Source organism: Roseibium litorale (genome assembly GCF_014842915.1).
Classification (GTDB): domain Bacteria; phylum Pseudomonadota; class Alphaproteobacteria; order Rhizobiales; family Stappiaceae; genus Roseibium; species Roseibium litorale.
In genome coordinates, this window is the sequence record NZ_JACYXI010000010.1 from 57378 (window position 1) to 115048 (window position 57671).

The 57671-nt window shown below is 59.8% G+C and carries 50 protein-coding genes and 1 riboswitch (2 of these 51 cut by a window edge); of the genes, 18 read left to right on the forward strand and 32 right to left on the reverse strand.

The window, feature by feature from the left end; all coding sequences use genetic code 11:
• On the reverse strand, positions 1–463 hold the 5' portion of the coding sequence (locus IG616_RS15415) for a hypothetical protein (RefSeq protein ID WP_192149058.1). 173 nt of this gene lie to the left of the window's left edge; 463 of the gene's 636 nt are visible here — the first part of the coding sequence; it begins with the start codon at positions 461–463; its stop codon lies off the left edge, out of view.
• A gap of 280 nt (positions 464–743) precedes the next feature.
• On the opposite strand from IG616_RS15415, the gene glcF reads away from it, so the two are divergent.
• A complete protein-coding gene (glcF, locus tag IG616_RS15420; RefSeq protein ID WP_192149059.1) occupies positions 744–2078 on the forward strand; it encodes a glycolate oxidase subunit GlcF in 1335 nt (444 codons plus the stop codon).
• Positions 2079–2214: 136 nt separating this feature from the next.
• Positions 2215–2895 (forward strand): hypothetical protein, encoded by a 681-nt coding sequence (locus IG616_RS15425; protein ID WP_192149060.1) that lies wholly within the window; start codon positions 2215–2217, stop codon positions 2893–2895.
• 66 nt (positions 2896–2961) lie between these two features.
• Here the strand turns inward: IG616_RS15425 and IG616_RS15430 are convergent, their stop codons facing one another.
• Both IG616_RS15430 and IG616_RS15435 read right to left on the reverse strand, forming a co-directional pair.
• Positions 2962–3708, reverse strand: coding sequence for a L,D-transpeptidase (locus IG616_RS15430; RefSeq protein ID WP_192149061.1), 747 nt, complete (start codon positions 3706–3708; stop codon positions 2962–2964).
• 240 nt (positions 3709–3948) lie between these two features.
• Positions 3949–4662, reverse strand: coding sequence for a DUF2927 domain-containing protein (locus IG616_RS15435; RefSeq protein WP_192149062.1), 714 nt, complete (start codon positions 4660–4662; stop codon positions 3949–3951).
• Between the two features lie 216 nt (positions 4663–4878).
• Here IG616_RS15435 and IG616_RS15440 point away from each other — a divergent pair, with 216 nt between their 5' ends.
• Complete coding sequence (locus tag IG616_RS15440; protein WP_192149063.1) at positions 4879–5628, forward strand: protein phosphatase CheZ; 750 nt, start codon at positions 4879–4881, stop codon at positions 5626–5628.
• Positions 5629–5749: 121 nt separating this feature from the next.
• Complete coding sequence (locus IG616_RS15445; protein WP_192149064.1) at positions 5750–6394, forward strand: DNA-3-methyladenine glycosylase I; 645 nt, start codon at positions 5750–5752, stop codon at positions 6392–6394.
• A 196-nt stretch (positions 6395–6590) separates the two neighbouring features.
• Here IG616_RS15445 and hisG read toward each other — a convergent pair whose 3' ends face one another.
• Genes hisG through IG616_RS15460 form a run of 3 tightly spaced genes read right to left on the reverse strand, consistent with a single transcriptional unit; the run spans position 6591 to position 10377 of the window.
• Positions 6591–7559, reverse strand: coding sequence for an ATP phosphoribosyltransferase (hisG, locus tag IG616_RS15450; protein ID WP_192149065.1), 969 nt, complete (start codon positions 7557–7559; stop codon positions 6591–6593).
• Positions 7556–8725: an ATP phosphoribosyltransferase regulatory subunit gene (locus IG616_RS15455; protein ID WP_192149066.1), complete on the reverse strand. Its 1170-nt coding sequence runs from the start codon at positions 8723–8725 to the stop codon at positions 7556–7558. The genes hisG and IG616_RS15455 overlap by 4 nt, the downstream gene beginning before the upstream one ends.
• Before the next feature lie 2 nt (positions 8726–8727).
• Positions 8728–10377, reverse strand: a complete 1650-nt coding sequence (locus IG616_RS15460; protein ID WP_192149067.1) for a histidine--tRNA ligase — start codon at positions 10375–10377, stop codon at positions 8728–8730.
• Between the two features lie 320 nt (positions 10378–10697).
• Between IG616_RS15460 and IG616_RS15465 the strand changes: the two genes are divergently transcribed.
• The 6 genes from IG616_RS15465 (at position 10698) to IG616_RS15490 (ending at position 16237) form a co-directional block, all read left to right on the forward strand.
• The gene (locus tag IG616_RS15465) at positions 10698–11840 is read left to right on the forward strand and encodes a glycosyltransferase (protein ID WP_192149068.1); all 1143 of its coding nucleotides are present in this window, start codon (positions 10698–10700) and stop codon (positions 11838–11840) included.
• Between the two features lie 3 nt (positions 11841–11843).
• Complete coding sequence (locus IG616_RS15470; RefSeq protein WP_192149069.1) at positions 11844–13361, forward strand: glycosyltransferase family 39 protein; 1518 nt, start codon at positions 11844–11846, stop codon at positions 13359–13361.
• A gap of 97 nt (positions 13362–13458) precedes the next feature.
• Positions 13459–14256, forward strand: coding sequence for a ChbG/HpnK family deacetylase (locus tag IG616_RS15475; RefSeq protein WP_192149070.1), 798 nt, complete (start codon positions 13459–13461; stop codon positions 14254–14256).
• Positions 14257–14477: 221 nt separating this feature from the next.
• Positions 14478–15167 (forward strand): cyclic nucleotide-binding domain-containing protein, encoded by a 690-nt coding sequence (locus IG616_RS15480; protein ID WP_192149071.1) that lies wholly within the window; start codon positions 14478–14480, stop codon positions 15165–15167.
• Between the two features lie 70 nt (positions 15168–15237).
• On the forward strand, positions 15238–15717 hold the full coding sequence (locus IG616_RS15485; protein WP_192149072.1) for a group III truncated hemoglobin: 480 nt from the start codon (positions 15238–15240) through the stop codon (positions 15715–15717).
• A gap of 163 nt (positions 15718–15880) precedes the next feature.
• Complete coding sequence (locus IG616_RS15490; RefSeq protein ID WP_192149190.1) at positions 15881–16237, forward strand: acyl-CoA thioesterase; 357 nt, start codon at positions 15881–15883, stop codon at positions 16235–16237.
• 35 nt (positions 16238–16272) lie between these two features.
• Here the strand turns inward: IG616_RS15490 and IG616_RS15495 are convergent, their stop codons facing one another.
• The 3 genes from IG616_RS15495 to IG616_RS15505 all read right to left on the reverse strand — a co-directional run bounded on the left by IG616_RS15495 (position 16273) and on the right by IG616_RS15505 (position 18863).
• Positions 16273–16563 (reverse strand): hypothetical protein, encoded by a 291-nt coding sequence (locus tag IG616_RS15495; protein ID WP_192149073.1) that lies wholly within the window; start codon positions 16561–16563, stop codon positions 16273–16275.
• A 44-nt stretch (positions 16564–16607) separates the two neighbouring features.
• A riboswitch (SAM-I-IV-variant riboswitch) is annotated at positions 16608–16715 on the reverse strand.
• Between the two features lie 115 nt (positions 16716–16830).
• A complete protein-coding gene (locus tag IG616_RS15500; RefSeq protein WP_192149074.1) occupies positions 16831–17679 on the reverse strand; it encodes an META domain-containing protein in 849 nt (282 codons plus the stop codon).
• A gap of 275 nt (positions 17680–17954) precedes the next feature.
• Complete coding sequence (locus tag IG616_RS15505) at positions 17955–18863, reverse strand: LysR family transcriptional regulator (protein WP_192149075.1); 909 nt, start codon at positions 18861–18863, stop codon at positions 17955–17957.
• 107 nt (positions 18864–18970) lie between these two features.
• On the opposite strand from IG616_RS15505, the gene IG616_RS15510 reads away from it, so the two are divergent.
• Complete coding sequence (locus tag IG616_RS15510; protein WP_192149076.1) at positions 18971–20023, forward strand: YeiH family protein; 1053 nt, start codon at positions 18971–18973, stop codon at positions 20021–20023.
• 16 nt (positions 20024–20039) lie between these two features.
• On the opposite strand, the gene IG616_RS15515 is transcribed toward IG616_RS15510, so the two are convergent.
• Positions 20040–20246, reverse strand: a complete 207-nt coding sequence (locus IG616_RS15515; protein WP_192149077.1) for a SlyX family protein — start codon at positions 20244–20246, stop codon at positions 20040–20042.
• Between the two features lie 126 nt (positions 20247–20372).
• Positions 20373–20717, reverse strand: coding sequence for a hypothetical protein (locus tag IG616_RS15520; RefSeq protein ID WP_192149078.1), 345 nt, complete (start codon positions 20715–20717; stop codon positions 20373–20375).
• Positions 20718–20889: 172 nt separating this feature from the next.
• Here IG616_RS15520 and IG616_RS15525 point away from each other — a divergent pair, with 172 nt between their 5' ends.
• A complete protein-coding gene (locus tag IG616_RS15525) occupies positions 20890–21594 on the forward strand; it encodes a glutathione S-transferase C-terminal domain-containing protein (RefSeq protein WP_192149079.1) in 705 nt (234 codons plus the stop codon).
• 68 nt (positions 21595–21662) lie between these two features.
• Here the strand turns inward: IG616_RS15525 and IG616_RS15530 are convergent, their stop codons facing one another.
• The 6 genes from IG616_RS15530 to IG616_RS15555 all read right to left on the reverse strand — a co-directional run bounded on the left by IG616_RS15530 (position 21663) and on the right by IG616_RS15555 (position 30772).
• Entirely contained in the window at positions 21663–24785 is a 3123-nt protein-coding gene (locus tag IG616_RS15530; protein WP_192149080.1) for an efflux RND transporter permease subunit, read from the reverse strand.
• Positions 24786–24804: 19 nt separating this feature from the next.
• Entirely contained in the window at positions 24805–25983 is a 1179-nt protein-coding gene (locus tag IG616_RS15535) for an efflux RND transporter periplasmic adaptor subunit (protein WP_192149081.1), read from the reverse strand.
• A 303-nt stretch (positions 25984–26286) separates the two neighbouring features.
• The gene (gene groL, locus IG616_RS15540) at positions 26287–27927 is read right to left on the reverse strand and encodes a chaperonin GroEL (protein ID WP_192149082.1); all 1641 of its coding nucleotides are present in this window, start codon (positions 27925–27927) and stop codon (positions 26287–26289) included.
• Positions 27928–27980: 53 nt separating this feature from the next.
• Positions 27981–28268, reverse strand: coding sequence for a co-chaperone GroES (gene groES / locus IG616_RS15545; protein WP_192149083.1), 288 nt, complete (start codon positions 28266–28268; stop codon positions 27981–27983).
• A 350-nt stretch (positions 28269–28618) separates the two neighbouring features.
• Positions 28619–29188 (reverse strand): hypothetical protein, encoded by a 570-nt coding sequence (locus IG616_RS15550; RefSeq protein ID WP_192149084.1) that lies wholly within the window; start codon positions 29186–29188, stop codon positions 28619–28621.
• A 114-nt stretch (positions 29189–29302) separates the two neighbouring features.
• Positions 29303–30772, reverse strand: coding sequence for a sigma-54-dependent transcriptional regulator (locus IG616_RS15555; RefSeq protein ID WP_192149085.1), 1470 nt, complete (start codon positions 30770–30772; stop codon positions 29303–29305).
• A gap of 344 nt (positions 30773–31116) precedes the next feature.
• On the opposite strand from IG616_RS15555, the gene IG616_RS15560 reads away from it, so the two are divergent.
• Positions 31117–32658: an EAL domain-containing protein gene (locus tag IG616_RS15560; RefSeq protein ID WP_192149086.1), complete on the forward strand. Its 1542-nt coding sequence runs from the start codon at positions 31117–31119 to the stop codon at positions 32656–32658.
• 248 nt (positions 32659–32906) lie between these two features.
• Here IG616_RS15560 and IG616_RS15565 read toward each other — a convergent pair whose 3' ends face one another.
• From IG616_RS15565 to IG616_RS15600, 8 genes are all read right to left on the reverse strand, one after another.
• Positions 32907–34244: a M16 family metallopeptidase gene (locus tag IG616_RS15565; protein ID WP_192149087.1), complete on the reverse strand. Its 1338-nt coding sequence runs from the start codon at positions 34242–34244 to the stop codon at positions 32907–32909.
• A 4-nt stretch (positions 34245–34248) separates the two neighbouring features.
• Positions 34249–35691 (reverse strand): M16 family metallopeptidase, encoded by a 1443-nt coding sequence (locus tag IG616_RS15570; RefSeq protein ID WP_246476262.1) that lies wholly within the window; start codon positions 35689–35691, stop codon positions 34249–34251.
• Positions 35692–35960: 269 nt separating this feature from the next.
• On the reverse strand, positions 35961–36668 hold the full coding sequence (locus IG616_RS15575) for a hypothetical protein (RefSeq protein WP_192149088.1): 708 nt from the start codon (positions 36666–36668) through the stop codon (positions 35961–35963).
• Positions 36669–36772: 104 nt separating this feature from the next.
• Positions 36773–37285 carry a signal peptidase II gene (gene lspA, locus IG616_RS15580; RefSeq protein ID WP_192149089.1) on the reverse strand — a complete coding sequence of 171 codons (513 nt, stop codon included), beginning with the start codon at positions 37283–37285 and terminating at the stop codon, positions 36773–36775.
• Positions 37286–37305: 20 nt separating this feature from the next.
• A complete protein-coding gene (gene ileS, locus IG616_RS15585) occupies positions 37306–40266 on the reverse strand; it encodes an isoleucine--tRNA ligase (protein ID WP_192149090.1) in 2961 nt (986 codons plus the stop codon).
• A 291-nt stretch (positions 40267–40557) separates the two neighbouring features.
• Positions 40558–41475 (reverse strand): DMT family transporter, encoded by a 918-nt coding sequence (locus IG616_RS15590; protein ID WP_192149091.1) that lies wholly within the window; start codon positions 41473–41475, stop codon positions 40558–40560.
• A 9-nt stretch (positions 41476–41484) separates the two neighbouring features.
• Positions 41485–42480, reverse strand: a complete 996-nt coding sequence (locus tag IG616_RS15595; protein ID WP_192149092.1) for a bifunctional riboflavin kinase/FAD synthetase — start codon at positions 42478–42480, stop codon at positions 41485–41487.
• A gap of 177 nt (positions 42481–42657) precedes the next feature.
• Entirely contained in the window at positions 42658–43095 is a 438-nt protein-coding gene (locus tag IG616_RS15600; protein WP_192149093.1) for a MaoC family dehydratase, read from the reverse strand.
• Positions 43096–43343: 248 nt separating this feature from the next.
• On the opposite strand from IG616_RS15600, the gene IG616_RS15605 reads away from it, so the two are divergent.
• Positions 43344–43727 carry a response regulator gene (locus IG616_RS15605; protein ID WP_073008625.1) on the forward strand — a complete coding sequence of 128 codons (384 nt, stop codon included), beginning with the start codon at positions 43344–43346 and terminating at the stop codon, positions 43725–43727.
• Between the two features lie 186 nt (positions 43728–43913).
• Positions 43914–44612, forward strand: a complete 699-nt coding sequence (locus IG616_RS15610) for a protein phosphatase CheZ (protein ID WP_209007581.1) — start codon at positions 43914–43916, stop codon at positions 44610–44612.
• A gap of 353 nt (positions 44613–44965) precedes the next feature.
• Here the strand turns inward: IG616_RS15610 and IG616_RS15615 are convergent, their stop codons facing one another.
• Positions 44966–45838: a TIGR01459 family HAD-type hydrolase gene (locus tag IG616_RS15615; protein ID WP_192149094.1), complete on the reverse strand. Its 873-nt coding sequence runs from the start codon at positions 45836–45838 to the stop codon at positions 44966–44968.
• 112 nt (positions 45839–45950) lie between these two features.
• Here IG616_RS15615 and mutL point away from each other — a divergent pair, with 112 nt between their 5' ends.
• Complete coding sequence (gene mutL / locus IG616_RS15620; RefSeq protein ID WP_192149095.1) at positions 45951–47834, forward strand: DNA mismatch repair endonuclease MutL; 1884 nt, start codon at positions 45951–45953, stop codon at positions 47832–47834.
• A 3-nt stretch (positions 47835–47837) separates the two neighbouring features.
• Here mutL and amt read toward each other — a convergent pair whose 3' ends face one another.
• Both amt and IG616_RS15630 read right to left on the reverse strand, forming a co-directional pair.
• Positions 47838–51074: an ammonium transporter gene (gene amt, locus IG616_RS15625; RefSeq protein ID WP_209007583.1), complete on the reverse strand. Its 3237-nt coding sequence runs from the start codon at positions 51072–51074 to the stop codon at positions 47838–47840.
• Positions 51075–51275: 201 nt separating this feature from the next.
• Positions 51276–51707 carry a nucleoside deaminase gene (locus IG616_RS15630; RefSeq protein ID WP_192149096.1) on the reverse strand — a complete coding sequence of 144 codons (432 nt, stop codon included), beginning with the start codon at positions 51705–51707 and terminating at the stop codon, positions 51276–51278.
• 242 nt (positions 51708–51949) lie between these two features.
• Between IG616_RS15630 and IG616_RS15635 the strand changes: the two genes are divergently transcribed.
• Positions 51950–53698 (forward strand): pseudouridine synthase, encoded by a 1749-nt coding sequence (locus tag IG616_RS15635; protein WP_192149097.1) that lies wholly within the window; start codon positions 51950–51952, stop codon positions 53696–53698.
• On the forward strand, positions 53695–54249 hold the full coding sequence (rsmD, locus tag IG616_RS15640; RefSeq protein ID WP_192149098.1) for a 16S rRNA (guanine(966)-N(2))-methyltransferase RsmD: 555 nt from the start codon (positions 53695–53697) through the stop codon (positions 54247–54249). Before IG616_RS15635 ends, rsmD begins: the two co-directional genes overlap by 4 nt.
• A 13-nt stretch (positions 54250–54262) precedes the next feature.
• On the opposite strand, the gene IG616_RS15645 is transcribed toward rsmD, so the two are convergent.
• From IG616_RS15645 to IG616_RS15660, 4 genes are all read right to left on the reverse strand, one after another.
• A complete protein-coding gene (locus IG616_RS15645) occupies positions 54263–55084 on the reverse strand; it encodes an MBL fold metallo-hydrolase (protein WP_192149099.1) in 822 nt (273 codons plus the stop codon).
• A 191-nt stretch (positions 55085–55275) separates the two neighbouring features.
• Positions 55276–55620, reverse strand: coding sequence for a hypothetical protein (locus IG616_RS15650; protein ID WP_209007587.1), 345 nt, complete (start codon positions 55618–55620; stop codon positions 55276–55278).
• A 136-nt stretch (positions 55621–55756) separates the two neighbouring features.
• The gene (locus IG616_RS15655; RefSeq protein ID WP_192149100.1) at positions 55757–56584 is read right to left on the reverse strand and encodes a patatin-like phospholipase family protein; all 828 of its coding nucleotides are present in this window, start codon (positions 56582–56584) and stop codon (positions 55757–55759) included.
• A 93-nt stretch (positions 56585–56677) separates the two neighbouring features.
• Positions 56678–57671: the final stretch of a bifunctional diguanylate cyclase/phosphodiesterase gene (locus IG616_RS15660; protein ID WP_192149101.1), read on the reverse strand. It continues 2183 nt past the right edge of the window; only the last 994 of its 3177 coding nucleotides appear in the window; its start codon lies beyond the right edge, outside the window; the stop codon is at positions 56678–56680.

Here is a 57671-nt window from a genome sequence, read left to right on the forward strand (position 1 = left end):
ACAGGATCTCCGACTTGTGCAGGCCCTTCTTCATCTTGTTCTGAAGGTTCTTCTGGCACAGCTGAACCGGATTGACGTACCAGTTCAATATGTCCGTCGGCACATTGAAGGTCTTGTCGAGGTTCACGGTCGACTTCGAGCCTGAGCCGGTATCGCGGCCTTGGAAATCCCGGTGCCACATGTCACCGGGATATTCGAAGTAATACAGTCCCTGGTAGGTGCCAAGCCGCATGGCTGCGATGCGCTTGCCCTTCTTCGCGGTGGCGTGGAGGGAAAAGTTGAGGGATGTATGTTGCGTCTTGATCGCGGTATAGCCGTTGCTGTTGGCGGTGACTTCGACGGGGGCCGGTTTAATGATGCTCTGGCTCAGCTTGACCGTCTCGATCCAGTCTTTGGCCTGTGCTGAGGTTGCTGAAATGCCGATCAGGGCGGCGGCTGCTGCCAGTTTGATTGTCTTAAACATTGCTCAATTCCTATTGCCTTTATGAAACCCACTGACGCTACGTTAGATGCAGCCGGTTGAACCGGTTCTGAGTTGCCTGTTCAGGTGGCATTCATCTGGCGGGGAAGTACTTATCGAGACGGCGCTCGGCATTTGCGCCATTTCGGCAAAACCGTTGTAACCGGAAGTCGGCTTGTTTAGGTCAGGGTCTCCAAATAGTGTTCTGTCATCGTGACCAGCATGCAAGCCGGGTCAGGATGTCATGGGGGAGGGCCGGAGACGGCCAAAGGGTGCAGGACGCATGCAGACCAATTTTACCGCAGAGCAGCTCAAGGATCATGCCGTCGCGGAGTCCGAAAAGATCCTGCGCAAATGCGTCCATTGCGGCTTCTGCACGGCCACCTGTCCCACGTTCACGCTGCTGGGGGACGAGCTCGACAGCCCGCGCGGACGGATCTATCTGATCAAGGATATGCTGGAGAACAACCGGCCTGCGGATGCCCAGGTGGTCAAACATATCGACCGCTGCCTGTCCTGCCTGTCCTGCATGACAACCTGCCCCTCCGGTGTGCATTACATGCATCTGGTCGACCATGCGCGCGCCCATATCGAAAAGACCTACAAGCGTCCGCTCACTGACCGTTTCCTGCGGGCCGTGCTTTCCGCGATCCTGCCGCATCCGGGCCGGTTCCGTCTGGCACTGGCAGGTGCCTTCTTTGCGAGGCCGCTTGCCGGTGTCTTCAAGGCTACCGGCGGACCTTTCGCGAAGATCGGAGCCATGCTTGCATTGGCACCGTCGAAGGTTCCGGGCAGGTCTCACCTCGAAGGACCGGCGACGTTCCCCTCGGCGCAGTTCAAGCGCAAGGGCCGCGTGGCTCTGCTGTCTGGTTGTGCCCAGCCCGTGCTGAAACCCTCCATCAATGAGGCGGCGATCCGTCTTCTCCAGCGCAGCGGCTATGAGATTGTCCTTCCAAAGGGGGAAGGGTGCTGTGGTGCGCTGGTCCATCACATGGGCAAGGAAGAGGCCGCTCTGGAAAACGCCCGCCGCAACGTCGGTGTCTGGACGCGGGAAGCTGAGGGAGAAGGGCTTGATGCCATCCTGATCACCGCGTCCGGCTGTGGCACGACGATCAAGGACTACGGCTTCATGCTGAAGGACGATCCGGCCTATGCGGACAAGGCGGCGCGGGTATCAGCCCTTGCCAAGGATATTACGGAGTTTCTGGTTGGGGCGGACCTTGGCGAGCCGGTGATCAAGCCTGACCTGCGCGTGGCTTATCACTCAGCCTGCTCCATGCAGCATGGCCAGAAGATCACCCGCCAGCCAAAGGATCTCCTCAAGGCTGCCGGGTTCGAGGTCAAGGATGTGCCGGAAGGGCATCTGTGTTGCGGGTCTGCCGGAACCTACAACATTCTTCAGCCCGAAATCGCCGGACGGCTCCGTGACAGGAAGGTTGCCAACATCCGCAAGACCAGCCCGGATCTGGTTGCGACCGGCAATATCGGCTGCATGACCCAGATCGGCGGCGGCACCAGGATACCGGTCATTCACACGGCAGAGCTTCTGGATTGGGTCTACGGCGGGCCGGTGCCGGATGGTCTTGAGGCCGTTCTTGCCCGCTTTGCGGCGGAGTGATGGGCTGATATTGGCAGGTTGGGGCCAGCTGGTATTGGAAACTGTGCCCTGACATCCCATAGTTTCCCATGCCGAGTTCATCCTGCGAACCTTTCATGGGTTTCAGGTTCATCAACCGCTCACTTTGCGAATACAAATGTCCGCCGGAAGTCCGCACACAGCCATCGTCAGTCTCGGGATGTCTTGCCAGAGCGCCCGTCAAATCCGGACCAGCCTGGAAATCCTGTCAGAGGCCTTGGGCGAGACCTTGGAGCCGGAGAGGCATTTCTTCGATGGTTTGATCTCGCCGGTGGCAGGCATGGCGCAGCTCTTCGAGGACGGATTTCCGATCTTCCGGCGTGAAGATATTGCCGATGGGCCGGGCCATCCCACCTGGCAGCCCTACGGCCTTCGCTTTCTCCATCATTTCCGCGAGGAAGGGCAGGCGGCGGATATTGACGCGCATTTCGCCGGAGACCTGTCGCGTTTCACTTATCTCCGGGGCAAGTTCAAGGCCTTGGCAGACCGGCCGAGGGTGGTCTTTGTCATCTCGAACAGCCAGAACAACCTGTCTGAAGTTGCCGAAGAAACCGACATTGAGGATTTGACCTTTGTGGAAGAGGATCTTTTGCGTCTCCAGCGGGCAGTTGATCTCTGGCTTGGCCGTCCTTGCGAGTATCTGATTGTCAGCCACCCGGAGCGTCATGGCGGAATCAGCCTGCCGGAGCTCACCATTCTTGATCCGGATGACAGCGAATGGACCGGTGACAAGCGGCAGTGGAGATCCCTGTTCCGGGACTATCTCTCCCGCCCGTCCGTCATGCCCTTCGCCGTCTAGGCACAAAAGAAAACGGCGCCCCAGAGGCCGGGGCGCCGATGATTTTTCATCCGGAACGGTAAGACGTCAGATCACGTGGACCGTTGTGCCGATGGGTACGCGTTCATAGAGATCCGTCACGTCCTCATTGCGCATACGGATACAGCCGGAAGACACGGCATGGCCGATGGTCCAGGGCTGGTTGGAACCGTGAATTCGGTAGAGGGTGGACCCCAGGTAAAGAGCGCGGGCGCCCAGCGGGTTTTCCGGGCCGCCTGCCATGAACACCGGCAGGTCTGGACGGCGCTGGCGCATTTCCGCCGGCGGGCGCCAGTCCGGCCATTCCGCCTTGCGGCTGATCTTCTGGGTTCCTGACCATTCAAAACCTTCCTTGCCGACACCAACGCCATAGCGGCGTGCGGTGCCGTCACGCTGCACCAGATAGAGGTACTTCGCATTGGTGTCGATCACGATGGTTCCAGCCTTGTAGGGGCCGTCATAATTCACGATGGTCGGCAGAAACTCCGGTGCGATCTGGCGCGGCTGTCGGGTGGTAGCTGGGCGGGGGGCGTGAACGGAGGCCGTCCGCGTGCGGTTGTCCGGTTCATAGATCCGCTGGGGGACGGCCTGGCGGCTGCCGCCAAAACCGAAGAAGGAAAAGCCGCTACGCTGGGGCGGCGGTGCAACGCGCTTGAGCTGCAGCATCCAGGGTTCGGTCAAATTGGGGCTCAGAACCAGCGGCGGCGGAGAAACACGCCCGGAAGTTCCAGCGGTGGCGGCAGCTGCTGGCAGCACCAGCGCCGCGGCCAGCGTCAGCATGGCAAATGGTTTCATCGATCTACTCACTACACTTGATCGCTCCGGGCACAGAAAAACGCTCCCGGTTGGATAAGAAGCTAGGGCACAGACCTGAAGGGTTTGGTGAATCGAGGCGTAACCATGATTGTAATTTGTATCTATGGTTAGCGTTTGGTTGTGGTTTTTGGTTACCGCCAAGTTAAGTTTTCGAACAGGGACTAGCGGCTGGAAGCCAAGCAATTGATAGAATTAGAGTAAAGTTGTTCCTGCCGCCGCTCACCTTACCCGGGCGCGGGCGTCGATCGCGATCTGGGGCAACAGAACTTCTAACTGCTTTACTGACATGCCTGGTTCAATGCGGGAATCGTAGAGCATGTTGAGCAGGATCTGGTCGAAAGCCGTAAACCGGCTGTGCCGGGACTGATCATTGAAAACCGAATGCACAAGACTGTCATCGTCGTTCATTGGGCCAAGCCCCTGAAGGATCTCTTCCACCATGCAGCGGCGGAACAAAAACTCTCCTTCGTCCGACACGATGACCGCAGCTGACCGCTTGATGCCGCGGCGTCCGGAAATCACCCGGACAAGGCAGCGGCCCGGCGCAATCTTCTCTCCGCCATCGAAAATGTCTTTGAGAACAACCTGTTCGTACTGTGCGCGGTCGACCACGAAAACCTGGAAATTGGAGGTGTCGGGGGCCGCAGCAATGGCCGTCTGCAGACCTGCCACCTTTGTTCCGATGTCCCGGATGAACTGGTGAACGAGAGGAGTGCGGTCCTGCTTGGCCAGATTGTGAACGTAAAACCTGACCGGAACACCGTATTTCTTGACGAGATAAGGCCGCCAGCTCCAGGACCTGTATTCAAGACCGAAGACGGTTTTCTTGAACCCATCGGTCAGCTCGGGAATGCTGAAGGGGCTGGCCAGTGCGCAAGACGCCGAAACAGCGATGAGAACGGCCAGACAGTGGGCGGACAGAAACCGGAACATGAAAGACTTGCTTGATCCAAAAATGGCAAAGCCCGGTACCGCGCATGCCGGAAACATAGAAAAACATAGCTAATGAGGCTGGGAATAGAAACCGGAAAATACGGGATCGCCCGGGCAGCGGACGTATCTGGCAAAAATAATTCTTTAAAGACTTCCAATTATAAGGGAGTGAGTTGAGGCCGTTCAAACCGGCCGGTGAAACCGACGGGAGAAGTCATGGCTGCGGTGAAGAGATCCTTTCGCGCGGAAAGCTTGATGCGGCTGAGCGCAAGTGCGAATGAGGATCCCTCTTTGGTTGAGGAAAGACGCCATCGCCAGCTGCTTGAGGAAATCTCCTCGGTGAAGGCGATGCTTGCGCGCGGGCAGAATGCCGCTCCTGCGCTTGATCCCGAAGAGATGAGCGAGAAGTTCATGAAAGAGTTCCGAAAGGAACTCTCGGAAGCCGCCAAGCTGAAAGTCGAGCTGGATTCGATCTACGAAGCCATCGCCCAGACCAAACGTGAAATCGCCACGCTGCATCATACGACCGGCTCGAAAGGCGAAGACATGACTCGCGTCACCAACGAACTGGATGCGGTTGTGTCCGGAACGGAAGGTGCCACGGAAACGATCTTGTCGGCGGCGGAATATATAGATGAAACCGCCAATACCCTTTCGGCCCGCCTGAAGGGCCATGACGCCGAGATGGCAAATGACATTCAGGACCGGGTCATCCAGATCTTTGAGGCCTGTAACTTCCAGGATCTCACCGGACAGCGCATCACCAAGGTGGTCGGCACCCTGCGCTTCATTGAAGACAAGATCATCCGGATGATGGACATCTGGGGCGGCATCGAAAGCTTTAAGGAAATCGAGGTTGAGCAACGCAAGGCCAAGGAGGGCGACGCCGCACTTCTCAATGGCCCATCTCTCGAAACCGATGTGAATGTGGCAACCCAGGACGACATCGACGCCCTGTTTGCATGATCGTCTCAAGATTAGCCGTAACATGTCATTCAGGCCCGGCCATGCGCCGGGTCTTTTGCTGTTGCCTTGCCGGATCTTGCCGGTTATGAAGAACAAAACATGAATATTGCCGGAGGGCGGGATGGCGGAACGCGACGAGATCACCGGACTTTTGACCGGTGACGATGGGTTTGAGCGGTGCTGGTGGCATGGTAACCTGGAAGACTATCAGCGGTATCATGACGAGGAATGGGGCCAGCCTGTCAGCAGTGATATCCGGCTCTTTGAAAAGATCTGTCTTGAGGGCTTCCAGTCGGGCTTGTCCTGGCTGACCATCCTGCGCAAGCGTGAAGGGTTCCGGAACGCCTTTGCCGGGTTCGACTTCGAGAAGGTCGCAAAGTTCACGGACGAGGACGTGGAGCGCTGTGTTGCCGACGCCGGTATCGTCCGCCACCGGGGCAAGATCCGCTCGACCATCAACAACGCCCAGAGAGCCCTGGATCTGCGTCAGGAATTTGGATCTCTCGCAGCTTACTTCTGGCGCTTCGAGCCGAAGCCGGAAGCACGGCCGCAGAAGCTGGATCTGGCAACTGCCCGTACGCTCGCGACTTCGCCGGAAAGCACCGCCTTGTCCAAGGACCTTAAGAAGCGCGGCTGGAGCTTTGTCGGCCCGACCACCGTCTATGCCTTCATGCAGTCCATGGGCATGGTCAACGACCATCTGGATGGCTGCTGCTGCCGGGAGAAAGTCGAGGCGGCGAGGGCGGCTTTCGCGAGGCCCAGCTGAAAAATGCGCCGGAGATAGATCCGGCCGGTTGCCTGCTGCGTAGGATCAACAAAGACGGTCCCGTCCGATAATCCGTCTTGCTTCCGGTTGATGCATTGCCGGAAAACCTAGCAGCACTTACCCCCCTAAGCTTTGCTGCAATACCTGGGGACCACCTTCAAGGTGGTCCCCATTGTTTTTCTAAGGATGCCGCCTGTCAGGCTGCCGTCACCTTGACGGCGAGCGGGGCAAAAAGCGGGTTCTCTTCGCCGAAGACATAGTCCAGGGTTTCGACGGTGACCCGCGTTGCACCGAGGGCAATCAGCTTGCGGGCACAGGCCGGAACGCTTGCCTTGGGGCAGAGCAGGGTCAGAACCTCATCCTGAACACCATCAAAAAGCTCACTCGCGCCTTCCTCGGCAGCGGCCGACAGAGCTGCTGCGCGGTCCGGAACCCTGGCGCGGACCAGCTTGTTGATCCGGGCAGCTTCTTCAGCGGCCACCTGATCGAGAATGGCGCGCGCTCCCGCAAGAGCGGTCTCGCTCCAGCCGGCGCTGAGGGAGGCAACCAGATGGGCCTGGCTGCGCAGCATCACACCGTCGGAAAGAACCTTCAGGTTGTTTGCATGAAGGGTCGAACCGGTGGAGGTGATGTCGACAATCAGTTCCGCAGCGCCTGCGGCGGGCGCGCCTTCCGTGGCTCCAGCGCTCTCGACAATGCGGTAGTCGGCAATGCCGTGGGCTGCGAAATAGGACCGGGTCAGGTTCACGTATTTCGTTGCGACCCGCAGGCGGCGGCCATGACGGTTGCGGAAGTCGGAGGCGACATCGCCGAGGTCGGCCATGCTTTCCACATCGATCCAGGCCTTCGGGACTGCGGTCACCACGTCGGCGCCGCCGAAGCCGAGCGGGGTGACGATATGCACGCTGCTGGCCGGATCGGTGATGGTCTCATGCACCAGATCGAGGCCGGTGATGCCGAAGTGAACGCTGCCTGCGGCCAGTTCGCGGGCGATTTCAGAGGCGGACAGGAAGGCGATCTCAACGTCCTTCAGGCCCTTGATCGCGCCGCGGTAGTTGCGCGCGCCGCCTGGCTGCGTGACCTGAAGGCCAGCGCGGGCGAAGAAATCGTGGGTGTTTTCCTGAAGCCGCCCCTTGGAGGGAATGGCGATCGTGAGCTTGCTCATGCGCTGGCTCCAGAAGTCTGTGCACTCGCGGGCAGGGCGGCGATCCGGTCGAGCCAGAGCGAGAAGCCAATAGCGGGCACGTCCGTGTCCGCACCCAAAAGCCTGACGAGACGGTCATAGCGCCCGCCGCCAACAAGCTGCCCGCCCGCCTGAGCGGAAGCGGAATGAATTTCGAAGACGAAGCCGGAGTAATAATCGAGGCGGCGTCCGAAATCGGCTGCGAAGGTCATGCCTGCAACATCCAGCCCGCGTTCGCTCAGGGCCGTGAGGCGGGCCTTGAAGCTGGTGATCGGCTGGGCGAGATCGAGACCGGCTTCCTTGGCAAAGGCTTCCAGCGCGTCGACAGCTTCCGAGGCCGGACCTTCAATGGAAAGATACTTGCGCAGGGTTTCAGCGGCCTTCGGGTCAGCACCGGTGCCGCTGGCAAGCGCTGCCTGTTCCAGGAACCGGTCGGCGATTTCCGAAGGCGTTCTGCCGCCAACGGCGGAAATGCCGGCGATGGATAGTAGATCCTCGACCACGGCATGGGCGGCCTTGGGGTCTGCCCCTTCCAGCGCGGAGAGGAAGCCCAGGCGCACGTCGCGGCTCTCGTCGCTGGCTGCATCCGTTCCGGCCATACGTCGGATGGCGGAGGCCAGCTTGTCCGTTTCGCCGAAGAGATCGCGCAGACGGCGCTGCCAGACGGTGGGCAGGTTGAGGCCCGCGAGAACGGCGACGAACAGGGTTTCGTCACCAATCCGGATGTCCAGCTTGGTCACGCCGAAAGCGCCAAGCGCCTTGACCGACAGGTCCAGCATATCGGCATCCGCCGCTTCCAGATCCGTGCGGCCAAGGCTTTCGGCACCAATCTGGGGGATCTCGCCGAGGCCTTCCACGCGCTGGCGGAAAACAGGCCCGTGATAGGAATAGGCGGCCTGGCGTCCTGCAGGACCGGTTTCCAGGTGCTGGCGGCAGACCGGAATGGTGAAGTCCGGACGCAGGCACAGATCCGCGCCGTCCGGACCATTGGTCAGAAACAGGCGGCGGCGGATGTCTTCCCCGATCAGGTCCAGAAACACATCGGCGGGCTGCAGGATCGGCGGGCTGATCTCAGTGTGACCGGCAGCGCCCAAGACGGCGAGGGCGGCCTCGATCTGCTGTGCCCCGGGGCTTTTCACGCTGGTCATGATCATGCGTCCCCGTCCTGGCGGCGGGCGTCCTCGGCCTGCTGATCCAGAAGCTGGCGCACGGTGGCCACCAGATCGGCTTCCTTGACCGTGTGCTGCGCCGGACGGCTTTCGCGCCAGGTTACGTTGTCGGTGATCTCGCCGGACAGACGCTTGCCCTCGATCAGATCCTTGATCTGGATCTCACCGGCAGCGCGCTCGTCGGAGCCCTGGATGATCGCCAGAGGGCAACCGCGGCGGTCGGCATATTTCAGCTGGTTGCCGAACTTCTTCCAGTTGCCCTGATACATCTCGGCGCGGATGCCGGCTGCCCGCAGGGTCTGGGTCATTTGCTGATAGCGGACAAGAGCCTCCATATTGTCGCCGTCCATGACGGTGACCAGAACCGGTTCCAGAACCTCGTTGCTGTTCAGCTTGCCGAGATTCTTGAGCGCCGTCATCAGGCGGGAGACGCCGATGGAGAAGCCGGTTGCTGGAACATCCCGGCCCGTGAAACGCTTGATCAGGCCATCATATCGCCCGCCACCACCGACAGAGCCGAAGACAACCTTCTCGCCCTTTTCGTTGGTCACGTCGAAAGTCAGCTCGGCCTCGTAGACCGGGCCGGTGTAATATTCGAGACCGCGGATGACTGAAGGGTCGATCCTGATGCGGTCTTCATAGCCAGCACCTTTGAACAACATGGCCATTTGGAGAAGTTCATTGTAGCCAGCCAAACCGCTCACTGTAGCGTCAGCATCACCACCAAATTTTTGAAAGGCTGAACGTAGAACGCCTAAGGGTAGCGAATATACGCCATCCTCTTGGGCTTTGGCGTTTTGCAAATCGGCTTCGTTTGGTGCTCGGTAGTGGGGCGTTTCTGGTGTGGAACCAGCAACTGCAACTGTTCGTCCCTCGAAGCATGCAAAGAGAAATTCAAACTTATCTATCTGCTCGTCTGAAAGTTCGGCACCTTTAGTGAAGTCACCTTTGCCTTCTTCTCCGCCATCCCAGCGTCCTGTTCCGAGCAATTTCTTAATTTCCGGGATTGGAAACTTGTCCATTTTGTCGATGGCGCGCAGAACCGTCAGGCGGCGTTCAGCGTTTTCATCGCCGCCAAGGCCGATGGCTTCCATCACGCCGTCCAGAACCTTGCGGTTGTTGACGCGGATGACATATTGCCCGCGCGGAATGCCCAGGGCTTCCAGCGCATCGGCCATCATCATGCACATCTCGGCATCTGCCTGAGCGCCCGGTGCACCGATGCTGTCGGCGTCGAACTGCATGAACTGGCGGAAGCGGCCCGGTCCCGGCTTTTCGTTGCGGAACACATAGCCCGCCCGGTAGGTGCGGTAGGGCAGCTGGATCTCGTTGATGTTCTCGGCCACATGGCGCGCAAGCGGCGCGGTCAGGTCGTAGCGCAGGCTCATCCACTGCTCGTCATCGTCCTGAACGGAGAAGACGCCTGCATTCGGACGGTCCGTGTCGGGCAGGAACTTGCCGAGGCAGTCGGTGTATTCGAACAGCGGGGTCTCGACCGGATCGAAGCCATAATGCTCATAGACTTCCCGGATCTTGCCGATCATCTCGTCCGTTGCACGGATATCGGCAGCGGAGCGGTCGACGAAGCCGCGCGGCAAGCGGGCTTTCAGCTTGTTGGGTGTCTTGGCCATATGTTTGTCTGGTCCTGGCGAGGTCATCTGAGGACCGGCTGTGCCTTCCGCCTCAAAGGGGCAGGAAAACGCACCGGTTTTTCCCGGCTGTCCTAGACGAAACGGTCTCCGAGAGCAAGGTGCAGGCAGGAGGCGGCACATGGACCATACGGAAAAGTAATGAGTTTCTGCGATGGCTGTGGCAACGGAAACAGCTTCGGTCCGGGCTGCAGCGCATCGTGTCTTGCAATATGGCGCGGCGTGGCTATGGTCCGCGCACTTCGGACTTGCCTTTTTATGGCGGGCAGACGACCAGAAAGACCTTCGGGACAGTGAGCATCATGGATAGCGCGCAGATGGAAAAGGCCTCCTCCGGCGAGCAGGGTATTGTGCGGGCCGCAGAGCTGAGCATCATTCTGCCGACGTTCAACGAGGCGGAGAATGTGCCGATCCTTGTTGGGCTGCTGAAAGACACGCTCAAGGGCATCGATTGGGAAGTCATCGTCGTCGACGACAATTCCCCCGATGGCACCACCGAAGCCTCCCGCCGCATTGCTGCTGTTGATCCGCGTGTCCGCGTGATCCGGCGCATTGGCCGCCGGGGTCTGTCCGGCGCCTGTATCGAGGGCATTCTCTCCAGCTCCGCCACCTATGTTGCCGTGATGGATGCGGATCTCCAGCATGATGAGAGCCTGCTGCCAAAGATGCTTGCCGAACTGAAGGGCGGTCAGGCCGATCTGGTGGTCGCCAGCCGCAAGGTGGCCGGCGGCACGATCGGCGAGGGCCTGTCCTCCGTTCGCGCCTGGGGCTCCAACATCGCCAATTCCCTGGCCCAGAAGCTTCTGAACGTCAGCTTGTCCGACCCGATGAGTGGCTTCTTCATGATCCGCAGGGAGAAGGCGGAAGCCGTGGCGCCGAAACTCTCGGCGCAGGGCTTCAAGATCCTGCTCGATATCGTCTCCTCCTCTGAAGGCACGCTCCGGATCAAGGAACTGCCCTTCACCTTCCGCGAGCGCAAGCACGGCGAAAGCAAGCTGGATACGCTGGTAACCCTCGATTATTTCGGCCTGCTGCTCGCCAAATACTTTGGCGATGCCATCTCCGTCCGCTTCCTGATGTTCGGCCTCGTTGGCGCCAGCGGCCTGGTGGTTCACCTGATCGCCCTCAGAATGCTGATGGTGTTTGAAGGCTTCGAGTTCAATCTCGCCCAGACCGCCGCGTCCTTCGTGGCGATGACCTCGAACTTCTTCCTGAACAACCAGCTGACCTACCGCGACCGCCGTCTGCATGGCGTCCGGATGATTGTCGGCTTGCTGACCTTCTATGCGGTCTGCAGCGTGGGTGTTCTGGCCAATGTGGGCGTCGCCAACCTCATCTATGTGAACGACGCCTATTGGTGGTTCATCGCAGGCACAGCGGGCGCGGTCATGGGCGCGGTCTGGAACTACGCGGCAAGCTCCGCCCTGACCTGGCGCAAGGGCTGATCCATGGACGGCCGTCTTCACGGGGAAGACCTGCCGGTCTGGCTCAGGCCAGCCGGATTGACTGGTCTCGTGCTTGCCCTGACCGTGCTGCGGCTCTGGTCGGGAGCCAATGCCCATTTCGTGGAAGACGAGGCCTATTACCGGCTCTGGGGCCTTGGTCCCTCCCTTGGCTATTACGATCACCCGCCCATGATCGGCTGGTGGATTGCCGCAGGCCAGTGGTTGCTGGGCGATACGGTTCTGGCCGTCCGTCTGCTGGTGATCCTTGCCTCAGCGCTCGGCTCACTGTTCCTCTGGCGCACGGCGTATATTCTGTTTGGCCGGGTGGCTGCGGGCTGGTCTGTCCTCTTCCTCAACGCCAGCATCCTTGTTGGCGTTGGCGGCATTCTGGCGACGCCGGATGCCCCCTCCGTCTTCTTCTGGGGGCTCACCCTTTGGGCGCTGGCCGAGTTGCATGTCTCGCAGAAGGGCGGCTGGTGGCTGGCTGCCGGTCTCTTCGCAGGCCTTGGCCTGACTTCCAAATACTCGGTGCTGTTTCTTGGTGCCGGGATCGTGCTCTGGCTGCTTCTTGTCCCCGCCGCCCGCAAGTGGCTCTTGAGCTGGCAGCTTTGGGCTGGCGGCGTGGTGGCGATCGTCTGCTTTGCACCGGTGCTGTGGTGGAACTCAGCGCATGACTGGGTCAGCTTCTACAAGCAGTTTGGCCGCGCAGGCCGGGGTGAGCTGACCTCCAAATATGTGTTCGAGTTTCTGGGTGCGGTTCTTGGCCTGCTCAATCCTCTGATTGCCATTCCTGCAGCCATGGGAGCGGTCAATCTCTCCCGCCGGACATGGCGTGGAGATGGCGCAGCGGGGCTGATCGTTCTGACCGTGCTGCCGTTCCTGGTCTATCTGCTGATCCACTCGCTTCACGCCAGGGTTCAGGGCAACTGGCCTGCGCCGCTCTTTCCCGCCTTTGCCATCATGGCGGGGGTCTTCGTGAGCAGGGTCGAGACCGGCCGCCGGTTCTGGAGCCTTCTGTCCCGCGGCGCGGTGCTGCTGGGGCTGGTGGTCGCCGTTGTGGTCCAGATCCATGCCGTTCACGCGCTGACCGGACGCTTTGCCCGTAAGGATCCGACCTTCCAGCTCAGGGGCTGGCCTGAAATCGGCCGGGAAGTCGAGGCATTGGCCCAGAAGACTAACGCCACCTACATCGCGACAAGCGGCTATGGTCTCAACGGGCAGCTCGCTTACCTCTTGAAGGACAGCTCCTCCCTGCCTGTCGTGCAGCTCAACGAGCGGATCCGCTATGTCATGCTGCCCGCACCGGATCAGGTGCTCTTCCACGGCACCGGGCTCTACCTCAGCGAGGAGCGGCGCAACGCCGCCGACCGCTTGCTCCGTCCGAAGTTCGGCAAGGTCGAGCAGATCGCGGTTCTGCCGCGCAAGGTCGATGGTACTGTTCTTGAGAACCTTGTCGTCTACGCGGTCAGCGACCCGCTAGGCGATCCGCTTGACCCGGTGAGCACTGAGGTTGAGCCGTAGCGGAGCCGCGGCATCGCTCCAATCCTGTTGAAATTGCGGCAATAATGTCCCAAGGATAAGCTCAGTTTTTCTGAAGTTCCTCAGGGTCCGCCATTTCATGAAGCGTATCGTTCTCGGTTCCCTCGACTATGGTTTGTCGTTTGGTGTCGACCGTGCAGTGCGCCAGTTGCTTGAAATGGGGCATTTGAGTGCGGCCGGATGTCTTGTTGCGACAGACTTGTGGTCCCGGGACTACAAGCCGCTCAAGGATCTGACCCCCGTTCTCGGAAACCGGGCCATGATCGGTCTGACCATCGCACTCTCTGGTGACCGGGTTCTGCCCATGAGCCAAAGAATGCAGGGCTTGCGGGGCGGGGTGATGCCCAGCCGCGGCTGGATCGCGCGCCGTGCCTTCGTGCGCATGCTGCCGGACGAGATCCTGATCGAGGAAATGCGGGTGCAGATCCTCGCGTTCGTCAGCCGTATGGACGTCGAGCCGGAATTCATCGCCTTGCGCGAGGGGCTGATGGAATACCGCGAGATCGTCAGGCTGGCATTGGCGGCCGTTGATGCTGCGGGTCTGGTTACCCGTCCGCTGCTGATTGCGGCAGATCACGATAGCCACCGGTTCCGGCGGCTCAAGAAGGATGTGGCGTTAAAGGGATACGGCTTGCTTCCCCGCGGTCCGGCCTTGCCCGAGGTGGCGGATACGGAGGAGTTGCATCGCCTGGTGCGCGGGCATTTCGATGGTCTTGCCGATATGACCTTTATTCCCTGCATTCCTGGCGAGGTTGATGACCGTCTGCGCCGGGACGAGCCAAAGCCGAAGCTGGCTGTCAGGGAATGCCAGAGACTTGTGCTGTCCAGCCGGCGTTTTTTCCAGACGCTGGATCAGAAAGATGTCTTCCTGAACTGAGCCTTGCAGGCACCCGGAAACGAAAAAACGGTTCCGGCGGGGAACACGGAACCGTTTTTCGGAAAGGAAGCGTTGGAGGTCTGCTGCTTCCATGAGTAAATATGTAGGGCTGATTTTCGAATTTGCACGTGATGTGGGTCACACAATAGCGCGAATGCATTAATAAACGCCGGGCTTGTGCTTCGGGTTAGGCACAGGCGTTGAGAAACGGGAGCAGGGCCGTGTCTGACGTACAGCATTTTTTGCGCAACAGCTTTTCGCTGGAGGGGCTTTCTTCAGACCTCGCTGAACAGCTCGCCGGTCTGGCGCGGCCTATGAAAATTCCGGCCGGAACAATCCTGTTTGAAAACGGCGATCCGGGAAACGGCTGTTATGCGGTTCTTGAGGGCTCGCTCAAGGTTTCCATTCTTTCCGTCGAAGGCGACGAGCAGCTTCTGGCGGTTCTGGGACCCGGCGATCTGGTTGGTGAACTGGCCCTGCTCGACGGGCGTCCGCGCTCGGCGACGGTCAGTGCCTTGAAAGAGGCGCGTCTTGCGTTCATCGACAAGGCGGCTTTTGAGCGCTTCGCGGATGAGAACCCTGCGGTCTACCGGCACATGCTGGCCATCGTCAGTAAACGGCTGCGCCATTCCAACGATGTTCTGGCCGCCCGGTCTTTCCTGCCGCTGCCGGGCCGTGTTGCCCAGACCCTGCTGCAACTGTCCGAGACCTTCGGCAAGACCCTGGACGATGGCCGCGTGCTGATCCATTACAAGCTCAGCCAGGCGGATATCGCCAATATGTCTGGAGCTGCCCGCGAGAATGTCAGCCGCGTGCTGAATGACTGGCGCCGCTGCGGCACGATCTCCCGCATCTCCGGCTACTATTGCCTTGAAAAGCCGGAACTGCTCCAGCAGGCCGCGACGCTCTGACACGGGGCCAAAGGCTGCGGGCAAAGCGGATTGTGCTTAAAATGTCGTCTGCGCGAAAGAGGCAGAGCGAATGTCAGTCAGATCAGGAACACGGCAGACGGAACCGCTTCCGGACATCCGTCCGGCGATTGCCCGCGAGCCGGTGCATGCATCGATCACCGAAGAGCAGATCTCCCGTCTGGTCTCGGAGTTCTACGGGCGCATCCGCCTTGATGCGCGGCTCGGCCCGATCTTCGAGGAAAAGCTTGCGGGCCGCTGGCCGGAGCATCTCGCCAAGATGAAGACCTTCTGGCAATCGGTGCTGCTGAAGACCGGGGCCTACAAGGGCAAGCCGGTTCCGGCGCATATGAAACTCAACGGCTTGCAAGTGTCCGACTATCCGGACTGGCTGCAGATCTTCCGCTCGGTTGCCATTGAGGTGTTCGGCGGGGAAGCGGGTCTCGCGGTCATTGAAGTTGCCGAGCGGATCGCCCAGAGCCTCTGGTTCGCGTCTTTCGGCACGGCAGGCTGTGCCCTGCCCGAAGGGATGAGCGGCGCAAAGAGGCCGTAGTCCTCTGTCCCGTTTCTGCCGTGTTGAACGGCAGCAGTTTTTGTCCAAAAATTCCGCTAAGCTTGGCCAAACGTGAAGCTGAGAGGGAGATTCGAACTTGGCTGCAGACCAGAGCGGAACAGGCGAAGAGGACAAGCCGAAAGGCGAATTGACCCTTCGCACCATGGCGATGCCCGCAGACACGAACGCTGCCGGTGATATTTTTGGCGGCTGGGTTCTCTCCCAGATGGATCTGGCAGGCGGTATCGCCGCCGGACAGCGGGCCGAAGGGCGTGTCGTCACGATCGCAGTCGACAAGATGAAGTTCATACGTCCCGTTCATGTGGGCGATGTGCTTTGCATCTACAGCAGTGTTGGTCGGATCGGCCGCTCCTCCATGGAAATCCTTTTGGAAGCCTGGGCCCTCCGTCACCGCTATGGAACCCGCGAAAAGGTCACGCAGGCCATGTTCACAATGGTGGCTGTCGATGAAGACGGCCGTCCCCGGCCTGTGCCGCAGCGGGACGAGAACCAGGACTGACCGTCTCTTCTGGCCTCAAGCCGGATGCCGTGCCGTCAGGCGCGGCGCCGGCGGCTGACAATATCGGCAAAGAGCTGTTCGTCGATGACGAAGGGGCAACCGTTGGCCCAATAGGACAGAAGAGACTTCAAGCGGTTAAGCCGTTCCTCTTCGCTCAGGGGCCGTTTTTGCTGCGGAAGCCCCCCTAAGATCCTGAGAGTTTGCAGTCTTGTCAGCACGCAGGTTTCAGCGGCATCGATAAAACTGGTTTCATCGGCGCTGGACAGGGCTTCACGCGATATCCGGGTCAGGCTGTTGGCCTGGGGCAGAAAGGGGTGCTGAGACAATAAATCCTCCATCGGTTCCCCGAGGAGGACTGGCGCAGGTATTTAGAAAGCCGCTTGGTTATCAGGATCTCTCCTGATCACATCCCTTGCGGGGACCACCTTGCCCGGTCGGCAGGTTGGCGAGGGCGCCAGCCCTTCTCTTGATGATGCGTGTCTTATGTCACGGCTTGAACCCGCATTCAAGAGAGTGTCTTGCTCCCCTGTAACAAAAGATTGGAGGAAGAGGGAGACTGTCCGACAGGATCTGGCCGGTCTCCCCTTTCACGTTCAGATCCTGCGGAGCTTGAGCAGTTCGGCTCCGTTGCGGGCCCGCAGTGTTACCGTCTGGCGGTCCCGCTCGACTGTCCGTGCTTCTGTCAGGATCTGCGAGATCCTCGTTTCCAGCAGAGACTGAGCACGTATAGGGCATCCCATCTTCGTGCTCATTGGTTGTCCGCGCGTGCGGAACTGGCCATTCTCGACAGAAATCTGCGCGGAGATACTGTTGCAGCCGACCGTTGCGCTGAGAATGCCACGGCGTTGAATGGACATGCGGGCGCTGCCGGCAAGTTCCTGTCCGAGGCGGACGAGGAAGCCATTGTCCGCAGCCGCGTGGGTGATGCGGTAGTCGCCGCTCAGGGCGCGAAGATCAATACCGCCGCCTGCATTGTGGCCGCCAGTGTTCCTGACGTCGACCATGCGGAAGGCTTCCCAGCCGCGGGCCCTTTGTGAAACCGCGGCAAGATGCGAGCGGGGACCAACGCCCGCCCGGACATAGAGACCGTTCTGGCCGGAGCGCAGCGCGACTTCGCCTCTGCCAATCCGGTTCAGTTCAAAGGTCTCCCAGCTGCGAATGTGCGGGCTGCCAGCGGCCAGCATCGTGTTCTGGCCAACGCCAGCGCGCACATAGGTGCCGCTGCGGATATCCCGGAAGGCGATCTTGTTGCCGTCAAGCCGGACCGTGTCGAGTTTCGTTGCCTGACGGGCATCCCGGGCCCAGGCAGCCAGTGTGCCGTTGACCACGGTGACGTAAAGACCGGACTTGGCCGATTGGAGAAGCACCTCGTCCGCTTTGGCCGCAGTTCCGGCGGCGAAGAGAAGAGTGAGGGCAAGAAGGGTATGGGCTACGCGTTTCATGGGTTGATCCCCTCGGGTCACAAACTGAATGAAACAAGCTTTAGGCTGCGGCTGCTGACCTGTGCTTGAATGGCTGGTTCAGTCTGCATTCAGCATGACGGGAGGAGGCGGGGCTTCTTCGATGCACATCTGGCAAAAAGCCCTGACCCGTCCTTGGTTCCAGCTATAGGGGATCTGAGGACATGCAAACGTGATCGCTGTCACAGCTGTTCTTAAGGGCTGTGACCAGCAGGATTTATGGTTAGCAAAAAGTAAACTGGATGCGGCTGGTCCGGCTAAGTCTGCTGTATCGCCCTGCTGGCTTCTTCAAGGCTGTGCGACACGAGCTTTGCAGCAGCTGCACTCAGGTGCCGCTCCTTGTGCCCAAGCAGGCAAAAGGTGCGGGAGGGGAGAGCAAAGTCAACGCGGGCCAGCACGCCCTGCGCAATTGCGGCAGCGGCTGCGGCCTTGGATATGACGCCCGCCGATTGGCTGAAGCGCACGGCGGAGATAATCGCCTCGTTGGAAGGGAACTCCAGGACGATCTTGAGGTCCGACGGGTTTTCGCCGAAGCGGGTGAGGGCGCTTTCAAATTCAGACCGTGTGCCCGAACCTTTTTCCCGCAGGACCCAGGTTGTCTCCGTGATCAGCGCCTTGGGAGTGGCGGGCGCTTGACGGGCAAACGGATGATCGGGGCTGGTAACGATCGTTAGAGCGTCGTCAGTCAAATGCTGGCGGCGCAGCAACGGGTTATCGAGTGTGCCCTCAATGTACCCGACATCAGCGATCCCTTGTGTGACCGCGGCTGCAACGCCTGCCGTGTTGCTGATGGTGAGAGAAAGATCGATGCCGGGATAGGCGGAATGAAAGCTCATGAGCACCGGAGGCAGCCAATAGCTGGCGATGGTCTGGCTGGCATAGATGCTGATCGCTCCACGCTGAAGATTGCCGAGATCCGCCAGAACCCGTTCCGCGGTTTGTGCCCGCGCAAGCGTTGCACGCGCTTCTTCCAGAAAGGTTTTGCCCGTATTGGTCAGGCAGAGACCGCGGCCTACCCGGTCGAACAAGGCAACGCCGTAGGTCGCCTCAAGCTTCTTCAGCGCCGAGCTGACGGCAGAAGGCGTGAGATGAAGGTGGTCTGCCGCGCGGGTCAAATGCTCCCGTTCGGCGACGGCAATGAAGATGGCGAGCTGTTCGAGGGTCATCTTGAAAAGAGAAAATCATTCTATTTGATTGAATGATACATAAAATAACATTCGATAGAAATGCATAAACGCGTATGTCAGTTTCTCCTCATGAGAGTGAGGCAGATATGATCCGCGTAAACAGGTCCGGCTTTGGTCGGCTGCTGAGCATGCGAGCTCTGGGGGAATTGGCACCCGGTCTATTGCTGACCGGCGCAATTGCCCTTGCGGCCTATGCTGCGGAGTGGATGAAAGTGCATCTGACCAATGATGCTGTTCTTGAGAACCTGGTGCTGGCCATCCTTATCGGAATGATCTTCCGCTCGACCGTAAAGCTGCCTGAGTATTTCGAGCCCGGAATACGATTTGCAGCCAAGGCTCTTCTGGAGGCTGCGATTGTGCTTCTGGGGGCGTCGATCAGTTTGCAGGCTCTGGAGGCTGTCGGGTTGCTGACGATCCTGGGCATTACCTGCATCGTCGGGCTCTCCATTGTGTTCAGCTATTCGATCGGGCGGGGGCTCGGTTTGCATCACAAGCTTGCTTTGCTCGTGGCTTGCGGGAATTCGATCTGCGGCAACTCGGCCATTGTTGCAGCCGCCCCTGTTATCCGCGCCGAAGCGTCGGATGTTGCAGCATCCATCGCCTTCACGGCGATCCTGGGCATCGCAATTGTATTGGGCCTGCCTCTTCTGATGGGGGCTTTCTCGCTGGATGCGGCGCGTTACGGCACTCTGGCAGGACTGACGGTTTACGCAGTGCCGCAGGTGCTGGCCGCAGCCCAGCCCGGCGGATTGATCGCCGTACAGACTGGCGCCCTGGTGAAGCTCGTGAGGGTCATGCTGCTGGGACCAGTTCTGATCCTGCTTGGCGTCCTGACCGCACGGGGGAACACGGAACAAGCGGGAACCAGGATTGCCTGGAGGGCTGTCGTGCCCTGGTTCATCATCGGCTTCGGGCTCATGGTGGCCCTGCGCTCGGCGGAAGTTATTCCGCTGTCGATGGTGGAACCAATTAACCGGGTCTCAGGCTTCCTGACCGTTCTGTCGATGGCGGGGCTGGGGCTGGCCGTGGATATCCGCAAGCTTGCCAATGCCTGCAGCAAGGTGATGGCGGCGGCTCTTCTATCGGTGCTGGCTCTGACGGCGATGAGCCTTGTCTTCGTGAAGCTGATCAGCCTTTGACACCGGAGTCGGCCAGTCAATAGTGCGGAGGCTTGTCTATCTGGTGGCCGGGGAGGGCGTTTTCGATGAGCTCTTCCATCTGATCCGTCATTTCCATGAGCTTGCGGGTCAGGCGGTCAATCTGCCTGCCCTGCTCGAAGACCACTGCATTCAATTCATCGATCGTATGATTGGCGTGGGCCAGGTCGATCTCGAGCTTTTCGATCCGTGCTTCGTGGTCCATTGGGGATCCCATTAAATTGGCTGCGCGGCATAGATAACCGTTCATACCTGCCGGGGCGAGGAAAAACCATGAGCTATACGGTCGATGAGCCGGACCGGGCCGCTTGGTACCCGGTCCGGTGAAGCGTCAGCCCGCGACGATATGTGCTGTGCCGAAGGCGAAAAATGCGAAGGTGATCAAGGCCAGAAGGTAAAACCAGTACCGGACCTTTATGAAAAACAGGCTGTCACCGCGCACCAGCAGGATCTCTTGACCAGTCTGCTTGTCGATCACAGCCCGGCCCTTGTCCGTGCCTTCCAGAAGCCGGACGACGCCATAGGCTCCAAGACAGGCGCCGAGAGAAATAACGCCTGCCATAAGGTCGCTGACAGATGTGCCGGACAGGACGCTTGCGGCCATGACGCCGAAGATGCCGCCCAAAGCGGCACCAAGTGGAAGCAATAGCCCCCAGCCTCTCCAGATCAGGAACATCGAATTTTCCTTTATTTGATTCCGCCATTATGATTTGACCTCATCCGTAAAAGGACTGAGGGAATTTTGCTTGATACCCGGGTCAGATAGCAGACCGGCTCAAGTTCAAGAAACCAGTCCCCTTCAAAATCCACTGCGGAATGCCGCGAAGATCCAGAGCAAGGCGAGACGAATGACCGATTTGAGCATGTTTCCGATCACGGCCAAATGGCCTGCCAAGAATCCAGACGTGATTCAGCTCTATTCACTGCCCACCCCCAATGGGATCAAGGTCAGCGCCATGCTGGAGGAGACGGGTCTGGCTTATGAACCGCATCTGGTCGATTTTGGGTCGAATGATCAGATGAGCCCGGCATTTTTGTCGCTCAACCCGAACAACAAGATTCCCGCCATTCTCGATCCCAATGGCCCGGACGGAAAGCCTCTCGGCTTGTGGGAATCGGGTGCGATCCTCATCTATCTGGCGGAGAAGAGCGGTCAGTTCCTGTCCAAGGATCCTGCCGGGAAATATGAGACCATCCAGTGGCTCATGTGGCAGATGGGCGGCTTTGGCCCGATGTCGGGCCAGCTGGGGTTCTTCCATAAATTCGCTGGCCGCGAATACGAGGACCGCCGCCCCTTCGAGCGCTACCGCGACGAGGTCAAGCGTCTGCTGAATGTATTGGATCAGCGTCTTGAAGGCCGTGACTTCATTATGGGCGGCGACTACACAATTGCCGATATAGCGTCCTGGCCGTGGGTCCGCACGATTTCAGGGTTCTATGAGGCTGGCGAACATGTGGACCTCGACAGCCGGAAAAATGTCTTGCGCTGGTATGAAGCCTGTCTTGCCCGCCCGGCAAGCGAGAAGGCGACGAACATTCCGGCTCGCGGTTAAGCGCATCAATTGCGTCATTGCCCGTCAAGGGCGGCCTCAGCCGTCCCTTGACGGGTGTCCTCAAACGGTCATTCACCCGGAGCCGGGTGATCGGGCGCGGCAACCGCAATTTCCCGCTGCAGGCGGGCATCTTCTTCGGCCTTGGGCTTGATAAAGCGTCCGAGGATCAGGTAGGCGACCGGCGTCAGGAAGAGCGTTGACAGGGTTGCGAGGCCAAGGCCACCGACGATGATCCAGCCGAGTGCGATGCGTGCTTCTGCCCCGGCGCCGCTGGCCATGATCAGCGGCACCCCGCCGACAATCGTGCAGATCATGGTCATCATCACAGGCCGCAGGCGGATGTTGGCCGCGTTCTCGACGGCCTCGCGCACACTCTGGCCACGGTCGCGGAGCTGATTGGCGAATTCGACGATAAGGATGCCATTCTTCGCCATGATGCCAACCAGCAGCACCAGCCCGATCTGACTGTAGACGTTGAGCGTTGTGCCCGTCAGGAGCATTGCAAAGACCGCGCAGGCGAGGCCAAGCGGCACCGTGGCCATGATGATCAGGGCGCTGATGAAGCTTTCGAACTGAGCTGCCAGCACAAGCAGGATAATCAGAACGGCGAAGCCGAACGTTCGTGTCATGCTGGACGATTGTTCGCCAAGGGTCGCAGCTTCCGCAAGCGGGATAATGCGCGCGCCCGGCGGAAGCAAAGGGGTGGCGATCTGCACGGCGGTGTCATAAGCCTCGCCGAGCGCGAAGTCAGGTGTCAGACCGGCCGTTATGGCCACCGAGCGCAACTGTTGTTCCCGTGTGAGCGATGGCGGCACGGCTTTTTCGACGAGGCTCGCAATCGTTGAGACCGGAACGAAACGGCCGTCGCTGGTTTTGATGAAGATGTTCTCCAGATCCGTCGGGTCATTGATTGGATTGGTGGTCGAGACGAACTTCACGTCATAGGCACGGTCACCAATGAAGACCTGACCGACCTTGCGCCCGTCAAGCATGGCCTGCATCGCTGTTCCCAGGCCATTGATGTCAATGCCAAGATCCGATGCCCTTTCCCGGTCAACCGATATGGAAAGCTGGGGCTGTGTTGCCTCGGTCGAGAGGCGGACCTGACGGAAACGCTTGTCTTTTTCCATCTCGGAGATGATGCGGTCCGCGGCAGCACCAAGCTTTGCGTAGTCGCTGCCGGCAACCGCAAACTGCAGGCCTGAACCTGCCCCGCGAATTCCGAGACTGTTGGGCTGAAAAGCGAAGGCACGGACGCCGGGAACGTTCTGGACCAGTCTGTTGACCTCAGAAAGGATCTCCTGCTGGGACCGTTTACGCTCTTCCCATGGTGCCAGCCTGATCACCATGAAACCGCTGTTGGCGGAGCCACCGGAGCCTGCGATGGAAAATGTGCTGAGGATCTCGCCCCGCTCGCGCAGGGGCTCGAGCAGTTCTTCAATGCCGCGCATTTCCTGCGAGAGATAGTCAAGGCTCACACCTTGAGGCGCTGAGATCCGCAAGAAGCCCATGGAGCGGTCTTCCGCCGGTGTGAGCTCGGACTTGATCGAGCCGAACATCACTCCTGCTGCTCCGGCGAACAGAAGCGACACCACCACAACAACAAGCGGAGCGTCCAGGCAGGCCTTCAGGCAGCGGTGATAGAGGCCGCCGAGCGCGCGTCCGGCTGCGCCGGTCATCCCGCTATGCTCCTTGTGCTCGCTGCCCGCCTTCAGGATGCGGGAGGCAAGCATGGGGCAAAGAGACAGTGCGACGATGGACGACAGGAAGACAGCGATTGCCAGAACGAAGCCGAATTCCCGGAAGAGGCCGCCGGTCTGGCCGGGCAGAAACGACAAGGGCACAAAGACCGCAACCAGCGTGGCCGTCGTGGCAATGACGGCGAAGAAAACCTCATCGGTTCCAAGCACGGCTGCCGCGCGCGGACCCGTCCCCTGGTTCCGCCGGCGCACAATGTTCTCAAGAACCACAATCGCATCATCGACGACGAGACCCGTGGCAAGGACCAAAGCAAGCAAGGTCAGGATGTTGACGGAGAAACCCGCAAGGTAGATGGCCGCCAATGTTCCGATAAGGGCTACCGGCATGGAGACCCCGGGTATGATGGTCGCCCGCCAATCCCACAGGAACAGATAGATGATCAGAAGAACGACACTGACGGAGATAACGAGCGCGATCTCGACCTCGTGAATGGCGCCGTTGATGAAGGTGGCGTCGTCACTGGTGATCTCGATGTTCATGCCCGCGGGCAGGTTCTCCTGAATCCGGAGCGCTGCGGCGCGGACGCCCTCGGAAATCTCGAGCGTGTTGGACTGGGCCGCACGCACGATCCCGAGACCGATGCCATTCCTGCCATTCACCCGGAGCTGAGATTGTCCGATATCCGGCCCAAGGGTGACGACTGCAAAATCGCCGAGCCGGGCGCGTCGGTTGATGATCATCCGCTCAAAGGCTTCAGGTGTATTCACCGATGCGGTCGCGCGGACGATCAGGTCCTGATTGTTGCTGGTCAACGATCCGGCGGGCCTGTCGAAGGCCATTGACGAGAGGGCATTGGCAACATCGGCGACGGTCAGGTTGAGACTTGCCATCTTCGCCTGATCGATGTCGATGCGGAAGATCTTCTCCCGGTCACCGTAGGCCTGGACGTCGGCAACACCGGGGACGGCAGCCAGAATGTCCGAGATTTCATCTTCAACGAGCACGGTCATATCTTCGACCGGGATTGTATCGGAGGTCAGTCCGAGGCGGACCACCGGCTGGGAGTTGGCATCTGCCTTGATGATGCGCGAGGCGTCCGCGTCTTCCGGCAGGTCGTTGACGATACGCCCCAGGGCGTCGCGCATATCAGATGCAGCGGTGTCGAGATTGACATCGCTGGAAAACTCGACGGTGACCCGGCTTTCGCCATAAGACGAGGTGGAGGAGATGGACTTGACGCCAGAAACCCGTGAAATGGCCCCTTCAATCACACCCGTCACCTCGCGGTCGACCGTTTCCGCTGCCGCTGAATCGTAGCTGGTCCGGACGGTGATAACAGGCCTGTCAACATCCGGGAGTTCCCGGATTTCCACGCCGAAATACGCGGCAACACCGGCCACGACGATCAGCGTATTGATGACAAATGCCAGGACAGGGCGCCGCACGAACAGCGCGGTCAGGCCAGACCCATGATTATTCTGTGTGCTCATTGGTTGAGCCTCGCGGCATTCAGGAGCTGCTGTTTGTGGACGACAGTTTTTGACCGGACGCCGGGGCCGGTTTGGTCTCGCGGCCCAGGATGTTCAGCTTTACGCCCTGCCTTGCGAGATGAAGTCCCTCAGTGACCACTTCCTCGCCTGCTTCCAGGGGGGCTTTCACGAGAACACTGTCTGTGTTGCGCTGGATAATGTCGACGCTCACCCGTTGCGCCGCGCCGTCACGCACTGCCCAGACATAAGCACCATCTGTACCCCATTGCACGGCCAGAGGATTGACTGCCGGGTAGTGGTCGCCGGGGAATTGCATGGAAACCTGGAACGACATCCCCGCCCTAAGCTTATCAGCATCATTGGTAATCCGGGCCTGAACATGGAGGGTCCGGCTGTCAGTTTCGATCCTGTTGTCGACAGCGCTCACTTCGCCAGAGAAAGTTTCACCAGGGCGGGCCACGGAGGTCGCCGTTAAAGGAGAGCCAACCTTGACGGATGAAGCGAAGCGTTCCGGGACCCAGAAATCGATCAGGATCTCGGATCTGTCGTCGACGGTGGCGATTACTGTCTGGGAGGTTACATAATTGCCTGCGGTGATTGGCAGAATGCCGACTGTTCCACCAATCGGCGACTCGATGGAGCGTCTGGAGAGATTGAGCTCGGCCTCGCGCAGCTGCAGCCGGGCGTTATCTACGGCGAGCTCAGCATCGGTCACCTGCACTGTGGTGGCGGTGTTGGATCTCAGCAGCGCTTTCATGCGCTCAAGGCGCGCTTCCGCGTCTTTAAGCGCGAGCGCTGCGCGTTCAGCTGCGATTTCCTCAGCATCAGAGTCCAGCTTGGCGATCACATCGCCCGGCTTAACCGTTTCTCCGGAATTGACAAGGAACTGGATCATCCGGCCGCTGGTGAACGGGGTAACCTGCACCGACCGGACGGCGCGGCCGGTCCCGATTGCCGAGAGGCGGTCATTGATGGTCTCTTCCACAACTGGCGCAGTGATGACGCTGCCTTGTGGGGCTCTCCGGCCCGTTTCTCTTCCTCCAGGTGCCTCGGCTCCTTTGGAAGCGGTCTCGAACGGCAGTCCCCTCATGCCCCAGCGGGCGAGTTGATCGCCTGCGCCAGGGTAGAACCGGGCCCATAGGCCAGCCGCAACAACGACCGCGATCAAAATCAGAGCTAGTTGCTTCCAGATTGACATTCACTCACCAAAAACCACGCATCACCTGCATCGGGGAAAAACATGCGCATGACTACGTAAGCGTGACAAGTTCCAAATCGGAGCTGATGCCGTGGAAATTGTAACGCTTTGTAAGCGTCATCAGCACGTTACCGGCTTGATACGGAAGTTCCCCATCGCCGGATCACGGGCAGTTCATCTGCCTGGCTCCAGGTGCGCATCGCCTGATCATCCGGATGCAGCTGCGGGAAAGGTGTTCTGCCCGCCAAACAAAAAGGGCGGCCCGAAGACCGCCCTTTCCGAATTCTCAGGCGTTTAGACTTCTTAGAAGTCCATGCCACCCATGCCGCCCATGCCGCCACCCGGCATTGCCGGAGCGTCTTTCTTCGGCATCTCGGCAACCATGGCTTCGGTGGTGATCAGCAGGCCAGCAACCGAGGCAGCGTCCTGAAGAGCGGTACGAACAACCTTGGTCGGGTCGATGATGCCGGCTTCGATCATGTTGACGAATTCTTCGGTCTGAGCGTTGAAGCCGAAGGTGACGTCGTCATTTTCCTGGATCTTGCCAACAACGATGGAGCCTTCGACGCCAGCGTTTTCAGCGATCTGACGGATCGGAGCTTCCAGAGCGCGCAGAACGATCTTGATGCCAGCCATGATGTCCGGGTTAGCGGAGGTGAGCTTGGCAACAGCGTTCTTGGAGCGCAGGAGAGCCGTGCCGCCACCCGGTACGATGCCTTCTTCGACAGCAGCGCGGGTTGCGTTCAGAGCGTCGTCGACGCGGTCCTTCTTTTCCTTCACTTCGATTTCCGTAGCACCGCCAACGCGGATCACGGCAACACCGCCAGCGAGCTTGGCCAGACGTTCCTGGAGCTTTTCGCGGTCGTAATCGGAAGTGGTTTCTTCGATCTGGGCCTTGATCTGGGCAACGCGGCCCTGGATGTCGTCCTTGGAACCAGCGCCATCAACGATGGTGGTGTTTTCCTTGGTGATCGAAACCTTCTCGGCGGTGCCGAGCATGTCGAGGGTGACGCTTTCGAGCTTGATGCCGAGATCTTCAGAGATCACGGTGCCGCCGGTCAGGATCGCGATGTCTTCCAGCATGGCCTTGCGGCGGTCGCCGAAGCCCGGAGCCTTGACAGCAGCGATCTTGAGGCCGCCGCGCAGCTTGTTGACGACGAGCGTTGCAAGAGCTTCGCCTTCGACGTCTTCAGCGATGATCAGGAGCGGACGGCCGGACTGGACGACTGCTTCCAGGATCGGCAGCATTGCCTGCAGGTTGGAAAGCTTCTTTTCGTGCAGCAGGATGTACGGCTTTTCGAGGTCAGCCAGCATCTTTTCTGCGTTGGTCACGAAGTACGGGGACAGGTAGCCGCGGTCGAACTGCATGCCTTCGACGACTTCCAGCTCGGTTTCCAGCGACTTGGCTTCTTCAACCGTGATGACGCCTTCGTTGCCGACCTTCTGCATGGCTTCGGCAATGTCCTTGCCGACCTGCTCGTCACCGTTCGCGGAGATGGTGCCGACCTGGGCAACTTCTGCGGAGGTGGTGATGGTCTTGGAAGCAGCCATCAGAGCCTTGACGGCTTCAGCAGCAGCCATGTCGACGCCGCGCTTCAGATCCATCGGGTTCATGCCGGCTGCAACGGCCTTCGCGCCTTCCTTGACGATGGACTGAGCCAGAACCGTCGCGGTGGTGGTGCCGTCACCAGCAATGTCATTGGTTTTCGAGGCCACTTCGCGCACCATCTGGGCGCCCATGTTCTCGAACTTGTCTTCGAGTTCGATTTCCTTGGCGACAGACACGCCGTCCTTGGTGATGCGCGGTGCGCCGAAGGCCTTGTCGAGGACCACGTTACGGCCCTTCGGGCCCAGGGTCACCTTGACGGCGTTGGCAAGGATGTCCACGCCGCGCAGCATCTTCTCGCGGGCGTCAGAACCGAATTTTACGTCCTTAGCAGCCATTTTTACATCTCACTTCTTGATTGGAATATCGGGAAATCAGGACAGTCGCGTGATTACGCGAGAACGCCCATGATGTCGGATTCCTTCATGATCAGCAGGTCTTCACCGTTGATCTTGACTTCGGTGCCGGACCACTTGCCGAACAGAACGCGATCACCAGCCTTCACGTCGAGGGGGATCAGGTCACCGTTTTCCTTGCGGGCACCAGCGCCGACGGCGACGATCTCGCCTTCCTGCGGCTTTTCCTTAGCGGTGTCCGGAATGATGATGCCGCCAGCAGTCTTCTCTTCAGATTCTACACGGCGAACAACGACACGGTCGTGCAGCGGACGAAATGTCATTTTGGCTCTTTCCTCTCATGGTGCACGCCCCCACCTTTAGGCAGCGTGCGGGCATGATAATTTTGGGTCGAAAGATACCCGGGCCGCTCTGGACCCGAGGCATGTTGGCACTCCCCACAGGCGAGTGCTAACAGCGTTTCCGATGTAGGAGCGGACCCGGTTCTTGTCAATGGTGATGAGGGAGAAAAAAAGCTCGGGATTGAGTCATTTTTTGGAAAGCGGCGCTACGCTTCAGCGCGGCTTTTCCATCGGGCCCTTTCCGGGCCTTGATCAACGCCGGACGCATGGTGCCCGGCGCAAAATCTGTCCTTTTGCAGCGGCCCTTGCCAAGGCGGGACGAAGCCACGGCTCTACTTGGCGGCCTTGACCTCGAACGACAGGCTGATCACGCCGGTTTTGCCGCCAATCGCGTCCGCAAATGTTGTTTCCAGCGTGTAGCTTCCTTCCGGAAGACCTTCAAAAGTGAAGTTCAGAGAGGTGAAGGCCTGGCGGTCCTCAGCTCTGGATGAACCCGCCAGCGCGGCAAATTTGTTTTCTGCGGCCAGAACCTGTCCTGAAGGTGTTATCAGGCGGTAGCTCGCGTCCATCGCGTAGTCATAGCCGGAGCCGGTCTTGTTGAAGCCATAGCCGACAGGCTGAACATAGACGGTCATGGTCTCACCCGGAGCAAAAACCGCAGATTCCCGGGGAGTGTATTTACCGTAGCCACGAGCAGGGCCTTCTGCGAAACCGGCTGCCGTGAAGGCCAAGGGTGAGGCTGTCCATGCAGTCTCAAGCTGATCGTAGCTGCCGGCAAGCTCTGCGGAAGGCGCGGGGGCCGTTAAGGTGGCAGGCTCTGCCAGCGCTGCTGCCGGCAAAACTGCACAAACTGTGAGAAGCGAACCTGCTAACCGGAACCACCGGATGATACCTGCCGTCATCAATGCCCCCTGCAAAGCTCAAGCGTATTGTTTTTTCAACGTGTTTTCAGTCGATATAGACCGACTTCCCCTCAGGCACAAGAAAATGACGGGGACGGGGTAAACATCATCCGGCTAACCGCTCCGCTCCTGCCAGGACTGGCGCTTGCGGTAGATGGTCGAGGGGCTGATTTCCAGAGCGGCGGCTGCCATGGCGATGTTGCCGTCAAAGGCGTCCAGCGCGTCCTCGATGATTCGCTTCTCCTGCGCCCACAAGGGCTCAATGGTGGAGAAGGCACGTGCGGGAGCCGCAGCGCGGGCCCGCTCACGGGACAGGTCGACGATAGTGCCGCTGCGCCCGGATGGGTCTCGGATCAGCATCGGAAGCATGTCGAAGGTGACAGCCAGCCCGTCGTTCATGACCACGATCTGGCGGATCGTGTTTTCCAGCTGGCGCACGTTGCCCGGCCAGTTGTAAGCGGTCAGCCGGGTTTCTGCGTCTGCGTCAAAACCTCTGAAGCCACGGCGTTCTTCCGCCGCAAAACGCTCCAGGAAGGTCTGGGCCAGGATCAGGATATCGTCGCGGCGCTCGCGCAGGGGCGGCAGTTGAATCGGCAGCACGTGAAGCCTGTAGTAGAGGTCTTCACGGAACCGGCCTGCAGTCACTTCCGCCAGCGGGTTTCGGTTGGTCGCGCAGATGATGCGTGCGTCGACCTTGCGTGTGGTGGTGTCTCCAAGGCGCTGGAAAGTCCCGGTCTGCAGGAAGCGTAGCAGCTTGCTCTGCAAGAGCAGGTCCATTTCACCGATTTCATCGAGGAAGAGGGTACCGCCGTCGGCCTGTTCCGCAGCGCCTGCCCGGTTGTCCGTGGCGCCGGTAAAGGCGCCGCGGACATGGCCGAAAATTTCGCTTTCGATCAGGTCGCGCGGGATTGCGGCGCAGTTGATTGTAACGAGTCGCTCGGACTTCCGCTCGGACAGGGAGTGGAGGGCGTTTGCGCAAAGTTCCTTGCCGGTTCCAGATTCCCCGGTAATGAAAACAGGGGCATGGGACGGCGCCATGCGCTTGATTTGGTCATAAACCACGCTCATTGCAACTGAGCGGCCGATCAGCTTTTCCAGACCGCTGGCGGCAGGCGCGCGCGGAATGCGTATGGCGTTGTCCGATTGATCCTTCAGGAGCTGCTCGGTTGCGGGAATGACAATAGGAACCGGCTTGCGCTGGTCCAGCTGGAAAGAGATCTTGGACGCCAGCATGTCCAGCGAGAAGGGCTTTGTCAGGAAGTCGTGTGCTCCGGCCCGCATGGCGCTCACCGCCCGGGAAACAGATCCCTTGGCGGAAACCGCGATGATGACCGACGAAGGGCAGCGGACTGCAAAGGCTTCAAGCGCCTCGTCTCCGCCAATGGTTTCAAGATCCAGAACAAGAACGTCTGTGTTGTTCCTGGCAAGATCGTCAAGGCAGGATGATGGGTCCGAATAAAGGACGGGATCTGAACAGCGCACCTTCAGCTTTGCTGTCACGGCGGCGGACCGTGCTGCTTCTGATGCGGACATGTCTAGAACGCGAACTGTTACGGGCCTTGTGAAGGCCTGATTACTCCCCATTGCTGGGCTTCCCCCGTCGCTCGTGGCTACGCGTTTACTGCTGGGCCAAGGATTGACCTGACAAGAATAATTCCCCCAACAGGGTAAACAAAGGGTTGTCACTATTGCGAAAAGAAAACGGAGGCTTGCGCCTTGGTCTTTTCCGGGCGCTGGACCCGTTCTGGTGCTGTCAGCTGGCCAAACACCTGAACGAAGTCTTTAATTTGCGCAGATCTGCGGCCGTTAGCGGGGGACAACCGGTGCTATCCCCAGAAGCATGCTGCCATAGGATTCGGAGGGGGGCGTTTCTTAAGGCATGATTAACGGCAGATTTGTGATTCGAGTAAGAGAGACTTCGGGGATAAATGGGGCGCATCGCGACCATCTTTATCGTGATTTGCATGGCGGTTATCGCCATGTCGGTCTCGGCAGTGCTGGTTTTCCAGTTTGGCCGTCCGTTCGGCGAGGCCGTGTCACTGTCTCTCGCTCTCATGTGCACCATGATCCTGCTGCATCTCCTTCTCAGCCGTTCGCGTGAGCGCAGCGCTGTGAGTGAGGCGGTTGAGCGTCTCGAAGACCGTATGAGCGAAATCGACGAGGATGTCGGCAACCTGGAAGGCCGGCTGACGGGTGTCGAACACACCATACCGCGCCGGACCCGTGAGGAAATTGATCCTCTCTTTGCCGAGGTTGAGGTGCTGGGGTCTCTGGTCAAGCAGATGGCGGAAGCCATGTCGGATCTGGAAACCCGTTTTGAGGACCAGCAGCAGCTCCCGCCGCCGCCTCAGATGCCAGAGCTTTCGCATTATGCTCCGCAGGGCAGCTACGGCAACGGGCCGGTCTCTCATGCTCAGAGCCAGCCTGGCAGTCAGTATATGCCCCAGCCGTCTCAGCCTTCGCTGAGTTCTGCCCTCGATCAGCATGGGAACTATGCTGCGCCGCATCAGCCGGCACCCGACTATCCGAACCAGAACCCGGCAGGTCATGGCTACACTGCGCCGCCGGTAATGCCTCAGGCGCCTATGGGCAAACCCGCCGCGCAACCCGCTCATCCTGGCGTTTCTCAGGCTGCTGACGACTTTGCGCGGCCACCGGCTCCTCGTCCTGCTCCGGCAGCTGCCTCTGATCCGGGCATGCGCGAACTGATCCTGTCGGCGCTCAATGCCAACCGCGTTGAGCTTCATTTGCAGCCGATTGTGACCCTGCCTCAGCGGCAGGTGAAATACTATGAGGCCTTCACTCGGCTGCGGGATTCTCAGGGCGAACTGATCGATGCTGCGACCTTCCTGCCTGAAGCCGTGCGCTCCGGCCTTATTGCCCGCATCGACAATCTGCAGCTGTTCCGCTCTGTTCAGGTCATCCGGCGTCTGACGGCCCGTAATCGCAATGCGGCGCTGTTCTGCAATGTCTCTTCCCTGTCGCTCGTGGACGAAACCTTCTTCCCCGGCTTCCTGGAGTTCGTGCGCTCGAACAAGAGCTTCGCCGATGTGATCGTGTTTGAGTTCGCGCAGGAAGATGTCGCCCAGATGGGCGTGATGGAAATGGAAAGCCTCAGCGCTCTTGCCGAGATTGGCTTCCACTTTTCCATCGACCGCATCACCGACATGAAGATGGATTTCAAGACCCTGGCACAGCGCGGCTTCAAATACGCCAAGCTTCATGCCGACTATCTGATCGGCCGCCGGGCTGCCGATCACGGGCACATCCATCCGTCCGATTTCGGTGATCTTCTGCACCGCTACGGCATCGAGCTGATCCCTGATCATGTGGAGACCGAGTCCCAGGTGCTTGAGCTGCTCGACTATGAGGTCAAGCTGGCTCAGGGCAACCTCTTCTCTCCGCCGCGCCCGGTGCGTGCCGAAGTTCTCCAAGGCGCCCCTGCCCCTGCGGCCCGCAAGCGGGCCTGAGTTTCTTCCTCGGGGCGGGGCCAATTTCTGCTGACTGCTTCTTATTTTCAGGAAAACCTCCCCTCCGTGCCTTCCCGGACGTCGCGCAGCTGAGATCCAGGATCTGATGCTGGTAAGTGAAGCTTGCGAGGTTCGGTCCTGGCTCAGGGCCGGGACTGCGCGACTGCAGCACTGGCTTACGCATAAAAGAAGGGCCGGGAACTGCTTCCCGGCCCTTCGGTCTTCAATCTGTCTTATCTGCGTGCTGATCAGTTCGCCTTGATTTCCGGTCCGACGGTGGAGATGGAGGGTTCCTTGCCGTCCAGAAGGCGTTTTGCGACACGCTTCACATCTGCCAGGGTCACCGCTTCGATCTCCGCGTTGCGGCGGTCGAAATAGTCGATCCCGAGCTTTGCATTTTGAATCGCGACCAGCTGAGCCGCGATTTTTCCCGAGGAGTCAAAGCGCAGAGGATAGGAACCTGTGATGTAGCGCTTCGCGCTGTCCAGCTCTTCCTGGGTCGGGCCTTCTGTTGCCATACGGGTAAGCTGATCGCGCATGACCTTGATGGTCTCATTGGCACGGTCGGCACGGGTCGCAGCCGATGCGAACAGGATCCCGGTGTGATCGTAAGGCGCAAGCTGCGTGTAGGCGCCGTAGGTCAGGCCACGCTTTTCGCGCACTTCCTCATACATCCATGAGGTGAAGGTGCCGCCGCCAAGAATGTGGTTCATGACATAGGCGGCCTGATAGTCCGGATCATCCCGCTTCAAGCCCGGCAAGGCGAAGAGGATGGAGGTCTGCTGCACATCCATGGTGCTGTTGACGGTCTTGCCGGTTTCGGCAGTCACGTCCGGTACCTCGGTCAGCTCGCCCTTTTCCGGCAGACCTGCGAAGACTTCATCAAGCAGCGGCGCAAGCGTCTTGGCATCGATGGCACCGACGACGCCGATCTTCAGGCCTTCACGGGTGAGGAGCCGGGTCTTCATGCCACGCAGATCTTCGGCCGTCAGGGCCGCAAGCGTCTCTTCGGTACCATCATTGGGGCGGGCATAGGGGTGATCCCCGACGATGGCCTTCATCAGGTCCCGGCTCGCCACGGTGTCCGGATCCTGCGAAGCGCGGCGGATACCGGAGGCGATCTGGGTCTTCATCCGGTTGATCGCGACTTCGTCGAAGCGGGGCTCGTTGACCGCGAGGCGCAGCATGTCGAAGGCTTCTCCCCGGGTCGTCGTCAAAGTGCGCAAGGACCCGTAGAAATTGTCCTTGTCTGCATTGAAGCTGACGCTGACCGCGAGATCCTCAAGTTTGCCCTGATAGTCCTCCGAGGTCATGTCTCCCGCGCCCTCGTCAAGCGTCGCAGCGAGAAGCCGGGTGAGACCTTCTTTGCCAGAGGGGTCTTGTGTCGTGCCGCCTGCAAAGGAGAAATTCATGGCGATGACAGGAATGGTTTCGTCATGGACAAGCCAGGCTTCGATGCCCTTGGGGCTGGTCACCCGTTCGATCTCGACCGCCGCGGAGGGTGCTGCCGACAAAGCCAGGAGACCGAGAGCGGCGAGGGGGGCTGCAACCTTTCGCGGCAGAGCAGCGGAAATGAAATGGAACATGCGATCAGCCCTTCGGAGTTGCGTTGGTTGCATTGGCTTCAGGTGCCGCAGCAGGCTTTGGCATCTTCAACTCGCCGATGACCGGATCTCCTTGAAGATAGGTCTTGGCGGCATTCTGGACGTCTTCTGCCGTAACAGCCTGAATCCGCGAGGGCCAGTTTTGCACCTGATCAATGGTTTGCCCTGATGCCAGCGCCGCGCCGAAGATACGGGCCAGTGTCTGCTGACTGTCCTGGGCGTAGATGGCATCGGCCACCATGGAGTTCTTGGCGCGCGTCAGCTCCTCTTGCGTCACGCCTCCAGCTATGAGCTTGTTCAGCTCCTCGTGGATTACCGCTTCCATTTCATCCAGCGTGTGTCCTGGAACCGGGGTCGCGTAGAAACCGAAGCGGCCGTCATCCAGCGCATCGCCGGAATAGTAGCTGCCGGCACTGATGGCGATCTTCCGGTTGAGGACAGCTTCCTTGTGCAGCCGGCTCGTTGCGCCGCCGCCCATGATATAGGAGAGCACATCCAGGGCCTCGGAGGTGTGGCCTTCTCCGGTGTGCTGGCTCGGAACGATCCAGCTCATGGAAATGCTTTCCTGCCGGACACGGTCGTCCGTAACGGTGATACGTCGTTCACCAGCCAGGGGCGGTTCGGTTGGACGCACGCGCGGACCCGGCTCCGCGCGGCGGGCAACCTTGCCATAGGTGTCTTCGGCCAGCTTCTTGACCTGATCGGCGTCCACATCGCCTGCGATGACGACGATGGCGTTGTTCGGGGTGTAAAAGCGGTCGTAGAAAGCGATCGCTTTTTCCTTGTCGAGGGCCTCGATCTCGCTCTTCCAGCCGATCACCGGCGAGCCATAGGGATGGTTCACGAAGGTAATTGCGGTGAGGGCCTCGTTGAGACGCGAGCCTGGATCGTTTTCCACGCGCATGCGGCGCTCTTCCAGAACGACGTCCCGCTCCGGATTGACCACTTCATCGCTGAGGATGAGGTTCTGCATCCGGTCGGCTTCCATCTCCATCATCTTGGCCAGATGGTCCTTGGAAACGCGCTGGAAATAAGCGGTGTAGTCATAGCTGGTGAAGGCGTTTTCCTGTCCGCCGATTTCGGCGACCAGCGTCGAGAAAGCGCCGTCCGGATGGTCCTTGGTGCCCTTGAACATCAGGTGTTCAAGAAAATGTGCGACGCCCGACTCGCCTTCAGGCTCGTCTGCGGATCCTGTCTTGTACCAGATCATGTGCGTGACCACGGGAGCCCGGTGATCGGGGATCACAACCACTTCCAGACCATTGCTCAGGGTAAAATGGCTGAGGTTTGGTGCGATCTGAATCGTTTCCGCCGGCTTGTCCTGGGCGAGGGCAAAAGAGGGCAGTGTGACCGGACCGGCCAGGGACAGGGCGATGACGGCAAGTGCGCCGCCGCTTCTCAGGAGTTTCCGATGGCGGGAAATGAGCAACTTGGTCTCCGTTGATCGAAACGTGGAACATTCCGGCCCGTGCGCGTCGCCGCGCACAGGCACACCGTTTCAAAGTGATATAGGCGGGGCGCCCGAAAAGGTCGCCTTAAAGTTTGGTCATGTTTGCGTGATGCGGGCGCGGTCTTTGCTGGCCGCCAGAGCAACGCCAAAGAGCATTGCGGAGGAGATAAGGAGAACGGGAAGCGTGGCAATAAAAAGGCCGCCGGGAAATCAATCCGGGCGGCCCTCAAATCACACATTTGTCCGGCTCAGTTGTTGCCACGCTGGCAAGTCCCGCCGGTTTCTTCCAGACACTTCATATCAAGGGGGCGGCCATCAAACGGATCGTAGTTCGCATCCTTCGGATCCTCCTTGACCTCCGGCAGCTTCGATCCATCGGAGGACTGGCTGTATTTGGTGGGGGGATCTGTCAGATAGCGGCGCTTGATCCCTGCCTCGTTGCTATTACCGGCAACTTCGCGGCTCAGGGTATTCGCGGAGGAATTTTGCGCGCGCAGCTCTGCTGGACTCAGCTTGTCACCGGAGATGACCTGCTGATCCCGGCTTTCTGCCAGGCGGTCGATGCTTGCGTCATTGCGGATGTTGATACCGCGCATCTGCTCGGACCGCAGAACGCCGGAGTGCATCCGGTCCGTGCCCTTGTAGATTTCTTGAATCTCGGCAAGGTCCTTGTTCTGCTGCGACTGCGGCCAGGACGGGGAGTCCTTGCCTGCAACCCGGGTTTCGGGTTGGGGCAGGCTGTCCATGTTGGACGGCATGGCCAGTGGTGCGCGGGGCGCATATTCGATCGGCTTGGCATGAGGATCGACTGCTCCAAGGCCGGACATCAGACCGGCGACGAGGGCTGTATCCGGTGCCTGGGTGGTGCCATCAGGGGCTTCACACGCAGCAAGACCAGCGGCCGCAATCAGAACCAACAGCGGTCGGGAGAATGTCTTCATTATCGTCCGCAGCACCCCGGACTCCTTGTTCCTGCCTGAACCAGAGCACGGGAAGATCCCGTGCGAGAAATTTTTGAGTATCAATCCCGTGGGGACTTAACCCGTTGTTTGCGGCTGAATTAGGACCGCCCTCGCAGACCGTCATACAGGAGACCTGCCACTCCGGCAACGATCCAGACGTCTGCTAGGTTGAACACGTACCAGGAAAAGCTGCCAGCGTGAAAATGCACGAAGTCCACGACAGCGCCGAATGCGAGCCGGTCGATGCCATTACCGATGGCCCCGCCGATGATCAGGGCAAGCGCAAGGGCGACAAACCGGCTGGGTGCCCGCACCGACCAGACCCACAGACCGATGGTCGCGGCGACGGTGAAAAGCGCCAGGATCCAGCGGCCTAGATCTCCGTCCTGCTGGAACAGGCCATAGGAAATGCCCCGGTTCCAGACGAGGACGATGTCGAGCACCGGCAGCAGCCGGACCGGTCCGTTGACTGCAAGGTCGAAGCCGTAGACGAGCCACAGCTTCGTCCCCTGGTCCAGGATCAGTCCAACAAGCGCGATGAGCGCAACGAACCCACTGAAATGCCCCCAGAACCACTGGTTCTTGAAAGACGGTTGATCCGTTGCACTCATTGCTTCTCCTGTCATTGGGCTCAAGCAGCGTGAGCCGCGTCCCATTCCCGGAGTGCGTCCGCATCGCGGAGTGTGACATCCGGGTAGTCCTTGTCGCTGCCAACTTCCGGAAGGATCTTCCAGGAGCGGGCGCACTTGGTGCCTTCAGCAAGGCCCGGAACCACAGCAACACCCGGCGTGTCATCCAGCGTGAAGGCACCTTCCGGAGCCGCATCAGAGCTGAGCGTCAGCTGGCTGGTGATGGCGATATCCGCCATGTCGCGGCCATCAAGGGCGGCCATCAGGTTCGCATCGGTGACATAGACAACCGGATGTGCTTCCAGCGAGGAGCCGATGCGCTTTTCGCGGCGCTCGATTTCCAGGGCGCCGGTGATGACGCGGCGGACCGTGCGGATCTTTTCCCACTTCTCGGCAAGAGCCGTGTTCAGCCACTCGGAAGGAACCACCGGGAACTGCTCAAGGTGAACCGACTTGTCCTCGCCGAAGCGGGACATCCAGCTCTCTTCCATGGTGAAGGGCAGCATCGGAGCCATCCAGGTCACCAGGCAGTTGAACAGCTTGTCGATCACATAGAGTGATGCCTTGCGGCGGACCGAGGACTGAGCATCGCAATAAAGCGCGTCCTTGCGGATGTCGAAGTAGAAGGCTGACAGGTCCACGGTCATGAACGTGAACAGGTGATGGAACACGCGCTTATAGTCGAAGTCCCAATAGGCCTTGCGCACCAGCACATCCAGCTCCGCCAGACGGTGGAGCATCAGCTGCTCCAGTTCCGGCATGTCGGCAAGCGCCACATCTTCGCCGGTGGCATGGGCGAGGGAGCCCAGCATCCAGCGCAGGGTGTTGCGCAGCTTGCGGTAGCTGTCGACGGAGGTCTTCAGGATTTCCGGCCCGATCCGCTGGTCTTCCCAATAGTCGGTAGACGCTACCCAGAGGCGCAGGATGTCGGCGCCATATTGTTTGATGATGTCCTGCGGGAAGACCTGGTTGCCCAGGGACTTGGACATCTTGCGGCCATCCTCGGCCATGGTGAAGCCGTGGGTCAGAACCGCATCGTAGGGCGCATGACCGCGGGTGCCGCAGCTTTCCAGCAGGGAGGAGTGGAACCAGCCGCGGTGCTGATCCGAGCCTTCGAGATAGAGCACGTAGTCATTGCCGCCGGTGCCCTGGCGGTTCGGCATCAAATCCTCGCGCTTTTCCAGGCAGAAGGCATGGGTCGAGCCACTGTCGAACCACACATCCAGGATGTCCTTGACCATCACCCAGTCGTTGACGTCGTCAACCTGACCGCTGAGGAACCGTTCCTTGGCGCCGTCAACATACCAGGCATCCGCCCCTTCAGCCGTGAAGGCGTCAAAGATGCGCTGGTTGACGGTTTCGTTCTTCAAGACTTCCGACGTGTCCTTGTGGATGAAGACGGTGATCGGCACCCCCCAGGCACGTTGGCGGGACAGAACCCAGTCCGGGCGGTTCTCGATCATGGACCGCAGACGGTTCTGACCGGAGGCCGGAGCGAAACGGGTGTTGTCAATCGCGTTCAGGGCACGGGCACGCAGGGTGTCGCCTTCGCCGCCGATGGCGCGGTCCATATAGACGAACCACTGCGGCGTGTTGCGGAAGATGATCGGCTTCTTCGAGCGCCAGGAATGCGGATACTGGTGCTTGATCCGGCCAAGGCCGATCAGCGCGCCTGCTTCCTTCAGCTTCTCGATATTCGCCTTGTTGGCAGTACCCTTTTCACCCTTGTGGGTGATGACCTGGTGGCCATCAAAGCCCGGCGCGTCCTTGGTGTAGAAGCCGTCATCGGCGACCGTGAAGGGGATTGCCGTGTCGATGCCGCGGGCTTCCAGCTCGCGGGAGCTGGACATCCAGATTTCAAAGTCATCCACGCCGTGGCTCGGCGCTGTGTGCACGAAGCCCGTACCGGCATCGTCCGTCACATGGTCGCCATCTAGAAGCGGCACGTCGAATTCGTAGCCACCCAGGTCCAGATCCCGGTAGGGATGGGCAAGGGTCGCCGCGCCCAGCTCATCTGCGGAGACGGTGCGCAGGCGCTTGAACTCTGTGATGCGGGCGTTCTTAAAGACGTCTTCTGCCAGCTTGTCGGCCAGCACCAGAAGGTCGCCCTTCTGGACCCAGTTTTCTTCCGGCAGCCCTTCCTGCGTCACCTCATAGAGGCCGTAGTCGATGCGCGAGGAATAGGAAACCGCCCGGTTGCCCGGGATGGTCCAGGGGGTGGTGGTCCAGATGACCACAGCGGCATCCAGAAGCTGCTCGGCTGCAGCTTCATCCGTGCCACCGGCTTCCACGACCGGGAACTTCACCCAGATCGCATCGGACTGATAGTCGTGATACTCGATCTCGGCTTCAGCCAGCGCGGTCTTTTCGACCACCGACCACATGACCGGCTTGGAGCCGCGGTACAGCTGGCCGGACATCGCGAATTTCATCAGCTCGTTGGCGATGACGGCTTCGCTTTCAAAGCGCATGGTCAGATAGGGATTGTCCCAGTCACCCTCGATGCCGAGGCGCTTGAACTCTTCCTTCTGGACGCCAACCCAGTGATTGGCGAAGTCCCGGCACTCCTGGCGGAACTCGTTGACCGGAACCTCGTCCTTGTTCTTGCCCTTGGCGCGGTACTGTTCTTCGATCTTCCACTCGATCGGCAGTCCGTGGCAGTCCCAGCCCGGAACATAGTTGCTGTCCCAGCCGGTCATCTGCATGGAGCGGGTGACCATATCCTTCAGCGTCTTGTTCAGCGCATGGCCGATATGGATGTTGCCGTTCGCATAGGGAGGGCCGTCGTGCAGGACGAACTTGTTCCGTCCTTTCCCGGCTTCCCGCAGCTTCTTGTAAAGGTCGAGCTTCTGCCAATGGGCGATGATTTCCGGCTCCTTCTTGGGAAGGCCCGCGCGCATCGGAAACTCGGTTGTCGGAAGGTTCAGCGTCTCGGAATAGTCGCGTGTCTTGGTATCGGTCATCGTTCAGTAGGGTCCGGTCAGGGCGCCTGCTGCCACGGTCGGTCGGGCGCCATCGGTCTAAATAGGTCGGCGGCCGGGACGGGCCGCTTGCGCAAGGGGATAATCCCGGTCCTGCGGCGCCGCGTGGATCGCGTCAGCCGAAGGCCGGGCCGGTAATTCGGCCGGATATCCGGGAAGACCAGTCTGTGGGGCGGTCTACGATGAGGTCAAAGCGAGCATTCATGGCGCAAGGACATAGCAGCAGTTGGCCGGGGAATAAAGCAAATCCATCGGGCTCGCAGGCGATAATGCTCAAGCAGGTTTGCGGATCCGCTCGCGGTGCGCAATGTAGAGCCCGCCGCCAACGATAAGAGCGATCCCGATCCACGTCATACCGTCCGGAAAATCGCCGAAGACCAGATATCCCAGCAGTGTGGCGCCGATAATCTCGACATAGTTAAGCGGCGCCAGCATCGAGGCTTCGCCCTTCTGGAACGCAAGCACGACAAGCGCGTGTCCAAGAAACGAGATCCCCCCGATCATCACCAGAAGTGGCACTTCGCCAATATGGGGCATCACGAAGGCATAGCCGGTCTGTCCGGTGAACGTCGTGACGGCCATGACGATCCCCATGATGACCGTGCCCGCCACACCCGTTCCAAACTGGATGGCATAGAGGCTCTCCTGTCCCGCGAAGCGGCGGTTCAGTATGAGGTAACAGGCAAAGAGAGTTGCCGTGCAGAGCGGAAGCAGGGCAGCAAGACCTGCATCGGCGAAGCTCGGACGGAGAATGAGCAAGACCCCCGCCAGACCAACCACGATGCCGGCGACGCGTCTCACACCGATCTTTTCTCTCAGGAACAGCACTGCCAGAATGGTCAGGATCATTGGCTCCACAAAGAAGATGGCCATAGCGGTTGCCAAGGGCATGAATTTCAGAGCAGTGAAAAAGCAAAGGGAGGAGGCCGTCAGCATGGAACCGCGCAGCAGATTGATGCCGAGCCGGCGGCTCTTGAGACGGCGCAGATTGCCTGTCAGCGCAGCGGCCGCAACACAGATCAGAAGTTGAAAGAAGAACCGGGCGAATGTGATTTCAAGCGGAGGGATCCGCACGGACAGATATTTCGCGATCGTGTCCATGACCGGCAGGATGAACATGGCCAGGGTCATCAGACCAATGGCGGCCATGTTTTCACGCTGGTCGGCCTCGGAAACGTGGGGCGCGGTCATTTCGGCTGGTCACTCACCCTGGAGAAGGCTGAAGTCCAGCCCGGAAAGCGGTTGCATGGCGGCAATGGCCGCTCTGGCTTCGTCGCTGTCACGGTCCATCTGCGCGATCAGCGCTTCCACGCTGTCGAACTTCTCTTCACCGCGAAGATAGGAAATCAGGTGAACGCGCAGCTGCTTGTCATAGAGGTCGCCGGAGAAATCGAACAGGAAGACCTCAAACAAGGCAGCGCCATTGTCGAAGGTCGGGCGCCTGCCGTAGCTTGCTACACCATCATATTTCTCATCGCCTATCCGCACCTTTACCGCATAGATGCCGTGCTTGAGCGGGCAGTCCGCGCCCAAGGAAAGGTTGGCGGTCGGATAGCCAAGATCCCGCCCGCGCTTGTCACCGTGCTGGACGCGGGAATCGAAAAACCAGCGGTAGCCGAGCAAGCCGTTCGCGAGAGCGACATCTCCCTCCGCAAGGGCAGCTCTGATACGAGAAGAGGAAACCACCTCTGCACCTTCGTCCTTCTCCGGAGAGACGATTGTCACCCCGAAGCCGAGCGCGCTGCCAGCTTCACACAGATAATCCGGAGTGCCTTTGCGGGCCTTGCCAAAGTGGAAGTCGTAACCTGTTACGGCGTGTGAGATGCCTAGCTGTCCGATCAGGATGTCCTTGACGAAAGCCTCTGCTTCCATCCCGGCAAAATCCTTGTTGAACGGCATGACCAGCACGCCGCTCAAGTCACAGGCTTTCAGAATGTCAGCCTTCTGGTCGGCCGGTGTCAGGCGGAAAACGGGATTGGAGGGATTAAACACGGTTCGCGGATGCGGCTCGAAGGTCATTGCGAAGACCGGTTCGCCAAGGGCTGCTCCCTGTTCGTGCGCGACATCAAGGACGGCGCGATGCCCCCTGTGGACGCCGTCGAAGTTGCCGATTGCGACGACACCGCCCTTCAGGTTTTCCGGAAAGTCTTTCGGGTCATTGATGACAGCAAAAGCTGCTGACCGGGATGCAGGCATGCGACGTACCTTGGAGGCGCTGACGGCAGAACGTCAGGAGAAACGATTGGACAGACCGCACACGCCATCGCATGGCATGTCACGTGTCACCTTTGAGCAGGGAACCTGCCGGTTCGCAGGCCAAAGGTCAAGCAAGGCAAGTGCCCGATCTGCTCGTTTGGCGCAACCGTTCTTTTCTCAAAGATCCTCGGATCGGGAGGGAACCTTGACCAGAGCCTCTCCCTCAAGGACCACGGTTCCTTCGACACTGCAGACGCAGGAGAGGCGGGCTCTGTTGCCGCGTTCCAGAAGCTCCTCGACCCGGACGGTCACAAGCACCTTGTCGTCAATGCGGACCGGCGCCTTGAAGTTCAGGGTTTGTGAGAGATAGATCGCGCCAGGACCGGGCAGCCGTGTTCCGAGAACCGCAGATATCAGGCTTGCTGTATAGAGGCCGTGCGCGATGCGGGTCTTGAAGGGCGTCCGGGCGGCGAAATGCTCTGAAAGATGGATGGGATTGCGGTCTCCAGAAACTTCGGCAAAACCGACGACGTCCGATGAACTGACGTGTTTTTCGAGGGTTTCCTGCATCCCGATCGTCAGATCTTCAAAGTACAGGGTCTGCAATTCCAGCATGGCGCTATCCCGGTTAAGACGTGAAAAATCCTTGTGTTGCATACGTTATGGAACAGTCACGGCACGGACAATTGGGCTTTGGATGCATAAAGTCTGGCGCATTAACGGAGTTTTCAGGGGCTTAGGCTAGTTTCTCCAGAGTGTGGGGAGGCGGGGACACAAAATTGGTGCCTCTCTCCTTTGACGTCATGTCGCGTTTCCTCGGCCCATGGGCACGGGCCGCGTAGTTTGACAGTATGGAGTATACGATGGCCCTTGATCTTCAGATGCCGGTCCTCGTGGTCGATGACTACAAGACGATGATCCGTATTATCCGGAACCTGCTTAAGCAGCTTGGTTTTGAAAACATCGATGACGCAGCGGACGGCACCGAAGCGCTCGAGAAGATGAAACAGCGCCGTTATGGTCTGGTCATTTCTGACTGGAACATGGAGCCGATGACCGGATATGAACTGCTCAAGCAGGTTCGTGCGGATGGAAGTCTGAGCAAGACCCCGTTCATCATGGTCACTGCTGAATCCAAGACCGAAAACGTGATCGCCGCCAAGAAGGCAGGTGTGAACAACTACATCGTGAAGCCGTTCAATGCGCAGACGCTGAAGGGTAAGATCGAGGCAGTGTTCTCGGATTAAAACCGGCGCGATGAGACGGGCGGTACTCGTGACATCAGGTGCCGCCGGCATCGCCTACCGGGAAAAAAGGGGACCATGCTGGGGAGCATGGAACCGGGACCGTTTAAGGCCGCTCTGGTTAGACCTCCGGCGGGGTGGAGGGAGAGCGGCAGGCCCCCTTCTCTTTAAAAAAGAAAGGCTGATCCAATGGCCGCTATGACAAAAGAAAGTCTGGCGAAGGTTATCGACTTTCTGCAAGAAAATAAAAACCGCGGCGGCGATGTATCCCTGACCGACGTCATGCAGCTTGCTGAAGTCATGTCCGGGTCCATGCAGGAAGTGGTTGCGGCGGTTCAGCCGGCTGTTACAGGGGAACTCACGGCAATCGCCCGGGAAATCACCCGGATGAAGGCTGAGATCGCGGCCCTGCGCGCCAACGACATGAAGACCAGCAAGATCCCGAGTGCGGGACGGGAGCTGGACGCCATTGTCGAGGCGACCGAAAAAGCAACGCATTCCATTATGGAAGCGGCAGAAGAGATCATGTCTGCCGACACCAGCGACGCCGAAGCTTACCAGCAGATGGTGAGCGACAAGATGATCGAGATTTTCGAAGCCTGCACGTTCCAGGACATCACCGGCCAGCGGATTTCGAAAGTGGTCGCGACGCTGAACTACATAGACCAGCGGGTGAGCGCATTCGTCGATCAACTTCGCATACCTGAAGGCTTTGAAACGCCAGCTGAGGAAACGGACGAGGACCGCCGCAAGCGCGAGCAGATCCTCCATGGGCCGCAGCACGAAGGCGAAGGGGTTTCCCAGTCCGACATCGATGCGATGCTCAACGACACAGGGGAAGAGTCTCAGGGCGACACTCAGGCGGATATCGACAAGCTGTTCGGGTGATGCCGGACCTCTGGTGCTGACTGAAAAGGCTGCCTGTCAGGCGGCCTTTTTGCTGTTTGGCCTCCCGGCATTAGGGTGTGGACCCATAAATTTGGAGGCAATGGTTTGAGCGAATTTGTTTGGCTACAAGGCGCGAGACTGCAGGAAGCCGTATGGCTTTCAAAGTCTTGCAACGCTGTAGCCGGACAAATTCGCCAAATCCTTACAGGACGCGCAACTGGCTGTGAAATGCGGCGTTGAGCGTCTCAACCGGGCATAAAGCCCGCTTTTCGCCTCTCGCCTTGCCTTTCAGTGCCAGTTGACGCGCCATTACCTTCAAATTTATGGGTCCACACCCTAGGCAGAATGACTGGTTACCAGACAAGCCGGGGGATTGCGGCGCGGGCGCGCAGGCCCTCTTCGGCCAGGCGGCGGCGCACCAGTGCCTCGTCCGGCTCATGGGTTGGCCCGAAATCAGAAGCGTGGATGCCGCCGGTAACGAAAAGGACGTCCAGATCCTGGGAAACCGCACCGCGGATATCTGTCGGCAGACCGTCGCCGACGCACAGGATTGCCCCGCGGTCAGCGGGTGCTCCGCGCAGAACCTCAAGGCGCTGGCAGGCGGCGTCATAGATCGGTGCATGCGGCTTGCCGAGAATGGCAACCTTGCCCCCAAAATCCTCATAGAGCCGGGCCAGGGCGCCTGCGCACCAGATCAGGCGTTCGCCGCGCTCGACAACAATGTCCGGATTGGCGCAGATCATAGTCAGACCGCGCTTGGCCAGCCTTTCCAGCTGATCCCTGTAATCGTCCGGAGTTTCCTGTTCATCGTTGAGAAGGCCCGTGCAGCTGATCAGGGTTGCGTCTTCTTCGGAAGAAAGGCTCAGGTCCAGCCCCTCATAGAGGGAAAGGTGGATGTCCGGGCCGATATGCAAAACCTTCGCGCCGGGATGCGCTTCGATATATTCCCGGGTGACATCGCCTGATGTCACGATGTCATCGTAGACATCCTGGCCGATTCCCAAAGCGGCGAGTTGTTCCCTGATCAGACCATTGAGACGCGGGGCATTGGTGATCAGAACAACGGTTCCGCCAGCTTTCTGCCGGAAGGCGGACAAAGCTCCGGACGCTTCCGGGAACTTGGTGACACCATTGTGGAGCACGCCCCAAACGTCGCACAGGACAGCTGAATACTCCGGTGCAATGTCGCGAAGGCCGGAGACAAGAAGCGGTGCAGAAGCATTCATGGAAGGTCACTCGGAAGCTGGGGGATCTGATAAGGTACGGCGGAATCGGCCGGGAAGCCGCGCGGACCTTACAGGAAGCATGTGGCAGACGGAACCATGGAAAGGAATTTGGATGCAGGTTCGCCAGCTCAGTGAGGATGTCATTAACCGGATTGCCGCCGGTGAAGTGATCGAGCGGCCAGCCAGCGTCATCAAGGAACTGGTCGAGAATGCCGTTGATGCAGGGGCAACCTTGGTGGATGTCGTGACGGCAGCAGGCGGCAAAACCCTGATGCGCGTGTCTGATGACGGATCGGGCATGACCAGGAAGGACTTGGAACTGGCCATCCGCCGTCATTGCACGTCCAAGATCCGCGAGGAGGACTTGTTCGACATCCGGACTTTGGGCTTTCGCGGCGAGGCGCTTCCCTCTATCGGCTCGATTGCCCGGCTTGCCATTCAGACCCGTCATGCGGACGAAGACCATGCGTGGCAGATTGCAGTGGAAGGCGGGCGGGAGACATCGGCCATGCCGGCAGCCCGTCATAAGGGAACCCAGGTAGAGGTCCGCGACCTCTTTTTCGCGACGCCCGCCCGTCTGAAGTTCCTGAAATCCGACCGCGCCGAGGCTTCGGCGATTACGGAGGTGATCCGGCGTATCGCTCTGGCTTATCCGCAGATCGGTTTTTCCCTTTCCGGAGCTGACCGGCAGCCGCAGGCGTGGCCAGCTGCCCGCGGCGGGGACCCGCGTCTTGCCCGGATCGCTCAGGTGCTTGGCCAGGATTTCGTCGACAACGCCATGGAAATCGATGCGGAGCGGGAAGGGGTCAGGCTTACCGGATTTGCCGGTTTGCCGACCCATCACCGGGGCACGGCTCAGTTCCAGTTTTTCTTCGTGAATGGGCGTCCAGTGAAGGACAAGCTGCTGCTTTCCGGCTTGCGGGGAGCTTATGCGGATGTGCTGGCCCGCGACCGGCATCCCGTTGTCGTTCTGTTTCTGGAGCTCGAACCGCAGCTGGTGGACGTCAATGTCCATCCGGCAAAAGCCGATGTGCGGTTCCGGGACGGACAGCTGGTGCGCGGCCTTCTCGTGGGCTCCATCAAGCAGGCGCTGCTTCAGGCCGGGCACAGGTCGTCAACGTCCAACGCTGCTGTCGCCATGGACGCCATCCGGGCAACCGGGTTCGGAGCACCGCGCCAGACACCGGGATGGCAGCCTCAGCCTGCGCGGCACTGGGCGCCTGATGCATTCCGCCCTGCGGCCCCGTCTCAGGTTTCTTCACCGGCAGCAGGCGGCATGCCCTTTGGCGCTGAAGGGGCTTTTGCAGAGCCGGCGGCTTCCTATGCCCCCGAGCATCAGGACAGCCTGTCCTCGCTTGTCATGCCGTCAGCCGATGCGCGGGCGAATGACATTCCCGCTGATGAGCAGCATATGGCGCTGCCCCTCGGGGCGGCCCGCGCCCAGGTTCATGGCACCTATATTATCTCCCAGACGGAAGACGGCATCGTCATTGTGGATCAGCATGCCGCCCACGAACGGCTGGTTTATGAGCGCCTGAAGGAGGCGCTGGCTAAAAAGTCGGTCGCCCGCCAGATGCTCTTGATCCCCGAAGTGGTCGAACTGCCGGAAGAGGATGTCGCCCGCCTGACGGAGCACTCTGAAGAGCTGGAAGCTGTTGGCTTGTCGCTGGAGGCCTTTGGACCGGGCGCGGTGGCCGTGCGGGAAACTCCGGCGATGCTTGGAGACATGAACATCCGGGGCATGGTTATGGATCTCGTCGATGAGCTGGCGGAGTGGGATACCGCGACGGGCTTGCGTGAGCGTCTCGACCATGTGGCAGCCACCATGGCCTGTCATGGGTCGATCCGCGCCGGACGCCGTATGCGGGCCCCTGAAATGGATGCGCTTTTGCGGGACATGGAGGCAACCCCACTGTCAGGGCAGTGCAACCACGGGCGCCCCACTTGGGTCGAACTCAAGCTCTCCGATATCGAAAAGCTCTTTGGGCGTAAGTAGGCGTTATTCGGCGGCAGCCTTGGGAACCGTTGTGTTCCGGTACATGTGCATGCTTTTGGGGATTTCCGTGAGGCTTGCCAGAGCCTCCGTGACGAGCGGAGGAAGGTTGCGCTGCAAATTTGCGAGCGGCTTCGGACGGCCAATCAGGAACCCCTGGATTTCGTCGCAGCCGCTGCTTGCCAGAAACAGCAGCTTGTCCATTTCTTCGACACCTTCCGCCACGATGCTCATGTTCAGCGCCTTGCCGAGCCGGACAACCGTTTCGATGATGGCCTGAGAGGAAGAGTTCTGGCCTGCTTCCTGAACAAAGGAACGGTCGATCTTGATCGTGTCGAACGGGAACCGGCTGAGATAGCCGAGAGACGAGTAGCCCACACCAAAGTCATCAAGGGCGATCTTGAAGCCAAGATCCTTGAGGCTCATCAAGATCGACAAAGCGCGCTCGTCGTCTTCAATCAGGAGATTTTCGGTGATCTCGAACTCCAGCCTGCTTGCCTCTACTTGATGACGTTCCAAGGCCTTGCGCACATTGTCGATGAAATCGGCATCGCGGAACTGTACCGGGCTGACATTCACGCTGATCCGGGCATCAAGGATGCTGGCCTTTGCAGCTGAGAGAGCAGCGTCAATGACCCACTGGCCGATTGGAATGATCTGGCCGGAGTTCTCGGCGGCCGGGATGAAGTCCACCGGGCTGACCTGTCCCCGGACCGGGTGGTTCCAGCGGATGAGGGCCTCATAGGAAGCAATTCTCAGTGTCTTCAGATCCAGCCGGGGCTGGAAGTGAAGCTCGAACTGCCCCGCCTGAATGGCGTCATGCAGGTCCTCTTCCAGAAGGCGCCTTGCGCGCATCTCGTCGCCCATGCCGGGCTGATAGACCTTGTAGGTCCGGCGTCCCAGGTCCTTTGCATTGTACAGCGCGATGTCCGCGTTGGAGACAATCACCTCTGCGTTCTCGGTTTCACGGGTGATCAAGGCGACGCCGATGCTTGCACCGGGCCTAAGCACAAGACCGTTTCCGCAGTCTATCGGCTCGGCGAGCAGATGGACCAGCCGGTGCGCGAGGTCAGCAGCCTGATTGGAGAACTCGATCCCGCGCAGGATCACGGCGAACTCATCCCCGCCCAGCCGGGCGATCGTGTCTGCGGGGCGGGTGTGTTCGCGCAGTCTGTCTGCTGTCACACGGATAACCTTGTCGCCGACCGGGTGACCGTGAATGTCATTGATATCCTTGAATCTATCCAGATCCAGCAGCAGAAGGGCCGCAGATTTGCCTGTGGTCCGGCAATAGTCGATCACGTGATTGATCTCGGAATTGAAGACAGCGCGGTTCGGCAGGTCGGTCAGAGTGTCATGCTGGGCAAGATGCAGGATCTTGGCTTCGGCTGCCTTGCGCTGGCGAAGGTCAACGAGTGCTGAGACGCGGGTCGGCGTTCCGCGGTAGGCGATGACGCGGGTGCGGATTTCGACCGGGATGGGCTCACCACTGCGATTGACCAGCTCCATTTCCCGCGGCTGAAGCTCGGCTTTCGCAAGATGGCTTTCCAGGGTGCCTGCCAGCTCTGACTGCACGAACTCATAGAGACCGCGCATCTTCAGCTCATCGATCTTGTAACCCAGGAGATCCTCAAGGGCGGCATTGCCGTCGAGGATGCGCCCGTCGACGGAGATCACGATGGCGTCGAAGGTCGCGTTGGCGAGGGCGGACATCCTCTCGCCTTCCTCGCGCGAGCGCTTTGCGTCGGCGGCTTTGCCCTGGGCAACTTCAACATTCTGGATCGTGTCCATGAGAGCGTTGAACATGCGTGTCAGGCGCTCGGAATCGTCGCCGCGTTCGACGGCCAGGCGCATGTTCAAGTCAGCCTTGCCCGCGATCACCTTTTCCAAAGCGTCTTCCACATGGCCGATGCCGAGGCGTGTGCCGTGCTCGGATTCGTTCATGCCGATGTCTTCCGCATTCGCATCAATGCGCAGCGGAACGGCAAAAGACAGGGCGCGGAGGAAGACGTATCCGGCACCAAAGCACCAGACAAAGTTGATCACAACGCCTTCAAGCTGGATCAGGAACTGGGCGCCGCGGTCCCCCAAGGGGAGATGGCTTTCAGGCGCAAGCAACGCAAGCCCGAGTGTGCCGACGACACCGGCAACACCGTGGACCCCGATGGCCCCGACTGCGTCGTCGATCTTCAGATACCGCTCGATGAGGGTAGTCGAGTAGACAGCCGCAAGGCCTCCCAAGACGCCGATGACCGCACTGCCCGCAGGCGTCAGCACATGGCAGCCAGCGGTGATGGCTACAAGGCCTCCCAGAAGTCCGGAAAGTGACTTCTCAGGCAGGATCACCCTGTCCTGGGACCAGCCGAGGAAATAGCCCGCCGCCGCCCCCGTGGCAGCGGCCAGAACCGTGTTGACGATGATGGGAGCGATATCTGCGGATGCCTTGAGGGTCGATCCGCCGTTGAACCCGATCCATCCAACAAACAAAAGCAGCGCGCCAGCGGTGGCAAGCACCGAACTGTGCCCCTGGATGCGCATGGGCAGACCGTTGTGATCATACCGGCCCTGCCGGGGGCCGATGAGCAGGCAGGCAGCAAGTGCGATCCAGCCGCCGGTGCCATGAACAACGGTTGAACCGGCGAAATCCACGAAGCCCTGGTTGGCCAGAAAGGAGCTCGTGTTTTCGATCAGAGCGCTCCCCCAAGCCCAGTGCGTGAAGACTGGATAGATGACCGCAGCCGTAAACAGAGAACACCAGACATAAGCGGAGAGCCGCATGCGTTCGGCAACCGCTCCGGAGATGATGGTCGCAGCCGTCCCGCAAAACATCACCTGAAAAGCGAAGAAGGCGTAGCCCCAGGTGTCGAGCTTTTCCAGAAGAAACAGGTTCTGGTCGAAACCGATCCAGAAGCCGTTTGACGCGCCAAAGGCGAACATGAACCCTACGCTGGCGAAGGCTATAACGCTGAAGGCGAAATCCAGGAGGTTCTTCTGGGCGACGTTGATGGAGTTCTTTGAGCGGACAAGTCCTGCCTCCAGCAGCATGAAGCCGACCTGCATCATCAGAACGAGAGCTGCCGCGATCATGACCCAAAGCAGATCGAGGCTCTCCCTCAGGCTTTCATGTGCCTCAAGCACAGAACGGCCTGTATCGGTTGCCCAGGCGCCGTGCGTCATGGTCAGTGAAACTGCCATGGCCGCCGCAATCCACACCCCGAAGTGGAGAAGCAACTTCTTCGCCATCAAATGCCCCAAACCATTCAACCCGCTTGAGAATTTAGGGAAAGTGTTAAGCGTTGGTTTTCATTAGATAAAAAACCGTGGAGCGTGGAGAGTATTGGGAAAACTTACAGAGAGTTTTCCCTTCTAACTCCATGTTTCCGCAAGGGCAGAATGCGAGTGGTGATCGGAAGCCTGATTTCAGATTTTTTAAGCAAAAGATTTCTAGTCACGTCTCTCCTGGAAGAATTCTTTCAAAAGCTGTGCGGCCGGGCGCTCTGAAATACCTGAATAAACCTCTGGGGCGTGGTGACAAGTCGGCTGGCAGAAGAAACGGGTTCCGTGCTCGACGGCTCCTCCCTTCTCGTCGCTTGCTCCAAAGTAAAGGCGGCGGATGCGGGCGAAAGAAATAGCCCCCGCGCACATGGGGCAGGGTTCGAGGGTTACATAGAGATCGCACTCGGGAAGGCGCTGGGTGCCAAGTTTTGCGCAGGCCGCGCGGATGACCTGGATTTCGGCATGGGCGGTCGGGTCATTCAGCTCAAGGGTCCGGTTGCCATCTGCCGCCAGGATGGCGCCGTTTTGCACCAGGACAGCTCCGACCGGCACCTCCCCGCGGGCTGCAGCAAGTTCCGCCTGCCGCAGGGCCTCCGTCATGAAGCTGATGCTAGAGGCCCCGGTGTTTTGGGAGGGCGGATAGGGAGTGCCGGCTGGCATGGGGCAAGACGTCCATTGAAGCTACGGAATGTGCCGGTTGTAGCTTTACAGTTTTGGGCTGTCAGCCGTTAAACGGGGCACAGGAGACAAAACCGGCGGTATGCCCATAAAGCCGGGCTGTTCTGCGAAAAAGGCAGCACTTGCTGATTCCCGAAATCCTCTGGCTCTGCTATGACGCGCGCATGACGACAGAACAGCCCCCAAAGAACCGCCGCGGACCTCGTCCGGCTGGCGGCTCCAAGTCCCGTTTTTCCGGCGGCAAGCCCGGGGATCGGGATTCGCGCCCTCGTGGCAACCGGTTTTCCTCAGCCTCTGGTGACGGCCCTGAAGGCCGCCGTGAGGACCGCGAAGGCGGACGGCCTCAGCGCCCGTCCGGCAAGCCTGGTTTCGGCCCCAAGAAGTCCTTCGGGCGCGACGGTGACGGCAAGCGTCAAGGTGGCGGAAAATGGGGTGGCGGCAAGCCGGGCTCCGAAGGCCGTGGACGGGGTGCGCCGGATGGCAGCCACCGGACCGGTCCTGGGGCGGACAGGCGTTCGGACAAGCCGCGCAAAGAGCGTCCCGCTGAGGTCGAAAGCTTCGATCTGGAAAAGGGCGAGCGGATTGCCAAGGTGATGGCCCGTGCTGGTCTCTGCTCCCGCCGTGATGCGGAAGCCTGGATCGCGGAAGGGCGCGTCGAGGTCAATGGCCAGCTTCTGGAAACGCCGGCAGTGACCGTGACCGCAAAGGACAAGGTCGTTGTCGATGGCGAGCCGCTGCCGATGCGCGAGCGGACCCGTCTGTGGCTCTATCACAAGCCGCGGGGTCTGGTGACCACCAACAAGGATCCGGAGGGCCGTACGACTGTGTTCGAACGCCTGCCGCGGGATCTGCCGCGCGTGATCGCCGTTGGCCGTCTCGATATCAATACCGAAGGCCTGCTGCTTCTGACCAATGATGGCGGTCTGGCCCGCGTGCTTGAGCTTCCGGCAACCGGCTGGCTGCGCCGCTACCGGGTGCGCGCATTCGGTTCCGTGACCCAGGAACAGCTGAACTCCCTGGCGGAGGGTGTTGCGATCGACGGCGTGCTCTATGGCGCCATCGAAGCAACGCTCGACAAGCAGCAGGGCGATAACTGCTGGCTGACGGTTGGCCTGCGTGAAGGCAAGAACCGCGAAGTCAAGCGGGTGCTGGAGCATTTGGGCCTGTCGGTGAACCGCTTGATCCGTCTTTCCTTCGGCCCGTTCCAGCTGATGGAACTGGAAGAGGGTGAAGTGCGTGAAATCCGCGGCCGCGTTCTGCGCGACCAGCTCGGGGAGAGCCTGGCCGAGGAAGCTGGTGCTGATTTTGATGCGCCTCTTTATCATCAGCCTCAGGCAGAAGAAGCCAAGCCGCAGAAAGCCGCAGGGCGTGGCGGCGAACGCGGGCAGAAACCTGCCGAAAAGGGCGGCTGGCTTACACAGCGTGAAGGCGAAAGCGCCAAGGCCGGTGGCCGTGGCGGCAAGCGGGACGACGGCCGCAAAGGCGGGGACCGCCCCTCCGGTGGCCAGAAGCGGCGCAAGAATGCTGGCGAGCGTCAGGTGAAGGTGTCGCCGCGCAGCCGGTTCCGTTTGACCAGCGAGCCCAAGAGCCGTCCGGAGCGGGAAGAATTCTCCCGGCCAGCCCGTCCTCCGCGCCGCATCTGGAGCGAGGAAGGCATCGTGGAGGACAAGCGCCAGGAAGACCGGACCGGCCGCGACAAGAAACGCCCGGACCGCGATGGCGGGTTTGATCGCGAGGCCCGGGGAGATCGCGGTGGACGTCCAGAACGGGCACCGCGTGAAAACCGCGGCCCGCGCGCTGACCGTCCTGCTGGCCGGGGCAGTGAACGCGGTGGCGATCGTGGCGGTGACCGCAATGGCGGCAGAGGTGGTGACCGCGGCGGACGGCCTCCCCATCGCGGAGGGCGGTCTTGAGGATCGTCGCAGGCAAGTTCAAGGGAGCGGCTCTCGCCGCTCCCAAGACCCAGGCCACACGCCCGACCAGCGACCGCTTGCGGGAAACCATATTCAACATTCTGGCACATGGCATCCAGCTTGATCTCGATGGGATCCGGGTGCTGGATCTTTTTGCGGGCACGGGGGCTCTCGGTTTCGAGGCCGTCAGCCGTGGCGCGCGTCATTGCACCTTCATCGAGGAAAGTGCGGAAGCGCGGGGCGTGATCCGTCAGAATATGGAGACGCTTGGCCTCAATGGCGCGGCAAAGATCTTCCGCCGGGATGCGACGCGCCTCGGCGCAGCCGGAACCATCGAGCCTTTCGATCTCGTTTTCGCCGACCCGCCCTATGACAAGGGCCTGGGCGAAGCAGCGCTTGCCTCGGCACTTGCAGGCGGCTGGGTGAAGCCAGGAACCATCTGCGTTCTGGAAGAGCGGGCCTCCGCCACGATTGCCATTCCGGCAGGATTTGAAGAGCTGGACCGCCGCAGCGCTGGTGACAGTCAGGTTGTTTTCCTGCGCTGTGAATGACCGCGCTTGCTGCCTATGACCTGGGCAGCATGATGTGAACGGTGCGCTGGGCCGGAAGATTGGTCCGGCTCACCACGTGCTCTGAATCCGTGTCCATGCTGATTTCATAGCCATCACTGGCAGCGCGCGCCGCAAAGGCTTGCAGCGCTCCCGGGAAATGGAAATGCATCGGGATGACCATCGCGGGCCGGATGTCATTCAGGACTTTCATCAGGCTTTCGAGACGCAAGGTTGTCGAATTGTCTACGGCCGCGAAGACCACATCGATCTGACCGAGCCGAAGCAGGTCTTCTTCGGTCAGCTGGTGATGCAGGTGCCCGAGATGGGCAATGCAAAGATCTCCCACTTCAAACACAAAGATCGAGTTTCCGAGCCTCCGGCTGCCGCCATCCCAGCCGCGGATATTGGTCTGGATATTGCGGATGCGCACGTCGCCAACGGTCAGATCGTAGTCGACGGGCGTTCCGTCCGGATTCCAGCCAGGCAGAAGATGCTGAATGTCCGGATCGGGCATGAGGCTGTAGTGCGTGCTATGCGCACCATTCATGGTGGCAACCGTTGGCGGAAGGGCGGGCCGGATCTGGTCATTGTAGTCCGTGGCAATCCGAATTCCGCCCGGTGTTTCAATTTCGAATGTCGAGTGGCCGATATAGCGGATCCTGACGGACCCGGTTTCCACCGCGGCTTTGTACACCCGGGCAGGCCCGAAAGCTCCGTCCGCAATCACCTGGCAAATGGCAAAAGCGGGAGCCGAAATGAAAAAGGCGAGCAGAAAGGCCGATATCGCAGCAGCGCTCCTGCCTCGTCCCCGTCTGGAAACCGCATTGCAACTCATGCCCGCCTCCTCATGCCAGCAGTTTTCTGACCTAAGGGAAGGTTAGGCGCTGACAGACTGAATGCAAGCGCAAATGAGCATCAAGAATGCAGGGAAGAGAGGGGCAACCGTTCCGAAGGGAGACAAATGAGTTTGGAACGGTTGCCAGTTGGAGACAGGTGGGAGGAGAACCCGTCTCTGTATGGATGGGATCAGCAGCTGTGCAGGCTAATAGGCCGTTTGCCAGAGCGCGGTGAAAGATAACGGTCACCCGAAAGGGTTGCTTCCATGTTCAGGGCCTGGAAGTGAATGAGTTCGCCTGCGTACCCGCTCTCTTCCACGAGCGAGCGTTTGGAACAACAGGCCGCAATTGCCAGGCCGAGCCGTCTCAGATGTGCGCGGCGGTAGCAATAGACGGCAAGGCGGCTGCGCTGGGTTTCAGGCAGCGCTTGTGCGAGAGACATGGCGGCGTCTAGGGGCGCCGAGACCAGCTGCGAGAAAATCGTCTCTGGAACGGGACAGTCGTCTGCGCTGTAGGGCTCGTTGGTTTTGGTCATGGGCGTCATGCTCGGTTAATGTACTTCGAGCATTGGTTTAATTCGTTAACAGATGGTTAATTTCACCCATATATTAAATAAACTTATCTTCTAATGCGGAAAGTACCTATGTTGCGAGACTGAAATACTCGCATATTTACATAGAGGCTATTGAGGCGATGAGCAGTGTGCGGGTCTGCTCCCGCAGGGGCTCCGCACTGTCGAGAATCTGCCGGGACTTGAGAAAATCCAGAACACGGACATTGTCGTGGGGCGGCTGTATCAAGATGTCCGGCGCGCGCGACTTGAGTTTCTCCGAAGTAATTGTTTGCATCAGAATCTGGGTTGTTCCGAAAATGGCATCTACGGAACCCGGCAGGTGGCGCCCGGGTCTGGGCTGGGGCACACCGACCACGTCCACGGCGACGACAATATCCAGGTCTTCCGGCAGCACATCAAAAGGAAGCGGGTTGGTTACCCCACCATCAACCAGAACGCGGTCGTCATGCTTCACCGGCTTGAAGACGGCGGGGATTGCGATGGATGCGGCTATGGCCGGCAGGAGAGGGCCTGAGGAAAACCTGAAGGCGCTGCAGCCATAGAAATCCGTTGCCAGGATCTGAAGCGGAATCGGCAGATCCTCGAACCTTTCGCCAATGTGCTCGCCTACGAAGACCTTGAGCACCTTGAGCGGGTCGAACTGCACCATATTGCCGTCGAACCACTCGTTGAACTTGCGCGGCCGGAGTTTCCAGAGGCGACCAAGAACGGCATTGCGGTCCCCCAAGGTATCCAGAGTGATTGACCGGAGACGTTCGCCAGACAGGCCTGAGGCGTAGGCGGCGCCAAAAATGGAGCCAATCGATGTTCCTGCTATGGCAGCAGGCTTGAGACCAAGGTCATCAAACGCCTCCAGAACCGGGATATGGGCAAGCCCCCTGGCGCCGCCTCCGCCAAGAGCCAGTCCAATACGAGGGTGCTGCATGAAAGCCTCCATTTGAGTTTCATGCGGAAAGTGGCGTTCAAGCCCTCGGGTGGCAAGTGCAGTTAGTCAGAAGTTAGGGGCGGCGGGAAGGTCTTAGCTGAAGAAGGCCAGGTCGCCTGGGCTTGCCTCAAGCCATGAGGTGAACTGCTCGAACGGCATTGGCCGGGCAATCAGGTAGCCTTGCACAGAGAAATTGCCCATCATCCGAAGCCGTTCGAACTGCGTTTCTGTTTCGACGCCTTCGCACACGACATCAATGTTCAGGGCACGGGCCAAATGGATGAGGTGGTTGACCACGATCTCTTTCTTGTTGTCCGTCAGGATCTGGGCGGTAAAGCTCCGGTCGATCTTCAGGCCATTGATCGGGAGGTCCGCGACATGGGACAGGGACGCATAGCCGGTGCCGAAGTCATCGAGTTCGATGTGGACGCCCTGGTCGTAAAGCTCTTCCAGGACCTGCCAATTGTGATTGCGCTCCGTGTCCAGGAAGACGGACTCGAGCACCTCCGCCGTCAGCAGTTCCGGTCCGACATCATATTTCGCCATGGCCGTCAGGAAATCCTGAAGCAGCGTGCCGGACGGCAGGTGTGATGGGGAAAGGTTCACGGCCATTCTGCCGAAATGAAGCCCTGCCTTTTTCCATTTGCCCGCTGCGGCAATCGCCTTGTCCAGAACGATCTGGCCGAGAGGCACAGCGAGGCTGGTCTTTTCGATGACATTCAGGAAGGACCCAGGCGCCAGAACACCCCGGGTGGGGTGCTGCCAGCGCACAAGGGCCTCAACCCCGGTCACCTGCTGCGTCCGGTTGTTGACCTGGGGCTGGAACACCAGGAAGAACTCGTCCCGCCTGAAAGCCAGCCGGAGCTCCTGCTCAAGCCTTGCTTCCTCGTCGCTGTCGATCTTCATGTCGCTGGTGAAATAGCTCCAGCGGTCCTTGCCCTCGTCCTTGGAGCGGTAGAGAGCCAGGTCAGCGTGAACCAGAAGGGAAGAGAAATCTTCTCCGTCATCAGGGCAGCAGGCAACACCCATTGAAACGGAGGGCCAAATCTGATTACCCTCATACTCCATCGGTCCGCGCATGACGAGA

Bases quoted from the DNA above. Each gene is read 5' to 3' on its own strand.
- glcF (WP_192149059.1), top strand. From the start codon at position 744: ATGCAGACCAATTTTACCGCAGAGCAGCTCAAGGATCATGCCGTCGCG.
- IG616_RS15425 (WP_192149060.1), top strand. From the start codon at position 2,215: ATGTCCGCCGGAAGTCCGCACACAGCCATCGTCAGTCTCGGGATGTCT.
- IG616_RS15430 (WP_192149061.1), bottom strand. From the start codon at position 3,708: ATGAAACCATTTGCCATGCTGACGCTGGCCGCGGCGCTGGTGCTGCCA.
- IG616_RS15435 (WP_192149062.1), bottom strand. From the start codon at position 4,662: ATGTTCCGGTTTCTGTCCGCCCACTGTCTGGCCGTTCTCATCGCTGTT.
- IG616_RS15440 (WP_192149063.1), top strand. From the start codon at position 4,879: ATGGCTGCGGTGAAGAGATCCTTTCGCGCGGAAAGCTTGATGCGGCTG.
- IG616_RS15445 (WP_192149064.1), top strand. From the start codon at position 5,750: ATGGCGGAACGCGACGAGATCACCGGACTTTTGACCGGTGACGATGGG.
- hisG (WP_192149065.1), bottom strand. From the start codon at position 7,559: ATGAGCAAGCTCACGATCGCCATTCCCTCCAAGGGGCGGCTTCAGGAA.
- IG616_RS15455 (WP_192149066.1), bottom strand. From the start codon at position 8,725: ATGACCAGCGTGAAAAGCCCCGGGGCACAGCAGATCGAGGCCGCCCTC.
- IG616_RS15460 (WP_192149067.1), bottom strand. From the start codon at position 10,377: ATGGCCAAGACACCCAACAAGCTGAAAGCCCGCTTGCCGCGCGGCTTC.
- IG616_RS15465 (WP_192149068.1), top strand. From the start codon at position 10,698: ATGGATAGCGCGCAGATGGAAAAGGCCTCCTCCGGCGAGCAGGGTATT.
- IG616_RS15470 (WP_192149069.1), top strand. From the start codon at position 11,844: ATGGACGGCCGTCTTCACGGGGAAGACCTGCCGGTCTGGCTCAGGCCA.
- IG616_RS15475 (WP_192149070.1), top strand. From the start codon at position 13,459: ATGAAGCGTATCGTTCTCGGTTCCCTCGACTATGGTTTGTCGTTTGGT.
- IG616_RS15485 (WP_192149072.1), top strand. From the start codon at position 15,238: ATGTCAGTCAGATCAGGAACACGGCAGACGGAACCGCTTCCGGACATC.
- IG616_RS15490 (WP_192149190.1), top strand. From the start codon at position 15,881: ATGGCGATGCCCGCAGACACGAACGCTGCCGGTGATATTTTTGGCGGC.
- IG616_RS15500 (WP_192149074.1), bottom strand. From the start codon at position 17,679: ATGAAACGCGTAGCCCATACCCTTCTTGCCCTCACTCTTCTCTTCGCC.
- IG616_RS15505 (WP_192149075.1), bottom strand. From the start codon at position 18,863: ATGACCCTCGAACAGCTCGCCATCTTCATTGCCGTCGCCGAACGGGAG.
- IG616_RS15510 (WP_192149076.1), top strand. From the start codon at position 18,971: ATGATCCGCGTAAACAGGTCCGGCTTTGGTCGGCTGCTGAGCATGCGA.
- IG616_RS15515 (WP_192149077.1), bottom strand. From the start codon at position 20,246: ATGGACCACGAAGCACGGATCGAAAAGCTCGAGATCGACCTGGCCCAC.
- IG616_RS15520 (WP_192149078.1), bottom strand. From the start codon at position 20,717: ATGTTCCTGATCTGGAGAGGCTGGGGGCTATTGCTTCCACTTGGTGCC.
- IG616_RS15525 (WP_192149079.1), top strand. From the start codon at position 20,890: ATGACCGATTTGAGCATGTTTCCGATCACGGCCAAATGGCCTGCCAAG.
- IG616_RS15530 (WP_192149080.1), bottom strand. From the start codon at position 24,785: ATGAGCACACAGAATAATCATGGGTCTGGCCTGACCGCGCTGTTCGTG.
- IG616_RS15535 (WP_192149081.1), bottom strand. From the start codon at position 25,983: ATGTCAATCTGGAAGCAACTAGCTCTGATTTTGATCGCGGTCGTTGTT.
- groL (WP_192149082.1), bottom strand. From the start codon at position 27,927: ATGGCTGCTAAGGACGTAAAATTCGGTTCTGACGCCCGCGAGAAGATG.
- groES (WP_192149083.1), bottom strand. From the start codon at position 28,268: ATGACATTTCGTCCGCTGCACGACCGTGTCGTTGTTCGCCGTGTAGAA.
- IG616_RS15550 (WP_192149084.1), bottom strand. From the start codon at position 29,188: ATGACGGCAGGTATCATCCGGTGGTTCCGGTTAGCAGGTTCGCTTCTC.
- IG616_RS15555 (WP_192149085.1), bottom strand. From the start codon at position 30,772: ATGGGGAGTAATCAGGCCTTCACAAGGCCCGTAACAGTTCGCGTTCTA.
- IG616_RS15560 (WP_192149086.1), top strand. From the start codon at position 31,117: ATGGGGCGCATCGCGACCATCTTTATCGTGATTTGCATGGCGGTTATC.
- IG616_RS15565 (WP_192149087.1), bottom strand. From the start codon at position 34,244: ATGTTCCATTTCATTTCCGCTGCTCTGCCGCGAAAGGTTGCAGCCCCC.
- lspA (WP_192149089.1), bottom strand. From the start codon at position 37,285: ATGAGTGCAACGGATCAACCGTCTTTCAAGAACCAGTGGTTCTGGGGG.
- ileS (WP_192149090.1), bottom strand. From the start codon at position 40,266: ATGACCGATACCAAGACACGCGACTATTCCGAGACGCTGAACCTTCCG.
- IG616_RS15590 (WP_192149091.1), bottom strand. From the start codon at position 41,475: ATGACCGCGCCCCACGTTTCCGAGGCCGACCAGCGTGAAAACATGGCC.
- IG616_RS15595 (WP_192149092.1), bottom strand. From the start codon at position 42,480: ATGCCTGCATCCCGGTCAGCAGCTTTTGCTGTCATCAATGACCCGAAA.
- IG616_RS15600 (WP_192149093.1), bottom strand. From the start codon at position 43,095: ATGCTGGAATTGCAGACCCTGTACTTTGAAGATCTGACGATCGGGATG.
- IG616_RS15605 (WP_073008625.1), top strand. From the start codon at position 43,344: ATGGCCCTTGATCTTCAGATGCCGGTCCTCGTGGTCGATGACTACAAG.
- IG616_RS15610 (WP_209007581.1), top strand. From the start codon at position 43,914: ATGGCCGCTATGACAAAAGAAAGTCTGGCGAAGGTTATCGACTTTCTG.
- IG616_RS15615 (WP_192149094.1), bottom strand. From the start codon at position 45,838: ATGAATGCTTCTGCACCGCTTCTTGTCTCCGGCCTTCGCGACATTGCA.
- mutL (WP_192149095.1), top strand. From the start codon at position 45,951: ATGCAGGTTCGCCAGCTCAGTGAGGATGTCATTAACCGGATTGCCGCC.
- amt (WP_209007583.1), bottom strand. From the start codon at position 51,074: ATGGCGAAGAAGTTGCTTCTCCACTTCGGGGTGTGGATTGCGGCGGCC.
- IG616_RS15630 (WP_192149096.1), bottom strand. From the start codon at position 51,707: ATGACGGAGGCCCTGCGGCAGGCGGAACTTGCTGCAGCCCGCGGGGAG.
- IG616_RS15635 (WP_192149097.1), top strand. From the start codon at position 51,950: ATGACGACAGAACAGCCCCCAAAGAACCGCCGCGGACCTCGTCCGGCT.
- IG616_RS15645 (WP_192149099.1), bottom strand. From the start codon at position 55,084: ATGAGTTGCAATGCGGTTTCCAGACGGGGACGAGGCAGGAGCGCTGCT.
- IG616_RS15650 (WP_209007587.1), bottom strand. From the start codon at position 55,620: ATGACCAAAACCAACGAGCCCTACAGCGCAGACGACTGTCCCGTTCCA.
- IG616_RS15655 (WP_192149100.1), bottom strand. From the start codon at position 56,584: ATGCAGCACCCTCGTATTGGACTGGCTCTTGGCGGAGGCGGCGCCAGG.